Genomic DNA, 47111 nt, shown 5'->3' on the forward strand with positions numbered 1-47111 from the left:
AGTTAATTGTCGCTCCTTTTCCTGATCTTCAACGAGGGTCTGACCAGTTTTTTTTCAACAATTCTCTCAAAGCCTCTTGACAAAAGACTTACAGCTTTAACTTGTCACCAATGATTATTAATCGCGGTGTAATTCAGAGTACTAACCCTAGCAATGGTACGGGTATTCTCTTAGTGGATGGTAGTGAAGTCACTGGCAGAATTGTCAATAATGGCATTATTAACGGTGGACGCGACGGCGTGAATTTTGCCAATGGCGGTCGAGTTAATGGTGTGCTATTCAATACTGGCATAATTACCAGTACTAGCCGGGCGGTGAATATTGGCGGTAATCAAGTCAGAGTAATTAATCAAGGCTTAATTACCACTACAGCCGACCCGCGCAATGGCACAATTTATGGTGATTTAACAGCGCGTAATATTTTTATTGAAAACCGCGCTAGTGGCGTAATTAGTGTTGGCGCAGGCTTAAATGGGGATGCGATTTCCTTAGAATTAGGTGCTGAGGTGAATGGTTCCATCATTAATCGCGGTGTAATTCAAGGTCGAGGCGTTGCTGATGGTTTACCAAATAATCAAACCAACCAAGCCGCAGCTATTAGGCTTTATTGGGTAGCAGAATCAGGTTCTCACACTTCTATATTTAATGGCAACATTGAAAACTCTGGCATTTTAACGGCGGAAAATGGGGCGGCTGTCCTGATTGAAAGATATACTCAACTCAATGGTGCAATTATTAACAGTGGTGTTATTGATGGTGGTTTAACTGATGATGGACAATTAGCGATCGCAGCTAGTCAAGCTGTAGGTACTGTTAAAGTCCGTAACAGTGGCATAATTAATGGAGACATTCTGCTAAGTGCCAATAACGATACATACAACGGTCAAGGCGGTGTAGTTAATGGCACTATTTATGGTGGTGATGGCGATGATAGCTTGATTGGTGGTAATCAGAGAGATATCTTTGTCGGTGGAGCCGGTAACGATAGTTTATATGGTAATGGTGGCAATGATATTTTAGATGGTGGCGCTGGTAGTGACATCCTGCGGGGTGGTGGTAGTTCCGATATCTTCCGCTTTGGTGGTGAGATTTTCCAAGACGGCTTGCAGGATTTAGATACGATTGTGGACTTTCAAGCCGGTGACAGCTTTGATTTTAGCCAGTATTTTCAGATTGGTGCTTCTGTCAGCTTTATTCGCAATCAACAAGACTTACTTGTTAATCTCAGTAACGAAGATTTCATCATTGTTCGCGGAAATATCAACGCCGCGCAACAACAACTTACAGCATTGTTAGCACCATAAGTTACAGCAGATTTGATGTTTATGAGGTACAGCAACTGATTAAAAAAGTAATGAGTAATGAGTCAGAAATTTACTTATTACTCATTACTTACAGCATTTTTCTGTTGATTGCAGTACAAGTTGATAGGGGCTAGAGGCTAGAGGAATGTACTTTATTGAGATAAAAAACGCTGTATTACTCACTACTCATTACTTATTACTCATAGTGTACCTCACTGACTTAAAACGTGCTGTAGAGCAAAATTGTCAGGCGATCGCTTGTTGATGGCAAATAAATATTTCTGTTGACCTATTGATATTTATTACCCATTTCTACTGAAAGTCAGAGGAAGTTGTATGGCTAGATTTTCTAGGATTAACCCAGGTCAAAATACTGGAGTTAGTTTATGCCTTATAACAAAATAGAAGAATTACCTCAAGATATTCAAGACAAACTTCCTCAACATGCTCAACAAATTTTCTGTGCTGCTTTCAACGCCTCTCAACATGATGGGTTAAGTGAAGCAGGTGCTACTGATGTTGCTTGGAATAGTGTACGAAACGAATACGAACAAAGTCAAAATGGCGAATGGCACAGAAAAGCTGAAGATACCGCCATACACAATAAATCCGTGACTTCTGGTGGTAATTAACTCAGAAGAAGGGGTGTAGGGGTATGGGGGTATAGGGGTGTATGTATCTAAAACCCTTACACCCTTTCACTTTTTCACCCAATCTCCAAAGGAAATCTTTGTGAGTCAGTCCTAAAATCATTACACTGAGAGGTAGATGCCCGACGGGGATTAACCATCCTATACAAATGATGACTCAACAAACTCAGAGAATTTTAATCCTTGGTGGAGGCTTTGGTGGTCTCTACACTGCGTTGCGCTTAAGCCAGTTACCTTGGGAATCGCAGCAAAAACCCGAAATTGTACTGGTAGACCAAAGCGATCGCTTTCTATTTTCCCCCTTACTCTACGAATTGCTTACAGGTGAATTGCAAACTTGGGAAATTGCGCCTCCCTTTGCCGAACTTCTCCAAGGTACAGGTGTACGTTTTTACCAAGCAGTAGTCGCAGGCATTGACACCGACCAGCAACGGGTACAATTACAAGACGGGCCAGAAATTCACTACGATCGCTTAGTGCTGGCTTTAGGCGGAGAAACACCACTTGATATGGTTCCCGGCGCTACATCCTACGCCTTACCTTTCCGTACTATCAATGATGCTTACCGCCTAGAACAACGGCTGCAAGTTTTAGCAGAATCCGAGGCTGATAAAATCCGCATTGCCATTGTGGGTGCTGGTTATAGTGGTGTGGAATTAGCTTGTAAACTAGCCGACAGACTAGGCGAAAAAGCACGTTTGCGGTTAATTGAAATCAGCGACCAAATTTTACGCACCTCCCCAGAGTTTAACCGCGAAACCGCCAAGAAAGCTTTAGAAGCCAGGGGTGTATTTATTGATTTAGAAACCAAAGTGGAATCAATTGGTGCAGATACCATTTCACTGGAATATAAAAATCAAATTGATACGATTCCTGTAGATTTAGTGATTTGGACTGTAGGTACACAAGTCACGCCTGTGGTGAAAAACTTACCTTTTAAACAAAACCAACGTCATCAAATTACGACCACACCAACCCTACAAGTAGTTGACCACCCAGAAATTTTCGCCTTGGGAGATTTAGCCGACTGTCGAGATGCGGAAGATCAACAAATTCCCGCCACAGCCCAAGCAGCTTTTCAACAAGCTGATTATACCGCGTGGAATATCTGGGCTTCTTTGAGCGATCGCCCTTTGTTACCCTTCCGTTATCAAAAACTTGGCGAAATGCTGGCCCTGGGTACAGATAACGCCACTCTCACGGGTTTAGGCGTGAAACTCGACGGTTCTTTAGGCTATGTGGCGCGTCGTCTTGCCTATTTGTATCGAATGCCGACTTTAGAACATCAACTCAAAGTTGGCTTTAACTGGCTAGTCCGTCCTATTATAGAGACAATTTCCCAATCAATTTAATCTCGTATTATTTTGGGTTGGGAATTGTTTTGAGTATTTGGGTTCTATCAATCCATCTGTCCTTGTCTTGGTTCACATTAGTATCACGTTCAAAATACATTCATTACAAACAGTTTGATGGAACGACCGAAAGTTATTTTTCTAGATGCTGTCGGCACAATATTTGGTGTCAAAGGCAGTGTAGGCGAAGTATATAGTCAGATAGCCAAAGAATTTGGTGTGGAAGTTTCTGCGCCCAGATTAAATCAAGCATTTATCCAAAGTTTTAAAGCTGCACCACCACCGATATTTTTAGATGCAGAACCAGCCGATGTACCTCAACGCGAGTTTGACTGGTGGCGAGTAATTGCCCTCAATACCTTTGAGACGGCTGGTGTACTCCAGCAATTTTCTGACTTTTCGGCTTTTTTTAGCGAACTTTATATTCATTTCGGCACGGCTGAACCTTGGTTTATCTATGCTGATGTCGTGCCATCTTTAATGAACTGGCGACGTTTGGGAATTGAACTAGGGATTATTTCTAACTTTGATTCTCGAATTTATTCTGTGTTGCAAAGTCTGGGAATTAGTGACTACTTTACCTCAGTGACAATTTCCACTCAAGCATGTGCAGCTAAACCCGATCCCCAAATTTTTGCCGTTGCTTTAGAAAAACATGATTGTGCGCCGTCAGCAGCATGGCATATTGGCGACAGCATTGTGGAAGATTATCAAGGGGCGAAGGCTGTTGGGATGCGCGGGATTTGGATAAATCGGGATAAAAAATAGAATGTCTGCTAGAGACAAATTTCATTATGCTGTTAAACAGGGACTAGAAAAAGAGGGATGGGTAATTACTCATGACCCATTAAGGATTGAATTTGGTGAAGAGGATAAAATTTCCATCGATTTGGGAGCAGAGAAACTTATAGCCGCAGAAAAATATGAACAAAAAATAGCAGTAGAAGTTAAAAGTTTTCTCAGTGATTCAGCTATTTTTGATTTTCATCTAGCTTTAGGGCAATTTTTGAATTATCGTCTGGTTTTAGAAGAAACTGAACCAGAACGTCTGCTATATTTAGCTGTCCCGCTTGAGGCTTATGAATCATTTTTTTATCGAGATTTGCCCCAAGCTTCTATTAGGAGATATCAAATTAAGTTAATCATTTATGACTCAAGAAATGAGGTAATTATCAAATGGATAAATTAACGAGATATCGCAAATATATTCAGCAAGTATTAACTGAAGAATCTCACGGAAAAGTTTTAGGGGGAGAAATTGAATCAGAAACAGTTTTTGATTTAGTCAATGACCGTTACTTATTAATTGATTTGGGTTGGAACGAACATCGCCGGATTTATAACTGTGTACTTCATTTAGAAATTAGAGAAGAAAAAATTTGGATTCAACGCAATCAAACAGACACAATCATTGCTGATATATTAATAGCTAAAGGAGTTGCAAAAAACGATATTGTTCTGGGACTGCAACCTCCATATATGAGAGAATATAGTGGATTTGGAATTAGTTAATCTCCAGAAAAATAAGGGTAAAAGGGTATTAAGACCAAAAACTAATTGTGGCGTAGCTTGAGTTGAGTAACGTAGATGCGTTCCGCGCGGCTTCTCGAAGACTAACCCACCATCCAAGCAAACTTTGTTGGGTTTCGCTATCGCTTCCCCCAACCTACTTTTCTGCTTAACTTATGGTAATAAATCTTAAAGCAAAAGCGATCGCTCTCAGTCTGGTAGAATCAGGGAGCGATCGCTTTTGATTATCCAACAACAACTACAAAAAAGGACGCGCTAAGAAAAAGCTGGCGATTGATTTTGCATCGACTGGTTCGCCTTGTAAAATTGCGGCTTCCAGTTCCTCTGGTGTCATCAGGACTGTTTCAATGTCTTCATCTTCGTCTTGGGTAGGCGGCTTTTCTAGCTTTTCTAAATCTTGGGCGAGAAAAGCATAAATAATTTCATCGGAATATCCCGGTGCAAGGAAAAATTCACCGAGTTTGCGCCATGTTTGGGCGCTATAGCCTGTTTCTTCTTCAATTTCCCGTTTGACTGTGGCTTGGGGATCTTCGTTATATTCTAAAGTGCCGGCGGGAAATTCTAAGATTCTGCCTTGAACGGCGAAGCGATACTGACGCACAAGCACCAGTTTTCCTTCATTGGTGACAGGTACAGCCAACGCCCCGCCGGGGTGACGAATGCACTCCCATTCTCCTTCTGATTTGTTGGGTAAACGCAAACGATTCACTTCAAAATCAAATTTGCGTCCTTTGTGAAATAGGCGCTGCTTTAATAACTGTGGTAATTCTCTACCTAATGGCATAGTGATGTTTTTATCTTTTCAAAATCAACGAACAAACTGTGTCTGTCGTTTGTGGGATCAGGATTTTGCTTGTTTATGGGTAGTGACTTTAATTGCTCTTCAGTAAATGTACATCAGAACAGTCTACATCTTTTACCAACTGTTTGATCGTGTATCCGGAAACTGGCTCAATCCAGTCCGGTGCAATTTCGGCTAAGGGAACTAAAACAAATGCTCGTTCTCGCATTCGCGGATGGGGGATTTGCAAATTTGGCGTGTCTAGAATTACCTGATCATACAACAACAAGTCTAAATCGAGCGATCGCGGACCCCAACGTTCTTGCCTAACTCTTCCAAATTGCTGTTCTATGGCTAACAAGGTTTCTAGTAATCCCTGCGGTGAGATGTTTACTTGCATGATAATACAGCCATTAATATAATCTGGCTGCGGCGGCCCTACTGCTTTGGTTTTATACCAACTGGATGTTGCTGTTAATTGCATGTTTGGTACTGCACTTAACTTGGCGATCACATCTGTTAATATTTGCCAAGAATCCCCTAGATTACTTCCCAGTGCTACCGCTATCCGTACACCTTCCTTACTACTAAGAAATTCTCGCCCACTATCATCAGGATGATTTATTCTTTTTTGCTCCCCGTTGAGACCGGATACTTTTAACAATTTTTCTTTGAAGAATTAAATAAAATTACGGCTTGAATCTTGACAAAATTCTACTATTAAACACCAGAATAATATTTTATGTAGCAATGAATTCAGTTAATTATTTATAGGATAATATACTAACACGAACACAGTTAATTAAACCCTAAAATCTCTTTTAGGCGGTTAACCTGTGTTTACTTGGAGCAAGGAACTAACGTGGGGAATCTCACCTCCTGGTTCAAGCAACAACCAACAAAGTTTGAGTGACTCTGACAAGGAGGAACCGCGATTGTCGCCTGGGAATCAATATAAAAATGAAGAATCCACCGACGAGAGCTTAAGCCCAACCAAGGTGGGAAAAGCCAGCCAAGTATTTGGCCGGGTGGCTCATGTTTCCTCTGGAATAGTCAAGATATTCACCAGTAGGGAAAAGCCATTTTATCGTCGTTTCTGGTTTTGGGCAGTACTCACTGTCGGTAGTGGCGTGGTTGGTACGAAATATATCGTCACCTCCATCGATAAAACTCTGCCGGATAAATCAGAATTACAAGCTGTGGTTCGGGAACAAACCTTAACCATCAAAGCTGCTGATGGAGAAATTCTCCAACAGCAAGGAGAAGCTACCAGAGAACAACTTAAAATCACACAAATTCCTGATACTTTAAAAAAAGCCTTTATTGCCTCAGAAGACCGCAGATTTACAGAACACAATGGTATTGATCCCCAAGGGATTGCCAGAGCAGGTTTAAATAACTTGCGATCGCAAAATGTCGTCGAAGGTGGTAGCACCATTACCCAACAATTAGCCCGGATTTTATTCTTAAAACAAGAAAAAACCATCTGGCGCAAACTCAAAGAAGTTCGTCTCGCCCAGAAACTTGAAAAAGAATTTACTAAAGACCAAATTTTAGAACGTTATTTGAATTTGGTTTACTTAGGTTCCGGTGCCTATGGTGTAGCTGATGCCGCTTGGGTATACTTCAGCAAACCAGTAGACCAACTAACTTTAGCCGAAGCAGCCACCATTGCTGGTTTAGCCCCTGCACCGAGTTTATATTCGCCAGCCCAAAATCCAGAAGCCGCGAAACAAAGACGCAATCTGGTATTACAACGGATGCGGGAAGATGGAATTATTACCGCCGCCGAAAGTCAAGCAGCTGCTCAAGAACCCTTAGTGGTCAAAACCAGCTTACCCAAACGGTTACAAGTAGAGTCACCATATTTTACAAGTTACGTCCAGCAAGAATTACCCAAATATGTTCCCGCAGACGTGCTGGCGGCTGGAGGGTTAACAGTAGAAACCACCTTAGAACTGAAATGGCAACAAGCCGCCGAAGCCGCAGTTACAAAAGTATTACAAAATCAAGGGCGCTGGGAAAACTTTAAGCAAGCCGCTTTAGTCGCTATTGAACCCCGCAGTGGTGAAATTAAAGCAATGGTGGGCGGTAAAGACTTTAGCACAAACCAATTTAATCGCGTTACCCAAGCCAAACGTCAACCAGGCTCAACCTTTAAGGGATTTGTCTACGCTGCGGCGATCGCGACTGGCAAAAGCCCTTACGATACTTATTTAGATGCACCCTTTGTCGTCGATGGTTACGAACCCAAAAACTATGGCGAAAAATTCCGGGGCATGATGAATATGAGAGATGCACTCACGCGTTCCGTGAACATAGTTGCATTGAAAGTTTTACTAGATGTCGGATTTGAGCCAACAATTAAACTAGCCCACGATATGGGCATTAAATCAAAACTGAATCGTCATTATTCTCTCGCTCTCGGTTCTAATGAAGTCAACCTTTTAGAATTAACCAGCGCCTACGGCAGCTTTGCCACCCAAGGCTTACACGTAGAACCCCACGGTATTCGGCGCATTCTGAACCGCCAAGGTCAAGTTATCTGGTCAGCCGATTTTAAATCACAACGGGCTTTAGATGCTGATAGTGCCGCCATCATGACTTGGATGTTGCGTAACGTGGTTGTCGAAGGTACAGGTGCAGCAGCCCAACTCGATAATCGGCCTGTAGCTGGGAAAACTGGCACTTCCGACGAAGCTAGAGATTTGTGGTTTATTGGCTACATCCCGCAAGTTGTGGCAGGCGTTTGGCTAGGTAACGATAATAACCGCCCTACTTATGGCGCTAGTGGTAGTGCAGCTTACACCTGGCACGAATTTATGGAAAAAGTGACAGAGGGAATGCCCGTCGAAAAATTCCCCGAAAGACCGAAATTAGAAGGTCGCAAAGGCACAATTAAAGCCGAACCAGTTAAATCGAAAAAATTCCGCAACAGTTCCAGTGACAATAATGAGGAGGTAAGTTCCAGCGACTCTGATGATAGCAGTTCATCTCGCAGACGACGCAGAAATAGTTACCAGCAGCAAGAAGATAATTCAGAAACACCCAGAAGACGGCGGCGATATCAAGCTCAAGAAGATAGCAGTGACACACCCAGAAGACAGCGACGCTCTCGTACAGGCGAAAATGAATCTAGCGCCACAGCCACAGAACCATCTCGTTCTCGCCGCAATTCCAGGCAAACAGGATCAGACTCGGCCGCACCGCGTAATTCTCAACCTGCTTCCACTGGTAATAATTCTGGTTCTTCAGGTTCTGGTGGAACATCAACACCCAGTTGGCGCGATAGACTAAGACCAAAGTCTTCTTCACAATAGTCAACTGTTCATGACTGCTGAATTACCATCAATTACGGCATCAGAGTTTGTCGCCACGTTAGCACAAGCTGGTCAAAATAGCGATCGCCCATCAGCTAAAGTAGTGGTTGATGCTTTATTACAAGCTGAAAAAACCGCCAAACAGCAACGCATTAGCTATAATTTTGATTCTCTTGTCGGAACATGGCGACTTTGCTTTGCCACCGGCACACGTAAAGTGAGACAGCGTGGTGGCATTATTTTAGGCAAAGGTTTTTATTGGCCTAGATTTACGCCAACTTATATTTCCTTTAGTCAAATAACACCAACCACAGGTGAAATTAGCAATCAGGTAAAACTAGGGTCTGCGTTGTTAAAACTCACAGGCCCAGTTAAATATTTAGGCAAAAAAAACCTTTTAGCATTTGATTTTACTCATATCCAAATTGGTTTATTTGGTCGTGTTGTCTATAACAAACCTCTAGGTAAAAACAAATCACAAACAATAGATTTTGACAACCAACCCATAGCTAAATTGCCATTTTTTGCCTTCTTTTTAGTCACAGATAATTTGATCGCTGCCCGTGGTCGCGGAGGCGGATTAGCATTGTGGGTTAAAGAACAATGAGTTGATAATTCTCAACCTACCCTCTTGCCTACACAGCGATAGGATATTTTTTAATTTAGAAGTAAGCTAATCAGCATTTAAGCTGCACTATTGAAATTGTACATAAATGACTTAAACTCTCTCCTCTGCTCCCCTGCGGTCTAAACTGCAAACTAAGTGCTTAATAGCTTACCTCACTCCGTAGCGATCGCCAGAATCGTTAGAATATTAACTACACTGAGAATGTATAGCAAACCTTAGAGTTAGAAACTATGGTACTGTTTGGATTTGGTAAAAAAAAGCTAAGTCTTCCCACTGCCGAAGAAGCTTTGCCAGGACGGTCAAAGGTAATGCCTGTACCTGCTCATCACTATGTAAATAACAATCCCCTCAAACCACCTTTCCCCGCAGGTATGGAAACGGCATTATTTGGTTTAGGCTGTTTTTGGGGTGCAGAACGTAAATTCTGGCAACTACCAGGCGTTTATACCACTGCTGTTGGTTATGCAGCCGGAATTACACCCAACCCCACTTACGAAGAAGTATGTACAGGTATGACTGGTCACAATGAAGTCGTCTTCGTTGTATTTGACCCCCAAGTTATTAGTTACGCTCAACTTCTCAAAGTTTTTTGGGAAAGCCACAACCCCACCCAAGGAATGCGCCAAGGTAACGACGTTGGCACACAATACCGTTCCGGGATTTACGTCTATTCTGCAAGTCAAAAACAGCAAGCCGAAGCATCACGAGATGCTTATCAACAAGAACTAACCAAAGCGCGTTATGGCGAAATCACCACAGAAATTCTCGATGCACCAGAATTTTACTATGCTGAAGCTTATCATCAGCAATACCTCGCCAAAAATCCCAACGGCTATTGTGGTTTAGGTGGGACAAATGTTGCTTGTCCGGTAGGTGTGTTTCAGGCAGAAGTGAAGTAAGAGCAATCTTCCCTTAAGATACATTCTGCACCTAACCCCGACGAATGGAATGAGACTGTTGGCTAATTGATAGGTGGTCTAACCCATCGTTAATTGACCAGAAGGCTATAGTATGTATATTCATTCATTGCACCAAGCGACTGAAGTCATTTGGTGCAATGAATATAAATACCCTTTTCTAAACCCTACCTCAAGCTTACTGTTTTGGTCTGTCTTTGGACTTGTGAGAGCCAAAGCCATAAGCCATTGCAATTTTTACGATGTCAAAGTAAGCCGGATGATTCTCTTTATTGACAATTGCCAGAGATATGGAGCCTGCAACTAAGATGACTAAAATTGGTGAGAGTGTGTCACCTTTGAAGCCATTGTTATCGGACATAAATATGACCTCCGTAATGTGAAGCCTTTGGCTAAATGAAAACCAAGCCAAAGGCAATATGTAAAACAGCACCAGAATTGGAATTAACGCCAGGACTCGATGATCATGGCGATCGCAAATAAGCAAAACAACGAGGCTGCACCCCGGAAAAACCAAACTAAAACATCGAAAGATAGCAGGCTGTTGGCAATGGCGATCGCACCGAAAATATGAAACACTACAAAAGCGATCGCAAAACCAGCCAACGTCCATAGAAAAAACTTCAATCCTCTGGCAGTCAAGATTAAAAGTGGATTGTGGCGGTCTTGATGGTTAGTTTTCATAGTTTTATTCCTGTTTTCAGATGGGAGTTGAATGAGAGACCCTTGATCTTGTTTGTGATTGCTCATAGAATTTCCTTCCTGATAGAAAAACCTAAGCAAAAAGCCAGATACGTAATTTTGGTTACATATCTGGCTTGTAAACTTCTGATTTATCGAAGCCAATCTTCAGCAAAAGAGATATTTAGTTGTTTTGATCACCTCGCCAAGCTGCCAGTCTTCTAGACTTTGGGATAGCTGTGGCGATGAAGCAATACGGTTCGGTTAACAAATGTATCTGTTGAGGTGAGCAGGGGGGCGGAGGAGCTTCAGGTGCAGGGGAGAGCGTACCTTCGTTCCCCCTTTCACCCCTGCACCCTTGCTTGCCTACACAAGTAAGTTTCTTATCCGAACCGTATTGGGCGATGGAGGGGATTATTTTTGGTTGTGAGACTGCCTATAAGCTATCCATGCTTCGATGATTTCTTCGTACAGTGTATGGATGTCTTGTAGTTGCTTTTGATTCACATGGTGGCGGTGGTTTATATGACTCTTCAAGTTGACAAAAGTCTCGTGGTTAGCTTTTCTACTGGTAATCATTAACTCGCCATGTTGAGTTTCCGATAAGGTTTCGATGAGTAAAATGCTCATGTGAGAAAAGACAAGTGGCAACTCAACTTCACACCATTGTTTCGGCTTGAGAACAATTTCTGGGCTACCTCTTTCTTGAGGTTTGAATATAGAAGCGGTTTCTGGGGATGGTTCTCCTATTTTCAAGACAGTTTTGACAGAGTTGGAAGTTCTGATAAAGTCTGACAGTCGTGAGCAGCTGTTCATTTTTGTTGCCCCCTGATGTTGCCTGTTGAGTTGTTGTGACTTATCTGTATATCTCACATATACCTCTCTGTACATAAGATAATCACATCTCAATTAAAAAAGCAAGCTCTTAAAAAGAATTTTTCTTAAAGATTTTTTTGTGTCTGTAAACTTATGTATAAGTTTCGCATCTGCTATATCTCACGTAGATATAAAAAGCTATACTTGTAGTAGGTTTTTATACAACAAATCTTTATAAACGGCTCATTCGGTGAGAAAAAAATCAGCCATATTTTTATTTTTTAGGATAAAAATATAGTTGACATTGATAAAATCTGAAATAGGATAGCTATCAACCAGTAATACAATTGTGTATTTACTAGCGATTCTGTAGTGGTAGAGTCTTTTTTCGATTTAGCAGGCGTGCTATAAAAAAATGTTCTCACATACTGATAAGTTAAATATATTGTGTGGAGCTTAAATGAGATGACGAGCGCAGCAGATATGCCTCTGCTTCCTGATGATTTCATTACAAATGTTGCTATTAGACATAATGTAACGAAAACTGAGCTAGAGGCATTATTATTAGCATTAAACGACTTTTCTGGTGCGGAAATTGCGGAAAAGCTGAAGATTTCGCAACCCGCAGTCAGAAAAAGATTAGGAGAAAGTTACCGCAAATTAGGTATAGAAGGCAGTGGTAATAAGAAAATTTATAATTTGAAACAAAAGCTATATGCTCAGTATCAAGGTATTCCAGAAAACCTGACTTCATCAAAAGATGACTGGGGTGAAGCTGTTGATGTCGAAGGCTTTAAAGGTAGAGAAGAAGATGTTACAGATTTAAAGGAATGGATAGTTGGTAGCGATCAGGCTGTGCAGTGTCGGCTAGTAGCGGTTTTAGGTATAGGTGGAATTGGTAAGACGGCGATCGCCGCCAAAGTTGCCCAAGAAATCAAGTCAGAGTTTAAATATTTGATTTGGCGATCGCTCCGTAATGCACCACCCCTAGAAGAAATTCTCAACCAGCTTTTGCGATTTTTACCTAAAGATGCGGAAGAATACCTAAAACTCAATGAAAATAGTGAAAATAACAAAATTATTCGGGAAAATAACAAAATCCTGGCGCTGATTGATGTTTTGCGAAAACATCGATGCTTAGTCATTTTAGATAACGTCGAATCGGTGCTACGCAGTGGCGAAGGCAAAACACAAGAATGTGCTGGCGAATATGAACAGGGTTATGAAAACTATGGCTACTTTTTTAAAAAAGTTGCTGAAACCTCCCATGAGAGTTGTTTATTAATCACTAGTCGAGAAAAACCAAAAGAAGTCGCAGCTTTAGAAGGCAAGAATTTGCCAGTGAAAGTTTTGCAGTTATCTAGCTTGGATTTAGCAGAAGCTAGAGAAATTTTGCTAGATAAAGGCTGTAAAGACTTTACAGATGAGCAGTTAGCAGAATTAGTCACCAGATATTCTGGGAATCCCTTAGCTTTAAAGATAGTAGGAACCACAGTTTATGACTTATTTGGCAATAATGTAACAGAATTTTTAAGAGAAATTCGAGAAGCCAACGCTGTTTATGGAGATATTCGCACACTTTTAGACCAGCAATTTAACCGCTTGTCAGAACTAGAAAAACAAGTGATGTATCGGCTGGCAATTTATCGGGAATATGTATCCATAGCAGAACTGAAAAATGATTTAAGAGACACAGAAGCAGAGTTAAAAATCCTGGAAGTTATTGAATCATTATTAAGGCGATCGCTCATTGAAAAAGAAGCAAACGCCAGCAGATTTCGCCAGCAATCTGTAGTGATGGAATATGTCAGCGCCCGCTACATAGAACAGGTGACTCGTGACTTGAGTGAAAAAAAAAACCGGAGTTTATTAATGCCCACCCTTTAATTCAGGCGCGATCGCTAGATTATATCCGGCAAATACAAGAACGGCTGATACTAGAACCAGTCAAACAACAGCTAATCAAAGCTTTTGGTACAAAAACTGCACTCGAAGCCAATTTACGAAAATTACTGCGGACTTTGCAGCAAGATTCGTCCTTAAGCAAAGGTTACGCGGCTGGGAACTTAATCAATCTGCTGCGACAACTCCAGATAGATAAATCCCAGCCAGACTCTGAAATTGATTTAAGTGGGCGTGATTTTTCGGGTTTGACTATTTGGCAAGCTTATCTCCAAGATGTCAACTTAAAAGATACCAGCTTTGCCAATGCTGATTTAAATGGTTCGGTCTTCACAGAAACCCTTTCTAGTATTGTTTCTGTGAGATTTAGTCCTGATGGTAAATTTTTTGCCACAGGTTTAATCACCGGAGAAATTCGATTATGGCGGACTGCTGATACTAAACAAATTCGCATTTACAAAGGTCATAGCGCCTGGGTTTGGGCTTTTGCCTTTAGTCCAGATAGTAAAATTCTCGCCAGTGGAAGTGCTGACTACACAGTTAAACTCTGGGATGTGCAAACAGGCGAATGTCTCCACACATTCCAAGAACATACTAATAAAGTTTATTCCATAGGGTTTAGTCCCGATGGTTCTTTATTAGCCAGTGCAGGTGAAGACCAAACAATTAAAATTTGGGATATTGCGACCAGAGTTTGTCTGCAAACACTGACTGATCATGATGGTTGGGTGTGGTCTGTCACCTTCCAACCATCCCCAACTATTAAAAATACTTTGTTATTGGCTAGTGGTAGTGCCGATAGCAAAATCAAGCTGTGGGATGTCAAAACGGGTAAATGCTTAAAAACCTTGCAAGGTCATAGTCGTGATGTCTACTCTGTCGCTTTTAGTCCCGATGGGCGAATGTTAGCCAGTGGTAGTAGAGACCTCACCTTGAGATTGTGGGATGTAAATACAGGTAAATTTCGGCAAATGTTGGCGGGACATAGTAAAAAAGTTTATTCCGTGCGGTTTAGTCCCGATGGTCAAATTTTGGCTAGTGGTAGTGAAGATAGAACCATTAAACTCTGGGATATTGTCCGGGGTGAATGTTTGAAAACCTTGCAAGGTCATTATAGTCAGGTGTGGGCGATCGCATTTAGTCCTGATAACCGCACTTTAATCAGTTGTAGCGACGACCAAACAGCTAGACTTTGGGATGTAAATACAGGAGATTGCCTGAATGTATTGCAAGGCTATACCCGTGATGTCTATTCTGTAGCATTTAGCCCCGATAGCCAAATTCTCGCCAGTGGAAGAGATGACCACAATATTAGTCTGTGGAACTTACAAACATCAGAATGTCAGATTATCAGAGAACATCAAGGGCGGATTCGTTCAGTCGCCTTTCATCCCAATGGGCAAATCCTCGCCAGTGGTAGTGCAGATAACACCATCAAACTCTGGGACATTAAAGACATTCACCATAGCAGGTGTATACAAACCCTAATTGGTCATAGTAACTGGGTATGGTCAGTGGCTTTTAGTCCTGATGGGCAAACCCTAGCCAGTAGCAGCGAAGACCGCAGCATTCGCATCTGGGACATTTCTAGTGGTGAATGTGTGAGAAGAATCAAAGAACATAGCCATTGGGTGTGGACAGTAGCCTTTCATCCCCAAGGCAAGATTTTAGCCAGTGGTAGTGCAGATAGCGAAATTAAACTGTGGGATGTGGCAAATGGAGAATGTCTGCAAACATTTACCGAACATCAAGACATGATTTGGTCAGTGGCTTTTAGTCCTGATGGGCAGCTTTTAGCCAGTGGTAGCGAAGACCAAAGCGTGAAGTTATGGAATCTCAGCACAGGTCAATGTATTCAAACCTTGACAGGACATCAGCAACAAGTCTACTCCGTCGCCTTTAGTCCCGATGGGCAGATATTAGCCAGTGCTGGTGCTGATACCACTGTGATGTTGTGGCTAGTGAGTACAGGTGAGAACTTCGATATCTTCAAATTGGGACATACAGCCGCAATTCGTTCTTTAGCTTTTACCCCCGATGGCAAATTCTTGGCGAGTGGTGGTGAAGACGAAAAAATTCAACTGTGGGATGTGAAGACTGGTAGTAGAGTGCGATCGCTTAAACCAGACCGCATATACGAACGCATGGATATTAGCAACACCACAGGCTTGACCGATGCGGAAAAAGCTTCTTTAAAAATTTTGGGTGCTGTTGATTAAACTTCTCAGCTTTCCGGCTATAGGTTTTTCAAAATGAATACATGAATGATGGAATTTTGTTTCTAAAGTCTTTCTAAAGATATATGAATACAAGTCCATTATTCTGCTTTTCTGTTCAGTTATTAAGTGAATTTTTTGAGTCTTTATCTATTTTTATTTGTAGTTTGGGTTGATGTAGAGCAACTCAATAGCCTCAAAAATTTGTTGGGTTTTACTCTCGCTTTACCCAACATGTTATGAACAGAACATAACACTATAGCCAGGTTTTGCCATATACCAAAACTGTAGACTTAGGTATGTAATAGTGTTATCTCAAACTAAAACTAAACAAATATCGACTCTAATTAATTCTATCAAAATTGTATTAATTGGAGAGTTTCTCAAACACAGAAGCTTTAACGGTGCTAATAAAGCCTTGCCTGTTTTAGCTTCAAGTTTATTCAACGCTGGATTTAGGCAGGTTTTACAACTAGATTTAGAACGCCTTGATTTATCTATTGATGATGTTTTATCTGACATCAGAGATGCTGATTTAATTATATTTTCTGGTTGTCTAACAACACAATGGCCAGAAATTGACAATCATAGTAGTAAAATTTTCGCCGAACTGCAAAAATATGGTAGAGAAAATGTCCCAGTTTTAGTTGGTGGCTATGCAACTAAAAGCGTTGAAGATATTGCCCGGATTACACCTTGGATAACAGCCTATTGTGATGGTGAAGGCGAAGAATCAATTATTGAAATTGCTTATGCAGTTGCTAGAGGCACTTTTTATCAGGAGATGCCAAAATTACCAGGGTTGTGTTTTATAACTCAGGAGGGAAAATTTCATCGAACTATTGCAACGAGAGTGAATAACTTTGATGATATTGACCAAAACTTTGGTTTAGTTCATGTACCCCAAGTACATGATATGGATATTTTTAAAGCTTCAGACGGTAGACAATTAAAAACCGCCCAACTTTTTACTCAGCGCGGCTGTCCTTGGGGATGTGGTTTTTGTAATAAAAGTAGTGAAAGTAATAATGTGATTAGGTTAGGTGAAACATCTTTTAAGAGACAATTACAACAATTAAAACAGCTTGGTTATGAAGCAGTTTATTTAGATGTTGATACTTTTACAGTCCATGATTATGCAGCCAGACGCGAAGCCGAAATTCTCCAAGAAGAAGGCTTTGTATGGGGTTCTAATACACGCATCGATAAAATCAACTATGAACAGATGCGTTATTTAGTAGAACATAATTGTGTATATATGTTTTTCGGGGTTGAGCATACTTTACCAGAAGTTTCATTAGCTAATCATAAATTTAACGGTTCTGTTGCCAGTCAAATTAAACAAGCCTTTGATTATCCAGCTAAGATTGTCAGAGTTTTTCAAGAAATGAATCAAGCTGGTTTACCTAGTAGTTATTTTTTAATTTTAGGTTTACCAAAAGCTAAATTAAATTCTCATAAAACTGAGATTATTGGATATGAGCCAACGACTTTTGAGGATGATATCGAGGCGATTCGCTTTGGTATTGAAAAGTGTAACCCAGATTTTTTGAATTTTAATGTGTTGCGATTTATGCCTGGGAGTATGGCGGCTGATACAGTTGGTGACTGTAGTTACGCCTGTGTGCGTCCGTCAGGAACAAAGCCAATTACTGCTGGATATTTTTTACCACGCGCCGTCAATTATTATGGCTATCCCCAATTTCAAGAACGCGGTGTGTATCGATTATGTGAATCGGTGAGTAGATATCAACCAATTACAACTGCGGTGAATCCTCAAAGAGTTTACGATACAATTTGCTATGCAATGGAGTTAATTAATCATAAAATTGACGCAGGTGGTAAAGCGACAAAATTGTTTATTGATCGAGATTTAATCGCATTAGGTTTAGTCACTCAAGATGAACAAGGAAAATATGCGATCGCACCTATAGAAGACTTTGCCAACATTTAAGGCTTGCCACGCCAGTAGGGTGCGTTACGGCTAAAGCCTAACACACCCTACGAATTTATTTCTAACTAACCTCTAACCTCTAACCCCTTATTTCTTCCCAAATAACCTATCTAAAAAGGATATATTCACAGCCAAATTAATAATCCCTTTACCAGTGCTACTATCTTTAATTTCCGCATTATTTAAAGCCACAATATAAGGTTCACCACCAATCGAAGCAATAATGGGGCCGCCAGATGAACCACCCGCAGTATCGCAGTCATGTAATAAGATACTGGACTGTTCATCTACAATACTGCAACCAGCTTGAAAACCTGCCGTCCATCCTTGTCCGGCTGTTAAACCCCAAAACTTTTCTGTTTCTGCTTGGGGATAATCACCAGAATATCCGACAAAAAAGAATTTTTTCTCATTGCGAATTAAAGTTGTAGAAGGTAACGACTTCCAACCTAGATAACCATATTTACGCCCCAGAGGTCTATCAATTTTTATTACCGCCCAATCATTAGCCGCAGCATTTTGATCTTGAAAGTGTGTACCCGCTAGATACTGCACCGCATAAGCTCTATCTTGATATCGACCATCAACTACATTGGGTAGAAAAGCAACTCTATCTGCTACATTGCCAGTTTTGGGGTCAACTACACAATGAGCATTGGTTAATACAATATCTTCATCAATTAAAGTTCCTGTACAGGTGTAAGTTTGCGAGTTCGATTCACCCACAATTCGACCAACAGTAGACCAAGGATAATTATTGCTTAACATCGGCAGGCGATCGTCTCTGCCTATAGTTCCCCTGGTTCCTTTTTTAATAGGTTTATTTGATTGTTCTAATTCTGACGGTTTAAAAGGTTTGCCATTATTTTGTAATTCTAATTGACCTACTTTTTTTAACGTCGGGGCTGTGGTTGTTGCTGGTTGTTTTTTCACCTGTGCTTCCACAGAAAACCAAACACCCAAAGTCATCAGACCAACAACACCAGAGATAAATAAAATAGATTTGTTATTCATGACATCAAACTCCTTTATTTATGAACACTAATACCATTTCTCAACGAGAATCTGATTAAATTCACTTCTTGCACCTAGCTCGGCTATATAAACGAAGTCCGCACTAGCAACTTCCCGCAGGGTAGTCCACGAATGATAAAAGGCAGGTTTGAATCTCTTTCCCATCAGCCCTACGGTGTACACACAAAAAAATGAAATGTTCGTTGAGTGCATCTGTCCCGCCTCGGAATGAATTCCGAGTCTCATAGCGCAAGTCATCTGAAGATGACTCAAGCAGAAGTTCATTCCAGTCCACTTGAGTGGACTTTGGCTATAAGCCTGGAACTTTAGTTCTAGGCGGGATGTGGTTGAACACAAACATTTTTGGCTTGTGTGTACACGGTAGCCCATCGGCCTCTTGCCTCCTGCCTCATCGCCACTCACCCTGAACTGTGAAAGCCCCCCAATAGTACGGATAACGCCAATCAGGGTTTTGCAACATAGCTATTTGCGCTGCACGTAAGGCGGCATTCGGTGACTTTTTCCCTTGCAACATTTGTTGATAAAACTCCTTCATTAGTTCTGGTGTCGCGTCATCACTCACTTGCCACAACGACAAGGCCACACTGGCTGAACCTGCATACATTAAACCTCTTGTCAACCCTACCAAGCCCTCGCCTTTGATATCTGCACCTAGACCAGTTTCACAGGCACTTAATACCACTAATTGAGCAGGTAAATTCAGGTTGAAAATATCACTCAGGCGCAAATAACCAGGAATAGATTGACCTTGCTGGTTAACTAAAGACAGCACAATTCCTGATAACTCTGGGTTAGTGGGGTCGGCAAAGCCATGTGTTGCCAAATGCACAAAGCGATATTGTGCAAGTTGTTTGCTGGTTGCCCAGTTGTAATTAGCATCAAAATCAACAGCTAATAGGCGGCTGTCTGATGGTGCTAACGGTAAAATTGCCTCTGCTTCCTTCTGCGTACCGGGAAGCGCATCCCACCACTGACTGCGGTTGATATTGCGTGCGGCGCGTTTTAGGGCAGACTGTTCTAATTGACCACGCATGTCTAAGTCTGGTGTAACTCCTGCTGGTTTACCTGTTACCCGTTCATCTTCGGCACTAAACACAGGGTTAGCCAGAACAGCTAAAGTTTTGGGTGCTAATTGCCTTTGACGCAGTTTTTGCCTGTGGGTAGCAATAGCCGTCATGGAAGGCAAATTGACAATTTCATGTTTGAGGATGAGGGGTTGGTAATCTTTTTGGTTGGTGGCGGGAGTGTTGGGTGCAACTAAGGCGGCGAAGGGAATATTTTGTAATGCGTCATCGCCAACGATAACTAAGCGTTTGTCACCTAATTTATCAGCCACAGGTGCGAGGATAAGTTGACTGAGTTGGGTTGCTGCTGGGAAGAATTTAGCAGTTTCTTGCTGAAAAGAGAGGCTTTGACAGTCGCGGTTTTGACAAAATAATAGGGGTTCTTTATAGTTCTTGACGGCTTGGGCTATCTTTTCGCGCCCTGGTAGTTCGTAGCTTTCCAGAGAATTGGGTGTGACAGCCCACAGATAGCTGCGTTCTTCACCGATGGAGTATTGCAATAAGAGTGTGTCTTTGTCGAGTTGTTGCTGAATTTGCGGCAAGGTGAGGGGTTGGGGATATTTCAAGGCGGCATATTCTGGGTTAGTCGCCCGAATTTTGTTTGTGAGTTCTTGCTGTTGTTTGAGAATGTCTTCGATTTCTCTTTTGGTGGCGGCGATGAGTTCTGCTGCTGGTTGGGGTTGAATTTCAAATTGTGATAGTTGTTTTTCTTTGGCTTCTCGTAGCAGTTGCAGACGTTTTTCCTCGGCTGCTAATTCCGGGGTAATATTTTTGCGGATATCAATATTGGCTTCGATTAATAGTTCAACTAAACCTCTAGCGCGGGAGCGTTCGCTGATATGTAGTGCTTTTGCGGCGTAACCTTTAGATGGTTCTTTTTTATGCAACTGCATTAGCAAGTCGATGTAGAACTGATAATAATCTTGTACTGTGGCAAAGTAGGAAGTACGCAGTTCTTTGTCGTCAATTTTGGTGCGTAACTCTTCGATGATTTTGATGGATGCTTTGATTTGGGTAAGCGCAGTTTGCAAGTTGCCTTTGTCTCGTTCTGTGTAAGCGATGTGGAAGAGAGTATTAGCTTCACCAGAGCGATCGCCCACTGCACGTCTGAGGGGCAGAGCTTGGTTGTAATATGACAGTGCTTTCTGCTTTTCTCCTAATGCGGAGTAGACTGCACCAATACTAGTGAGAGTTCTGGCTTCACCAGAGCGATTGCCTACTGCACGATATAGGGGCAGAGCTTGGTTGTAATATGACAATGCCTGCTGCTTTTCTCCTAATGCGGAGTAGACTAGACCAATATTATTTAGAGTAGTAGCTTCACCAGAGCGATCGCCCACCGCACGTCTGAGGGGCAGAGCTTGGTTGTAATATGACAGTGCTTTCTGCTTTTCTCCTAATGCGGAGTAGACTGCACCAATATTAGTGAGAGTTCTGGCTTCACCAGAGCGATCGCCCACCGCACGTCTGAGGGGCAGAGATTGGTTGTAATATGACAGTGCTTTCTGCTTTTCTCCTAATGCGGAGTAGACTAGACCAATATTATTTAGAGTAGTAGCTTCACCAGAGCGATCGCCCACCGCACGTCTGAGGGGCAGAGATTGGTTGTAATATGACAGTGCTTTCTGCTTTTCTCCTAAATCGTCGTAGACACTACCAATGTTATGGAGAGTTCTAGCTTCCCCGGAGCGATCGCTTACTGCACGAAATAAGGGCAGAGCTTGGTTGTAATATGACAGTGCTTTCTGCTTTTCTCCTAAATCTGAGTAGACTGCACCAATACTAGTGAGAGTAGAAGCTTCCCCGGAGCGATTGCCCACTGCACGTATTAGGGGCAGAGCTTGGTTGTAATATGACAGTGCTTTCTGCTTTTCTCCTAAATCTGAGTAGACTGCACCAATGTTATGGAGAGTAGCAGCTTCCCCTGCGCGATCACTTACTGCACGAAATAAGGGCAGAGCTTGGTTGTAATATGACAGTGCTTTCTGCTTTTCTCCTAAATCTGAGTAGACTACACCAATACTAGTGAGAGTAGAAGCTTCCCCTGCGCGATCGCTTACTGCACGAAATAAGGGCAGGGCTTGGTTGTAATATGACAGTGATTGCTGCTTTTCTCCTAAACCTGAGTAGACTAGACCAATATTATTGAGAGTAGTAGCTTCCCCGGAGCGATCACCCACCTCACGATATAGAGGCAGAGCTTGGTTGTAATATGACAGTGATTGCTGCTTTTCTCCTAATATGTCGTGGACTCGACCAATATTATTGAGAGTAGTAGCTTCCCCGGAGCGATCGCCTACTGCACGATATAGGGGCAGAGCTTGGTTATAATATGACAGTGCTTGCTGCTTTTCTCCTAAATCATCGTAGACACGACCAATTGCAAGTAGAGTAAAAGCTTCGTTAGATTTATCGCCAAGTTTCTGCCACAGGGGTAAGGCAATTTGCCATTTTTCAAGTGCTTGTTGTAAGCTTTCGGCCGTCCCTTGCTTGTATAACTCAAATCCTTCAAGCAATGCTTGTTCTGCTGCGGTGCGGGTTGCGTCTGGTTGGGTTGGTTGTTGTGCTATCTGCAAGGTTTGAGTTTTTGATGTGGCACTGACTGTATCTGATAACAGCAGCGAACTCAGCAATAAAGGTAAAAGAAGATAGTGGGGAAAAGGATTGTTCATAGTTTTTTGTATATTGGGTGTCGGTTTGCTTGAGGAACAAAACCCGACATCTTAAAGACTATGGCGTACATATAAATCTAGGTTGAGTGCATCTATCCCGCCTCGGAATCAATTCCAAGTCTCATAGCGCAAGTCCTCTTGGGAGGACTCAAGCAGAAGTTCATTTCAGTCCAGTTGAGTGGACTTTGGCTATTAGCCTATAACTGTAGTTCTAGGCGGGATAGGGTTTCAAACCAGGACTTACCCATCAAAATTTTCTATGGAAATTGGGTTTAGGGGTGAAAGGGGACGGGGTATAAGAGCTAATGACAATTTTTGATTTGTCATCAGCAAGATTGCGGAAAATCTTTTGTTATTTTACTAATTTGCTTAAGTATTACTGTTGCTGTTACATTTTTTGTAACGCTTATTTTTGTATAAGCTAGGGGCTAGAGAGTATACCATTTCACTTTAAATATCATACATATCGGTAAGCAGTGCCTCGACTTACCTCGACTCCGTTCGGTAAAAGTCGCTCGGCGATCGGAAGCAGAGGAGCCAGTTGCGTGGTGAGGCAGTGCGTTGGGCGGCTTTGCCGACTCCCTCACTGCCGAAAGTATCTCCCGACTCGAAGCACTCTGGCGTGTGCAGAGGAAGTGTATCAGTAATTTCGGGAATTGGTATTAACAATTCGCTGAGTGGCCACTGAAATAATTTAAAATTTTGTATTTTTGATAAAAATTCATCCAAATGACACTCGGATGTCATCTTGAATACACATATTTATATATAATCGAAAGTCAAGTAATCAAGACTTATATCTTCAAGTGTTCTTAATTGAAATTTTAGTAAATAGGATGTGAACACTAACTTTTATACTTCTATAATTTGTGTACTAACCTATCTTTGAGGAGTCTACTACAAGAAACTGAATCATTGATAGATATTATAGTTAGCATCAACAGTAACACGGATATTATCTTTAGCTAAAAATTAAACAATTAAAATTCAGAATTAAGTCTACAAAAAACTTGCCTCGATTCGGAATCCTGCTTATAAAATGATGAAACGGTTACTGATTCGACCTGTTGGTTCATCTACATAAACAGTTATTTATCAGGAGATAGAGGTTATCTTCTGGTTTTCACTATTTGTTATTGCTCAAGATATATCGGTTTCGTAATTTTGGTATGAAAAAAGCTATGACTTTAAGTTTTAATTTTTTTAATTGGTTGCCATTATCAGTTATGTCAATTAATGAACCAAAGCAAAAATGTAGAACACATGATTACAGTCAATTTATCCCAGGTAAAGATTACGTATTTGAGTTGCTCAGTTGTGGTTTAGAAGGCAGAATGACAGCCATCGGTCAAGGCATTCTGCCATTTGATTACATTCTTTTACGGTGTGATTCTGAATTATTACGATATCAAGTTGTAGAAATAGATTACTATGCCGACCCGCCAGATATGTGGATGGCTTCGCTCAAGAAATCATAGATATAGCGTTTTCCGATTGAGTGCAGTACAAGTTGATAGTGGCTAGAGGCTAGGGGCTGGAGGCTAGATATAGCGGTTCTTACTTGCTTGTAATACAGTCGGAACCCCACCCCCAACCCCTCCCCGCAAGCGGGGAGGGGTTGGGGGTGGGGTTGAAATGTACCTCATCCCACCGATAACCGCTATAAATTTACCTTATTGGGATGGAAAATTTTATGATTGGTAATTCATCATTACAAATTACCAATTACGAATTTAACTAAGCTTCTCCGCCTACAACGACATCTTTAATGCGGAGGCTGGGGCCACCACAGCCTACAGGTAAACCGTTTTGTCCTCCTTTACCGCAGCCACCAGACTCATCCCAGTAGAAATCATCGCCAATTGCTTCAATATCAGCTAGGGTTTGGAAAACATTACCCGACAGTGTGACATCTCTGACAGGTTCGGCAATTTTACCGTTTCTAATCATCCATGCTTCCCCGGCGCTAAAGGTGAACATTTCACCATTAGTCATCCCGCCGAGCCAGTTACGGGCGTAGACTCCTTCTTTGATATCGGTAAATAAATCGGCGACTGGCGTTTTTCCTGGTTCTATCCAGGTATTAGTCATGCGGACAATGGGACTGAAGTGATAATTGAGACAACGTGCGTTACCAGTGGGGGCTTCGTCTAATTTGCCGGCGGTTTCTCGTGAGTGCAACCTTCCCACTAAAACCCCATCTTGGATAAGTTGAGTGGTGGTTGCGGGTGTACCTTCATCATCATAAAAATAACTACCACGGTGTCCGGTTGGGGCTGCACCATCAAAAATTTGCAGTTCTTCTGGCCCAAACCGCCGCCCGATGGTCATAACTTCGAGTAAGTCGGGGTTTTCGTAAGCCATATCGGCTTCGGAAAGATGACCAAAGGCTTCATGAACAAATAAACCCGTGAGGATGGGGTCAATAACTACGGTGTAGGTATTACCTTTAACTGGTGGGAGAGATAAAGCTGCAACGGCTCTTTGTGCGGCACTTTTGACTTGTTCATCTAAATTGATTAAATCTTCGTAGGCTTTGCGAGAACCTGTTGTTTCTCTTCCGGTTTGGACTGTTTCGCCGTTTCTGGCTGTGGCGGCGAAGCGCATTTCCATATCTACCCAAGATTGGTCAATGAGTGTACCTTCTGAGGTCGCAATGATGATTCTTTGGGCGCTATCACCGTAGCGAACGGAGGTTGTAGTAATTTGAGGGTCAACACTTTTTAATAGTTGAGTGTAGCGATCGCACAATTGTTTTTTCTGCGATAAGCTAATTTTACGCGGATCTGTACCCATCAAAGGTAATTGACAGACTGCTTGCACTGGGTCAATGGGTGCTAGTAGAGTTTCTTCATCACCTACCATGCGAGCAGCTGCGATCGCTTCCTCAATTCGTTCTTTAATAGTAGAAAGCTGGTTAAAACTGCTCAAACCCCAGCCACCTTTATAACAAGCGCGAATATGTCCACCAATAGAAATACCTTCACTAAGGGTTTCTACTTTGTCGCCACGCAACAAGATATCAGTCCCTTCTGCTTCCTCTAGGCGAATCATCAAATAATCTACACGGGATGAGTAGCGGGAGATGAGGTCAGCAACTAAATTTTGTGCGTCAGCAAGTGTAGTTGGCATTTGTTGGTAGTCACCACAACGAACTACATTTATTGTGCAGTATCTTGTAGGGGAGAGGGTGGAAAGTTTTTTGGTATGCGGCTTTGTTCTTGAATTGTATTGAAAAAAGACTAATTATGAATAATCTGCTGGAAAAGTAAAATTTTAGACCATCATCTTGACATTTGAAACAATGCGATTGCGTCCGGCTTCTTTTGCTTGGTAAAGTGCCTTATCTGCATCAATAATTAAATCGAGAGCTGACGCACCCCAAGTTGGCACTACAGTTGCTACGCCTAAGCTTAAAGTCACGTACTGATTCACTAAAGAACCATCATGAATAATTTGTAAATTTCTGATTTCTGATTGAATTAAATGAGCAATATGAACAGCACCAGCCGCATGGGTATTGGGCATAATGACGGCAAATTCTTCGCCGCCATAACGAGCCACTAAATCTTGATATTTTTGAACTGTCGAGTTTAAGGCATTACCTACTTTTTTTAAACAAACATCTCCCATCGGATGACCATATTGGTCGTTATATAATTTAAAAAAGTCAATGTCACAAAGAATCAGCGATAAAGGTAAAGCTTGCTGGGCTAAATTAATCCACTGGGTATTGAGATAATCATCAAAGCGACGACGATTAGCCAAGCCAGTTAAACTATCTTCGTTTGCTAGTTCTTGCAAGGCTTTATTGGCTGCTTCTAATTGTTTATAAACTTGTGCTTGTTTGAGTAATTGGCGCAACTGCCGACGTAAGACTGTTAGTTGAATTGGTTTTGTAATAAAGTTGATTGCACCTACATCAAAAGCACGATTAATAGAATCTTCGTCATCTAAATTCGTAATCATGACTATTGGTGTATGTTTCCAAAGTTTAGAAATCAAGAGTTCATGTATTTCCAACTCTGAATTAAACTTTGTCATTGCTGATTTTAAATTATCTCTGTTAATTTGTAATAATTCCTGACAACAGGTAAAACCATCCATTACAGGCATGATAGCATCTAGCAAAATGATATCGGGCTTCACAGTTTCATAAGCATCTAAACACTGTTTACCATTAGCAACTTCAACTACTTGGTAGCCTTCATTTTCCATAATTCGCCGCAATGTCATACGGATGACGGGATCATCATCAGCTACGAGAATGACGGGAGACTTTTTGGTAAGAGAAAGTGAACTAATACTTTTCATGAGCCGAGTTCTACAAGTTGTGTTTATCTAGTATGGCTGTGTGGGGTTGCGTCTGGCAAAAAATGACAACTGAAGAAAATATGAACAGTTGGCAATACGGTTAAAGGTGTTTAAATTATTCCCAAAATACACAACAAACTTGATATGGGATGATGGGAGTTTTGCGGAATTTAAGTAATAGGGAGGACAATTTCAAACTCTGTTTCTGTGTTTGGCTGAGAACGCACAGTTAAAGTACCCTTATGTTGTTGAATAATTGAATAACTCACAGATAATCCCAAACCTTTTCCTTGTCCCACGGATTTGGTTGTAAAAAAGGGTTCAAAAATCCGGTTGTGGAGACTCTCAGGGATGAAACTGTGTGTATTTGCGATCGCAATTTTTAACTTTGCATTTTCAATTACTTCAGTAAAAATACGAATTTGGGGTTGTTCACTGTTTTGGGGATGCGCTCGAATTGCATCAATCGCATTGTTAATAATATTCAGAAAGACTTGATTTAATTGACTGGGATAGCAAGTTACTAAAGGTAGATTGCCATAGTTCTTAATCACCTGTATTTCGGGGGAATTTGCGGATTTTTGTAAGCGATGCTGCACAAGTAATAATGTGCTTTCAATTCCACTGTGTAAGTCTACAGCCTTAATTTCTGCCTCATCTAGCCGCGAAAAGTTACGTAAACTCAAAACAATTTGACTAATGCGATCGCTACCTGCTTTCATGGATTCTAAGGTTTGATTAGCATCTGCTAATAAAAAATCAAGCTCAATTTCTGTTTCCATAGCTTGAATAGCAGAATTAGGTTGGGGATATTCCTGCTGATAAAGGTTTAGCAATCGCATCATATCTTGAATGTAATTTTTTGTATGATTAAGATTGCCCTGAATAAAAGTTACTGGATTGTTAATTTCATGAGCAATTCCCGCTACCATTTGCCCAAGAGATGACATTTTTTCGCTATGAATTAATTGTGCTTGAGTTTGTTGTAATTGGGTTAAAGTTTGTTCTAAATCTTCAGCTTTTTGCTTGAGGGCTTGAGTTTGACGTTCTACTTCTACTTCTAAGGTATAAGCATAATTTTCTGCTTGTTGATATAAACGAGCATTTTCTACAGAAATAGCTGCTTGGCTGGTGAGCAGTTGTAGAATTTCAATGCGATCGCTTGTAAAAGCTCCGATAGTTAAGTTATTTTCTAAATACAAAATCCCGATAAGTTTGCCTTGACGACTAATGGGAGTACATAAAACTGATTTAGGCTGATGAGTAATGATATATTTATCTTTGGCAAATTGTAGTGAATCACTCAGGTTTTCAAATACAGTCGTTTGTTGAGTGCGTGCTACGGCATAAATCAAACTTTGGGGAATATTCTGGGATTCTTCTAAAGGAACTTCTAAAGTTGTTACTTGCTCAGTATTGGCTTTAGCTACTACTACTAATTGTTCATTTTGCAGCAAAAATAAATAACCAACTTGTGCGCCTGCATTAGCTATGGCAATCTGCATTAAAGTTGCCAATAATTTTTCTAATTCAATTTCTTGTGAAATAGCTTGTGCGGCTTTCATAACTGCTGGTAAATCTAACCAAAAGTCTTTACCAGTAGTCTTACTAGAGATATATTGAGTTATACTTGCTTCAGAGTTAAGGCCTTGTTTTGTGGGTTTGATAATAGCTGCAAGTAGTTGGGGATATTGTTGTTCTAAATGGGTGATTTTGGCTGCTGCACCCCAAAGAGCATAGCAGTGATAAGCTTGCTCCATATAGACTTGAGCCAGTTTTACTTTACCCCAGTTCAGGTAAAATTTGGCTGTCAGTTCGTTGGCTAAGGCTTCTTCTTGGATGTAACCATGAGCTTGAGCCTGAGAAATGGCGCGATCATAGTATTCTATAGCCTCATAGTGTTTTCCTAATACTCGATGAATTTCTGCTTCTACTAAATGAAACTTATGCAGGTAATTCATCGGAGCATGTTCCGCCCATTTTTTCAGTAACTGTTGATTATTGATAACCTTATCAAAATCAACAGTTTTAATCTCTGCATCGGGACTAGAATATAATGATAGTAAACTCAAAGATTGATAGAAATTCTTCAAAGGCAGAACCAATAATCCTGCTACACCTTGCTCATATTCTTCAAATTTATTCGCATACTCTTCTGCACGTTTAGGTTCATTAAATAAATACAACAGTAAAAGTTTGGCTAAATAAACATAGCAAATTCCACATACATTACAACTTTGAATTAAAGATGGGAGAGTTACAAGTTCATTGAAGCTAGAACCAATGAGCATTGTAGGATTTTCCGCTTTACCCCGCAGATTATTGACTGTTTGTCGCCATGTATTTACCCAAATTACAGAGGCTTCTTGTTTAATTTCCTGAACTAATTTACAGTATTTATCTGCTTCAGCTTCAGTAATTTCGAGATTTTCTCCTGTCCAAAATAAAAATTGACAATAGCTATTAGCGCAATAACCAACATATTCTAAATCGCCATGTTCTAACCCACTAGTTAGACCAGATAAAAATACTGGGAGTACAGAACGAATAGAATCTTGCCAATGTTTAATAAATAAGGCAAAAGTAAAATTAACTTTACTAGTTAATTCTTTAGCTTGTAATTTTTCTAAAACAATAGTTGCCAGTTTACCAAATTCATAGCCGCGTGCTATTTCTCCTGTAGCACATAAAAATAAGCCATAAAAACTATAGGCGATCGCAGCTTGAGGAGAGTTACCATATTGAATGCAGATTTTCACCATTGTGAATATTTTTAAAGGTAACAATTCTGGTTTAGCTAAATATACCGATGCAAATAAACCCGCCAGAATTCGCATTGCTGCTGATTGATATAATTCATTTAGCAGTGGTAAATCAGCTAGGGTTGCTATTGGGCGATCGCCTAAAATAATTTTGAGTTTTTGATGTTGATTGTTCATAGTTTCAACATCACATTGTTCTGGGAAATCTATACCCAGTAAATTCAAAGCTTCTCTACCTGTATCTATTGCATCTAGAAGTTGATTTTGGGATGTGTATGATTGAATTTGAATTTCATAGACCTTGATTTTGTCTAATGAGTGACGAGCCGATAATAGGGTTTGGTCAATTAAATATTTTGATTTGGCAAAATTAGTATTTAAATATTCTGCTTCTGCTAAAGATTCATACAGTTTCAAAGTCAACTCATACTGACTTTGCCAGCTATCTGGATTTAGAAGTGCAACACCAGTGTTTAAATAACTGACAGATGCGGAGTAAGCTGTAGCAGCTTTCGCTTTATTCCCAGCTTGTAGATTTAACTGTGCTAACTGTTCTTTTTGGTGAATATCTTGAATTAATGCTATCCCAATATTTAGCTGATTTACAATATCAAATATCCGGTTTTCTAATTCTGGTACTGCTAAATTACTCAAAAGTAATTGACCAATATTGAGGTGAGTAGCTTGTTTTTGTGATTCAGGAATGAGGGAATAAGCAGCTTGTTGGACGCGATCATGTAGAAAGCGGTAAACGACCTTTTCGATATTGCCAATATTTTTTTCAGCTACATCATAATTAAGATAGAATTTGTACATTTGGCTATGTGGCAGAATCAATCCTTCTTGTAAAGCTTTCCATAAAGCTGTTGCTGTATTGTCTGGTGATTGTTGATAAATAATCGCTAAAGTTGTTAAATCAAAAGAATTACCAATACAAGCGGCTAACTTGAGTACTTCTTGGGTTTCACTAGGTAATTTCTGTAACTGAGTCGCCATAAATTCTACGACATCATCAGTTAGAGATAAGGTATTGATTTGGGCAATATCACATTCCCAATAGCCTTGTTGACGATTAAATATAATCTTGCCGGTTTCGTGTAATGCTTTGAGAAACTGGGTAATGAAAAATGGATTTCCTTGAGTTTTGCGAGTAATTAATTCTGTCAGAGGGTGCGATCGCTCGGTTGTACAATGCAATGTATCGGCAACTAATTGATTCATATCACCGAAAGCAAGGGGCGACAGAATAATTGTATTCAGAGTTTTTTGAGCTTTCTTCAGTTCATCTACCATCAACATAAATGGATGTGTAGGTGAAACTTCATTGTCTCGATAAGCTCCCAATAAAAGTAAATAACTGTTATCCTGCATCAGCAGGTTAATCAATTGTAAGGAAGCGGAATCTGACCACTGTAAATCATCGAGAAAAATAACTAATGGATGTGCTTTGCTTGTAAAGACAGCAATAAAATTTGAAAATAATAAATTAAAGCGATTTTGTGCCGCATTTCCTGATACTTCTGGCACAGTAGGTTGTTTCCCAATAATTAATTCTAGTTCAGGAATTACTTCAATTAACACTTGTCCATTATCACCTAAAGTCGCCAAAATTTTAGTTTTCCAAGTTTGCAACTGTGCCTCAGTTTCTGACAATAAATGTCCCATTAAATCCCTGAATGCTTGCACAAATGCTGATAGGGGAATGTTCCGGTTAAATTGGTCAAATTTACCTTTAATAAAATATCCTTGCTGACGAGTAATTGATTTGTGGATTTCATTGACGACAGCAGTTTTACCAATTCCCGAAAACCCAGCCACCAACATCATTTCGGAACTACCATTAGTGACGCGCTCAAAAGCTTGTAATAAGATGCTGACTTCAGATTCTCGGCCATAAAGTTTTTCAGGAATCAAGAAGCGATCGCAAGTATCCCGCTTTCCTATGGCAAAATTTCTAATTTCGCCTGTATCTTGGAGTTGAGCTAAACAAGTTTCCAAATCATATCGTAATCCCAAAGCACTTTGATATCTATCTTCGGCATTTTTCGCCATTAATTTCAGCACAATATCTGAAATTATCTGTGGGATTTCTTTATTGTTCCCTATTGCTGTTGGCATTTTTGCCAGATGACAATGCACCAACTCCATTGGATCAGCAGAGATAAATGGTAATTCTCCGGTTAGTAACTCATAAAACGTCACACCTAAAGAATAAAAATCACTACGATAATCTATCCCTCGATTCATTCTTCCTGTTTGTTCAGGAGAGATATAAGCAAGTGTACCTTCTAAAATATTAGGACTTTTAATTTCTTGAGTTTCTTTGGGTAAAAGAGAGGCAATACTAAAATCTATTAATCTAACTTTTTTAGTTTGGGGCTGAATTAAGATATTGACTGGTTTAATATCTTTATGAATCACACGATTTTGGTGTAAATCTTGCAAAATCTGGGTTAATTGAATAGCGATCGCTAAAAAATCAACGAGTGATAATGGCGTATTTTCAACATATTCTTTTAAAGAAATTTCTCCAGCATCTTCCATCACCAAAATATAACCATTGTTATATGCTTCTAACCCTAAAGGACGAATAATCCCAGGAATATTGAGATTTTTGCTAATGGTATATTGGTTACGAAATTGCAATAATTCATTGAAGTTGGGAGATTCAGAGGTCAGCAGTTTAATGACGACTGGGAGATTTTCTTTCTCTCGGATAGCTCGATAAACTTGGGTTTTAGAACCTGCATAAAGCTGAGAGCTAATTTGATATCCAGGAATCACGGGAGTAGCACTAGCCGCCATCTCTACTGACCTCATGGTATAATTTATATTGATAAAGCTAGTATTCCCAAGAAATAACTGAGTGTTCACAAACAGATAAAATTAGTCAAAATATATATAAATATTGGATTTTGACTATAACCGCATCATAAGCTGTTGCTCAACAGTTGAATCACTTAGTCTTATTTATGACTTAATCTATGTGGTTTCAGCTAAGAATCCTTCCTTGTATATTGTCCTCACAAGTTCCTCAAGTTTTTACTTTAACTTCAACTTAGAAACAGCAAAGTCTAGAAGCAAGAGAGGCTAGTACAACAAGGCAAAAGGAAAAAGAAATAATAACGATACCACAAGCCTTTTGACTTTTAACTTTTGACTTCCGTGTAGCGATACTAGCCTCTTTTATCAAACCAGGGGAACGGAGCAGAATGAACAACAGAACCTTTGCAACCATTGATGGTAACGAAGCTGTTGCCCAAGTTATCTATAAACTGAATGAAGTTATCGCCATTTATCCCATTACGCCTTCGTCACCGATGGCTGAATGGGCGGATGCTTGGGCGAGTGAAAGTAAACCAAATATTTGGGGAACCGTACCAACAGTAGTGCAGATGCAGAGTGAAGGCGGCGTAGCGGGTGCTGTACATGGTGCTTTGCAAACAGGTTCTTTAACAACCACATTCACCGCATCCCAGGGATTATTGTTGATGATCCCGAATATGTACAAAATCGCCGGAGAACTCACACCTACAGTATTTCATATTGCGGCGCGATCGCTCGCTGCCCAAGGTCTATCGATTTTTGGCGACCATAGTGACGTGATGGCTTGTCGTGGTACTGGTTTTGCGATGTTATGCGCCGCCTCTGTGCAAGAAGCCCATGATTTTGCTTTAATTTCTACCAGAGCAAGTTTAGAATCTCGCCTGCCTTTTTTACATTTCTTTGATGGTTTTCGCACTTCCCACGAAGTTGATAAATTAGAACTTTTAGATGAAGCAGATTTACGCGCTTTCATTCCCAATGAATTAGTATTTGCCCATCGTTCCCGTGCCTTAACTCCCGATAAACCAGTGTTACGGGGTACAGCCCAAAACCCTGATGTTTATTTTCAAGCCAGAGAAACGGTTAATTCTTATTATAATAATTGTCCAGAAATCACCCAAAAAATCATGGATGAGTTCGCCCAAATGACAGGGCGACAATATCAATTATTTGAATATTATGGCGACCCAACCGCCGAGAGAATTATCGTGATTATGGGTTCTGGTTGCGAAGCCGTCCAAGAAACCGTAGATTATCTCAATGCCCGTGGTGAAAAAGTTGGTGTAGTTAAAGTACGGCTATATCGTCCCTTTGATAGTCAAAGATTTGTTGATGCTTTACCCGCCACTACCCGCACTATCGCAGTTTTAGACCGCAGTAAAGAACCAGGCTCATCGGGCGAACCGTTGTATTTGGATGTTGTTACAGCTATAACTGAACACGTACTCAGCACTCAGCACTCACACTTCGACTTACCTCGACTTCGCTCGGTACAAGTCGCTCAGTGTACAACACTCAGCACTCCTAAAGTTGTTGGCGGAAGATATGGTTTATCTTCCAAAGAATTTACACCAGCGATGATTAAAGCGGTGTTTGATAATTTGGCAGAAACTACACCCAAAAATCATTTCACAATTGGCATTAACGATGATGTTACCCATACCAGCTTAGATTATGACCCTGAATTTCACATCGAACCTGATAATATAGTCCGGGCAATTTTCTATGGTTTGGGTTCCGATGGGACTGTGGGTGCAAATAAAAACTCTATTAAAATTATTGGCGAAGAAACTGATAATTACGCCCAAGGTTATTTTGTCTACGACTCGAAAAAATCTGGTTCGGTGACGGTTTCACATCTCCGCTTCGGTTCTCAACCTATTCACTCAACTTATTTAATTAGCCAAGCCAACTTTGTCGCCTGTCACCAATGGGGATTTTTAGAACAGTTTGAGATGTTAGCGCATATTATCCCTGGTGGAACTTTCTTATTAAATAGTCCTTACAATTTAGAAGATGTTTGGCAAAAATTACCGAGATTAGTTCAAACACAAATTATTGAAAAGCAACTCAAATTTTATGTAATTAATGCTTATAAAGTTGCCCGTGAAGCTGGAATGGGTGGCAGAATAAATACGGTCATGCAAGTATGCTTTTTTGCTTTATCTGGTGTGTTGCCACGGGAAGAAGCGATCGCCCAAATCAAGCAATCAATTATCAAATCCTACGGCAAAAAGGGCAATGAAATTGTGCAAATGAACCTCAACGCCGTAGACCGCACCTTAGAGAACCTCCACGAAGTCCCAGTTTCTCAAGGTGTAGATAGTCACATCGAACTGCGCCCACCTGTACCCGATACTGCACCAGCTTTTGTGCGGGAAGTGTTGGGTAAAATGATTGCTAAATGTGGCGATGATTTACCTGTGAGTGTGTTACCTGTGGATGGAACTTACCCCACCGGAACCGCCAAATGGGAAAAACGCAACATTACCCAAGAAATTCCTGTGTGGGATGCAGATGTCTGCGTGCAGTGTGGTAAATGTGTGATGGTGTGTCCTCACAGTGTGATTCGCAGTAAGGTTTATGAACCCCAAGAACTAGAAAATGCACCGCCGACTTTTAAGAGTACCAATGCCAAAGACCATGATTGGCACGGGTTAAAATATACCATCCAAGTAGCAGCAGAAGATTGTACAGGGTGCGGTATTTGCGTCGATGTGTGTCCCGCGAAGAATAAAAGCGAAACACGCAAAAAAGCCATCAATATGGAACCACAACCCCCATTGCGAGAAGCTGAACGGCAAAATTGGGATTTCTTTTTGAATCTTCCCAACCCTGATAGACGCAACTTAAAGCTAAATCATATCAACCAACAGCAAATGCAAGAACCGCTATTTGAATTTTCTGGTGCTTGCGGCGGTTGTGGGGAAACTCCCTATATTAAATTAGCAACACAGTTGTTTGGCGATCGCATGATTGTTGCTAACGCCACTGGTTGTTCTTCGATTTATGGCGGTAACTTACCTACCACACCTTGGACACAAAACGCCGCAGGACGAGGCCCCGCTTGGTCTAACAGTTTATTTGAAGATAACGCCGAATTTGGGTTAGGTTTTCGCATTTCCATTGATAAACAAGCCGAATTCGCTGCTGAATTGTTAACTTTACTCGCACCAGTGGTAGGCGAAGAACTAGCAAATAGTATTCTGAACGCTGTGCAGAAAGATGAAGCCGATATTTGCGAACAACGCGATCGCATTGCTATCCTCAAACAAAAGCTAGAAATTATTAATCACCCCAAAGCCAAGGAACTGCTGAGTATTACCGACTACCTCGTGAAAAAGAGCGTCTGGATGATTGGTGGTGATGGTTGGGCGTATGATATCGGCTTTGGCGGACTAGATCACGTCTTCGCCAGTGGTCGGAATGTGAATATTTTAGTGCTTGATACAGAGGTATATTCCAACACAGGAGGGCAGATGTCCAAATCTACCCCGAAAGCCGCAGTCGCCAAATTTGCGGCTGGTGGTAAACCTGCACCCAAAAAAGACTTAGGTTTAATCGCCATGACTTACGGTAACGTCTACGTTGCAAGTGTGGCGATGGGTGCGAGAGATGAACATACACTCAAAGCATTTTTAGAAGCCGAGGCTTATCCTGGAACATCATTGATTATCGCCTACAGTCATTGCATTGCTCACGGCATAGATTTGAGTCAAGGTATGCAAAATCAAAAAGCCGCCGTAGATTCTGGTAGATGGCTACTGTATAGGTATAACCCCGAACTCCGCAACATCGGCGAAAACCCCCTACAAATAGACTCGCGCACACCAAAACTACCGATAGAACAATCGATGTATTTAGAAAACCGCTTCAAAATGCTGACCAAAATTAACCCCGCAGCAGCCAAGCAGTTACTCCAAGAAGCCCAAGCCGATGTTCATACGCGATGGCAAACCTATCAACAGTTGAAAAGTATGAAGTATGAAGTGTGAAGTCTGAAATTTCATACTCCCTACTCCCTAGCTTCTAACCTCTAACCCCTTAAATAATATGGATATAACTACAACATACATGGGGTTGCAACTGCGATCGCCCCTTGTCCCCTCATCGTCTCCCCTAACAGAAAATGTTGATAACATTCAACGGATGGAAGATGCTGGTGCTGGTGCAGTGGTAATGCACTCACTGTTTGAAGAACAGTTAATCTTAGAAAGCTACGAGTTGCATCATCACTTAACTTATGGCACAGAAAGTTTTGCGGAATCTCTCACTTATTTTCCTGAACCAGAAAGATTTCGCATCGGCCCAGACGAGTATTTAGAACTCATTCACAAAGCTAAGGAAAAAGTCGATATCCCGATTATTGGCAGTTTGAATGGTTCTTCTTTAGATGGCTGGACTGACTACGCTAGGCTTTTAGAACAAGCAGGTATTTCCGCACTAGAATTAAATACTTACTACGTCCAAACTGACACGGAACTTCCAGGGGAAGATATCGAGGAAAGTTACGTCAATATGGTGCGTAACGTCAAAGCCTCTGTGAATGTTCCCGTTGCAGTCAAGCTGAGTCCCTATTTTACCAATATGGCCAATTTCGCCCAGCGTTTAGATCATGCTGGGGCCGATGCTTTGGTATTGTTCAACCGCTTTTATCAACCAGATATCAACCTCGAAACCTTGGAAGTCGAACCAAACGTATTGTTAAGCACTCCCCACGATATCCGCTTACCTCTGCGTTGGATTGCTATTCTCTACGATCGCATCCATGCCGACTTAGCCGCAACTAGTGGTATTCATAACGCTCACGATGTCTTAAAAATGCTAATGGTTGGCGCAAATATTACTATGTTGTGTTCTGTACTGCTGCGTCAAGGTATTAATCACATCCGTTGCATCGAGGAGGAAATGCGCCAATGGATGGAAAAACACGAATACGAATCAGTCCGACAGTTGCAAGGTAGCATGAGTCAGAAAAATTGCCCAAATCCCAGCGCCTTTGAACGCGCCCAATATATGAAGGCCTTGCGGACTTATAAACCTGAATGGGGGCGGATTTATGAACCATCTTATTATCATGGCTAAAGCCGGGAGTTGGGAGTTGGGAGTGGGGAGTGGGGTGAAGAACTGATATAAATAGGACTTACGCAAAATATCTCTCAAACTCTCATTTCTCCGTGAACTCTGCGCCTCTGTGGTGCCGCTTGCGCGTAAGTCCTGATACACTCATAAACCTTATGAATCCCTGACATTCTTAGGTGTTGTTGCTATTGAAGAATTTATTCCCTACTTTCCACTCTCTACTCCCTAAATCTTCATTTATCCCCTACTCACTACTCCCTACTTTTATGAAAAAACGTATTGGTATTCTTACTAGTGGTGGCGACTGTCCGGGTTTGAATTGTGTGATTCGTGCAGTTGTGAGTCATGCCACACTCACATACGATTGGGAAGTTGTTGGTATTCCTTACGCTACACAAGGTTTATTAGAGCGACAAGCGATCGCACTCAGTGTTCACGGTTGGGATTTGCGCGGTATTGATCCCCTGTTGAATATGGGCGGTACTATTCTCGGCACAATCAATAAAGGTGATACCCTAGCCCGTGCTAGTGAGATGATTGCTGGTTATGCCGAGTTAAAATTAGATGCTTTAATTGCTATTGGTGGTGATGGCAGTATGAATATCATCCATCAACTAGCTATTCTTGGCAATTGGAATTTAATTACGATTCCCAAAACCATAGACAATGACGTTGCTTTAACAGAAAGAGCGATCGGATTTGATACTGCTGTCAATACAATTGTTGATGCTCTCAATCGTCTCACATTTACCGCCGCCAGCCATGATCGCGTCATGATTGTCGAAGTGATGGGGCGCAACGCCGGACATTTAGCTTTACATTCCGGTATTGCCGGCGGCGCAGATGTCATATTAATCCCCGAATTAACATACACAATTCCCGGTTTATGTCAACATATTGACGAACTGCGAAATACTTGGCGGCGGAAATTTGCCATTGTTGTTGTTGCGGAAGGTATTTCACCCTGCGTAGCCGATTTTGGTAACAGTTGCAGTTTAGAACTCAATAGCAAATCCCCATCATTAAAATGTGGTATGGGACAATACATTGCAGACCAAATCGCTCAATGTACTAACCATGAAGTAGATACACGAGTTTCAGTTTTAGGACATATTCAACGCGGTGGAATTCCTTCTGCCTTAGACAGACTCACAGCTACAGTCTTTGGCAAAGCTGCTGTAGATTTAATTGCTCAAGAAAAATACGACCGGATGGTAGCTTGGCAAAATGGCCAAGTCGTCTCTGTCCCCATTGCTGATGTAGTCGCTAAAAGCCCATCACCCGTAGACCCCGGCAGTTATTTGATACACAGCGCCCGTGCTTTAGGGACGTATGTAGGTGAGTAATGAGTGCTGAGTGCTGAGTGCTGAGTTATGAGTGCTGAGTGCTGAGTGCTGAGTGCTGAGTGCTGAGTTATGAGTGCTGAGTTATGAGTGCTGAGTAAAAGATTCTCTCCCTACTCCCTACTCCCTACTCCCTACTCCCTACTCCCTACTCCCTACTCCCGGTTGGTGAGCGTACTTGTACTGAGCGCAGCCGAAGTAGCCGAACCACTCCCTACTCCCGACAAAAACTAAACGTCTGTGTTGGTAAGTTCCAACTAGCAAATATCCCATTTCCCAAGGGTAAGCCATCAGGGTTAAATCTGAGGGCGTGTCCTGGCGCGTTGGGGTTTTCGACTACCGCTAGAGAAGATTTGCCTTGTCCTGTCCAATAGATTTTGCCGTCAGGTGCTAACCTCGGCCCGGAATAGCCAGTTGTATCGCCAATAGGTAAAATATCAATTTCGGTTTCAATCTCAGTCACTAAGTCGATTTGATGTGGTGTGGCGTTCCAACCTTCTAAAGTCTGGTGTTTCCACTGTCCAAACTCCCAATCACCTCTAGAGTAATACAACTTTGTACTATCAGGGGAGAAGGCGCAAGAATAACCAGCCGAACCGCGAATTAAAAAATCGCTGTGGCTAATTGTACCTGTAGTCCGGTCAACTTTGGCGATCGCAATTCCTAACCCTGCCACACCCAAAGCAACTTTCTGCCAATTGGGACTGAAAATAATCGAACCTTTATGAACTTTTTTACCAACTAAGGGATTCAACCGATTTTCGGGAAAATCAATTGGTGAAGCTACATATTTACTATTGATGCCATTTTTATCTACTAGGTAGGCACGCACCTCTGTTCTGCCATTAAAAATTATCAGCCAAAAAGCTTCGCCATTGCTATGGGGTACAACACCCAATGCTTCCCCAGTTTCTATTTCTTGGTGATGCTACTTAAATATTTCTACTGAAAAATTAATATTTATTAATCGGTCATAAGTCATAAACTTATGAACTTCCTGGTTGAAAATTTAGCTCTGGAAATATGTATAAATTTATAGAAATAATTTACTACTTTAGATAGAAGACAGGATGAAAACATACAATTAAGGATTTAATCACAAGTATTTGGTAGCTGACGTAAAAAATCAGAAAATGTTGCCGTAGTTGATTTATGCGCTCATTTAGTTCAAATTTAATTGAGATAAATCTCTTACTCAGTTCTAAAATTTAATGGGAATGTTCAATGAAGCTCTACTACGTCACATTGAATAATACAGATGAAGCGCGACAAATTGGACGCTCATTACTCGAACATAAGTTAGCAGTTTGCGTGAATTGGTTTCCGATTACCTGCGCTTATAGCTGGGAAGGGGAAATTACTGAAGAACCAGAAGTAGTACTGATAGTGAAAACTCAAGATGGTTATGGTGCAGAAATTGAAAAGTTAATCCGCCAGCACATCAGCTACACTAACTTTGTTGCAGAGATTTCACCCACAATGGTGAATGCAGGGTTTCTTAATTGGTTAAATGCCGAAGTTGATGAGAAAGGGGTTAGAGGTTAGTATTTTTACTGGGTTTAATTGCTAAAAACTTGACTAGTTAAATTTTTAAAATTCAAAATGGGATGAGCTATGGCGATTTTAAAATTAGAAGATGGCAAAATTCTCACAGATATCAATCACATTGCCCAAGAACTCGCACCGTTAAACATTCAACTCAATCGCTGGTCTGTGGGAGAAAATTCAGAGTTACATCATCTATTAAACCAAGATAGCCTCAACGAAGACCAAAAAAACCAAGTCCTGGAATTTCTAGATCATTATTTTGAAAAGCTACAACAAACAGCAGGTTATCAATCCCGTGATTTAATTGTGTTGCATCCAGCAATTCCCGACTTGGATGGATTTCTGGCAAAATTTTCCCAAATTCATACCCACGCTGATGATGAGGTACGCTACGTGATTGATGGTGAAGCCGTTTTTGGCTTCGTGCGTCCTGATGATAGCCAAGTAGAACTCACAGTACAACCACAAGAATATATCAACGTACCAGCCGGAACCGAACACTGGTTTTATCTCACCTCTGCGCGACGAGTCAAAGCTGTGCGTTATTTTATCGATACAGCAGGCTGGGTTCCTCAGTATACAGGTAAAGAGATTCGCACCCATCAAGCTGTTGCTTAACAAGGGTAAGGGACTTCCGATTAAAAATTATCACTGTGTAGGCAGGGAGCATTGGTTCGGCTACTTCGGCTGCGCTCAGTACAAGTACGCTCACCAACCAGGGATAGGGGAAAAGAGTTTTGTCGGAAAAATCAAATTAATCTAACAGGATGAAACTGTGAAGCGGATTGTTTTTTGCGATTTTGATGGGACAATCACTGTAGATGAAACCTTTGTGGCGGTGCTAAAAAAGTTTGCGCCGGAAGTGGCTGGAAAATTTCTACCAGAAATGTATGCTCAAAGGGTAACACTGCGGGAGGGAGTCAAGAAAATTTTAGAATCAATTCCATCTTCAGAGTATGGAAAAGTTTTAGAATTTACGCGATCGCAACCCATCCGTCAAGGATTTATCGAACTGCTAGATTTTCTAGATTCCCAAAATGTTCCTTTGGTTGTGGTGTCTGGTGGACTGCGGGGAATGGTAGAAATAGTTTTAGGTGAGATAGCCCCAAGAGTAACAGCAATTCACGCCGTTGATCTAGATACGACTGGTGCTTACTTCCAAGTCAACTCTGATTATGAAGGCGGTACAGAATTAGTCGCCAAGGTGCAAGTCATGGCAAAATATCCGGCTGATGAGACAATTGCCATAGGTGACTCCCTCACAGATTTGAATATGGGCTTACAAGCTTCGATCGTATTTGCCCGCGATCGCCTAGCATATTACTTAGACCAACATCAAAAACCTTATATTCCCTGGAATAATTTCTCAGATATTCAGGCGTATCTACAGCAATTGTGGAAACTGTGATTGATCCTCGTACAGAATTAATAACAACAGCCCGTCACTTTTACCAGCAAGGTTGGATGGTAGGCACAGCCGGAAATCTTTCGGTATTATTGAGCGATCGCAGTTTTTGGATTACCGCTAGTGGTGTGTCTAAAGGCGAACTCTCACACAGTGATTTTGCCCGTGTTTATCCAGATGGCAAAATTGAGACAGCCGCACCGCATTTCAAACCTTCGGCGGAAACTGGTATTCACCAATTAATTTATCACCTGTTTCCTGAAGCCCAAGCCTGCTATCACATTCATTCCATCGAGTCCAACTTAGTGGCGCGTTTTGTAGTGGGAGATAGTTTACTTCTACCACCTTTAGAAATGCTCAAAGGCTTGGGAGTGTGGGAAGAAAACCCCAGTTGTACAGTACCAATTTTTACCAACAGCAATTCTCATTTTGAAAAAAATAGAGTATTATCCCCGATTTTGGAGTTCAAAAAATAGTTACTTTGTACTATTTTTTCAGGAATTACCTATGGCTAAAAAAACAGATGTAGGGAAGAATAAGTATAAATACTTAATAAAATAGAGGGATTACCTGACAACGAACGGAGAAAATTCAGTTCATCGTTCGGTTTAAAAAGAGGATAGGACTTACGCATTGACAGACAAACCAAAATAACAGGTAGGGTTTTTAAGGTTTATAGCTAGATTTTTCAATGATATTTTAGCGATCGCACCTAATCTAGAGTGATTGATCAAAGGCTGAAACAACGTATTTCCGTTGATACACAAGATAGTTATTTTGTACAGTGCGTAAGTCATAGAGGAATTCAAGGAAAATAAAAATTTCTAATTATTGTTAGATGATGTACAGTGACTAATTAAATGTCGTTGTGACAAATTAATGTTATCTGGCAAATGCTTGTACAGCAAGAGTTTTCGCTAGTCAAAAAGTATTATCTTATTTTTCGATAGTGACAAATTGGCTGTCGTTTGTTCCGATTATGACAAATTAACTGTCGCTTCGGAAATTAGAAAAAAGGTTTTGTATATTTTCATGATGACAAATTGACTGTCGTTTTCCCAACACTTAGAATAACATTATGTGTTTATAATCTGCTATTAATTCATGAACAGAAATGTTATGTCTGATTTGACTGTTCATACATCTGTAAATTCTGCGGACGTTCTATCACAAGAGAGCAACACATCTCCTGAGACTAATGTGATTGTTACAGAACTTTCAGAGGAAGCCCAACTCAAGCTAGAAGTGATACAAAGTTTGCTCGAACCATGCGATCGCACAACTTACGGGCAGAAATTGAAGGAAGCTGCGGAAAAACTGGGTGTGACAGTGCGAACGGTGCAGCGTTTAGTAAAAAAATGGGAAGAGGATGGCTTAGTCGGATTCACTCAGACAGGTAGGGCTGATAAAGGAAAACATCGAATTGGTGAGTTTTGGGAAAACTTCATCATTAAAACTTACAAGGAAGGTAACAAGGGTAGTAAACGTATGACTCCCAAACAAGTTGCCCTGAGAGTTCAAGCTAAAGCGCGAGAACTAGGCGACTCCAAGCCGCCAAATTACAGGACTGTTTTACGGGTATTAGCTCCCATATTGGAACAAAAAGAAAAAACTAAGAGTATCCGCAGCCCTGGCTGGAGGGGGACAACACTTTCAGTTAAAACTCGTGAAGGACAAGATTTATCTGTTGACTACAGCAACCATGTTTGGCAATGTGACCATACCCGTGTAGATGTTTTGCTAGTAGATCAACATGGTGAACTACTAAGTCGTCCTTGGCTAACAACTGTAATTGATACCTATTCTCGTTGCATTATGGGTATCAATTTAGGTTTTGATGCGCCTAGTTCAGTGGTAGTAGCTTTAGCATTACGCTATGCGATTTTGCCCAAAAAATACGGTACAGAGTACAAACTGCACTGCGAATGGGGAACTTATGGTAAGCCAGAACATTTTTATACTGATGGGGGTAAAGATTTTCGTTCAAACCACTTAAGCCAGATTGGGGCGCAATTGGGTTTTGTATGTCATTTACGCGATCGCCCTTCAGAAGGTGGAGTAGTTGAGCGTCCTTTTAAGACATTGAATGACCAACTGTTTTCAACGCTACCTGGGTACACAGGATCTAATGTACAGGAACGCCCAGAAGATGCAGAGAAGGACGCAAAACTAACCTTGCGGGAACTAGAACAACTACTTGTTCGCTACATTGTTGACCGTTACAACCAAAGTATTGATGCGCGAATGGGCGATCAAACTCGCTTTGAGCGTTGGGAAGCTGGACTACCCACAGTACCAGAGCCAATGGCAGATAGAGATTTGGATATCTGCCTGATGAAATTGAACACCTCAATTTTCGAGCGACAAAGGGAACCGTATCAGATTTGCGTGGCAGAACAATCGAAGTAATCAAGGGTTGTGGCGTAGAAATGATTATTGTTGATGAAGCTGACCGTCTTAAACCTGAGACTTTTGCAGAGGTGCGTGATATTTATGACAAGTTGGGCATTGCTGTTGTTTTAGTAGGAACTGACCGTTTAGAGGCAGTAATTAAGCGAGATGAACAAGTTTATAACCGCTTTCGGGCTTGCCATCGCTTTGGTAAGTTATCGGGAAAAGATTTCCAAGACACTGTACAAACTTGGGAAGATAAAGTTTTAAAGTTGCCATTGCCTTCTAATCTCATTAGTAAGGATATACTGCGGATTTTGACTTCGGCAACAGAGGGTTACATTGGTCGGCTAGATGAGATTCTCAGGGAATCAGCAATTCGTTCTTTATCAAGGGGATTAAAGAAGATTGACAAGGCTGTTTTACAGGAAGTTGCTAAGGAGTACAAATGAAAGAGGCACCAGATGTTAAGCCTTGGCTATTCTTGATTGAACCCTATGAAGGAGAAAGCCTGAGCCACTTTCTTGGTAGGTTTAGACGTGCTAACCATTTATCAGCCAGTGGGTTGGGTCGTTTGGCAGGAATTGGTGCAGTAGTAGCAAGATGGGAGCGATTTTACTTTAATCCTCGTCCTGGCCAAAAAGAATTAGAAGCGATCGCATCTGTGGTAGAAGTAGATGCCGAGAGGTTAGCCCAAATGTTACCGCCTGCTGGAGTGGGAATGCAGCATGAGCCAATTCGCTTGTGTGGGGCTTGTTATGGGGAAAATCCCTGTCACCGAATTGAGTGGCAGTATAAGTCGGTGTGGAAGTGCGATCGCCATCAACTCAAGCTTTTAGCAAAGTGTCCAAATTGTGAAGCATCTTTCAAAATACCTGCACTGTGGGAAGATGGGTGTTGTCATAGATGTAGAATACCTTTCGCGGAAATGGCAAAGCTACAGAAAGGCTAAATCACAACAGAAAAATTGTGAAATTAACCAAGTATCTGAATTGATCTGGTTGTCTAAAAAATTTGTGCGATCGCCTAATTTTTCCTCATGTTTACATGGTATAGATTAGGATAACTTGTCCTAACGCCACTTACGTCCAGCAACCCACCAAATAAAAGCGGTAGCCAGAAAACTCAACAGTAAAGATGATACTAGGGGGTGAACTGGGTACTTGAAATTAATTGGTGCAAAGGGTTTATCTATGTGTTGGGTGACGACACCAGAAACTATTGCACCGCCACCAAAGGCTATACCTAATACTTGGATTGTACGTTCTAAAGAGCGATCACGTTTAGCTTGTTCTATTTCTACTATGCCGCGAATTGTGTCAATCATCTGGTCGAACAGGTTTTGACCAGGGGTAAGATAGGCTAAGTTGGTATTAATTTGTTCGATAAAAGTATCTTCAGCTAATTCTAAGAATTGGGACAAAAATGCTAAGTCGTCGGAAGCTACACATATTTTATTCAGTTTGTCAAAAAATAAACGATAGTTTTTACTATTAATGGTTCTTTCGGATATTTTATGGAGAAAGCAAAAAGTAATGAAAATTAATGGATAAAATTTATAAAGATTGAAGCCTAAACTAGAGTAGATACAATACTTTACAGCTTTGAAGGTATGTTTAATTACCGAAAGTAAGATAATTATATATCAAGAACAGGCATTGGCGGCGATAGTTATGAAATTTCCCGTAGAGCAAATCCTCAATCTACCAGAGACGAAAGTGTTAGATTGTCAAGAAGTGGAAAGAGCAGGAATAATCATCACAATTGAAAAAGCCGTCAACTATTGTACCTGTACAAATTGTGGAAATGTTAGTCAAAGTATACACCAAGACCATTGGCGAATGATTCACGATTTACCGTGGAGTGAAAAACCAGTTCTGTTAAAAATCAATCGTCGTCAATTTAAATGCCATAAGTGTAAAAAAGTGTTTAGTGAGAAACTAGAATTTGTAGATAAAAGCACATGTTATACAAAAAGACTAGCCGCTAACATAGTAGAGCAAGTATTGAATAGCAACATTCATAGCGTTGCTCAAAGAAACGACCTCAGTGACGAGGAAGTAGAATCTATGTTAAAAAGGCAAGTAGCCCAAATACAAAAGATAAATTTAAGAGAAGTAAAAAGGTTAGGAATAGATGAAATAGCCTTAGTGAAAGGGCAAGGAAATTATCTGGCAGTAATAGTAGATTTAGATACTCGTAAACCAATTGAGATAGTGAAGACAAGAAGGATAGAAGAAATCGGTGAAGTCCTGAAAGGATGGGGATTCGAGGTACTTGAGCAAATCCAAGAAGTGAGTATAGACCTGTGGTCTCCTTATAAAAGTCTAGTCGAAGAATTAATGCCCAATGCAAATATAACTGCTGATAGGTTTCATGTGATGAAACAGGTAAATGATGAATTAGATACAATGCGTAAATCCGAGAAAAAAGCGGCAATGTCTTTAGAAGATAAATCAGAAAAAGAACGAATATTAGCCGGATTAAACAAAAGTAAATACAGCTCATTGGTGACAAGTTAAAGCTGTAAGTCTTTTGTCAAGAGGCTTTGAGAGAATTGTTGAAAAAAAACTGGTCAGACCCTCGTTGAAGATCAGGAAAAGGAGCGACAATTAACT

General features: G+C 41.0%; 35 protein-coding genes and 2 pseudogenes. 24 read left to right on the forward strand and 13 right to left on the reverse strand.

From position 1 onward, the window contains the following. Positions 1 to 110: 110 nt before the first annotated feature. From H6G28_RS30805 to H6G28_RS30830, 6 genes are all read left to right on the forward strand, one after another. The gene (locus tag H6G28_RS30805) at positions 111 to 1304 is read left to right on the forward strand and encodes a calcium-binding protein (protein WP_190676678.1); all 1194 of its coding nucleotides are present in this window, start codon (positions 111 to 113) and stop codon (positions 1302 to 1304) included. A 386-nt stretch (positions 1305 to 1690) separates the two neighbouring features. Continuing rightward, complete coding sequence (locus tag H6G28_RS30810) at positions 1691 to 1936, forward strand: ChaB family protein (RefSeq protein ID WP_190589445.1); 246 nt, start codon at positions 1691 to 1693, stop codon at positions 1934 to 1936. A gap of 170 nt (positions 1937 to 2106) precedes the next feature. Further along, complete coding sequence (locus tag H6G28_RS30815) at positions 2107 to 3306, forward strand: NAD(P)/FAD-dependent oxidoreductase (protein ID WP_190676709.1); 1200 nt, start codon at positions 2107 to 2109, stop codon at positions 3304 to 3306. A gap of 117 nt (positions 3307 to 3423) precedes the next feature. Then, positions 3424 to 4074, forward strand: a complete 651-nt coding sequence (locus H6G28_RS30820; RefSeq protein ID WP_190589446.1) for an HAD-IA family hydrolase — start codon at positions 3424 to 3426, stop codon at positions 4072 to 4074. A 1-nt stretch (position 4075) separates the two neighbouring features. After that, entirely contained in the window at positions 4076 to 4495 is a 420-nt protein-coding gene (locus tag H6G28_RS30825; RefSeq protein WP_190589447.1) for a XisH family protein, read from the forward strand. Beyond that, positions 4483 to 4818 (forward strand): XisI protein, encoded by a 336-nt coding sequence (locus tag H6G28_RS30830; protein WP_190589448.1) that lies wholly within the window; start codon positions 4483 to 4485, stop codon positions 4816 to 4818. Before H6G28_RS30825 ends, H6G28_RS30830 begins: the two co-directional genes overlap by 13 nt. A 256-nt stretch (positions 4819 to 5074) precedes the next feature. Here H6G28_RS30830 and H6G28_RS30835 read toward each other — a convergent pair whose 3' ends face one another. Both H6G28_RS30835 and folK read right to left on the reverse strand, forming a co-directional pair. Then, positions 5075 to 5620 carry an NUDIX hydrolase gene (locus tag H6G28_RS30835; protein ID WP_190676680.1) on the reverse strand — a complete coding sequence of 182 codons (546 nt, stop codon included), beginning with the start codon at positions 5618 to 5620 and terminating at the stop codon, positions 5075 to 5077. An 88-nt stretch (positions 5621 to 5708) separates the two neighbouring features. Then, a complete protein-coding gene (folK, locus tag H6G28_RS30840) occupies positions 5709 to 6242 on the reverse strand; it encodes a 2-amino-4-hydroxy-6-hydroxymethyldihydropteridine diphosphokinase (protein WP_313950027.1) in 534 nt (177 codons plus the stop codon). 310 nt (positions 6243 to 6552) lie between these two features. Between folK and H6G28_RS30845 the strand changes: the two genes are divergently transcribed. The 3 genes from H6G28_RS30845 to msrA all read left to right on the forward strand — a co-directional run bounded on the left by H6G28_RS30845 (position 6553) and on the right by msrA (position 10464). Then, positions 6553 to 8937, forward strand: coding sequence for a transglycosylase domain-containing protein (locus H6G28_RS30845; protein ID WP_190676712.1), 2385 nt, complete (start codon positions 6553 to 6555; stop codon positions 8935 to 8937). A 10-nt stretch (positions 8938 to 8947) separates the two neighbouring features. Beyond that, entirely contained in the window at positions 8948 to 9544 is a 597-nt protein-coding gene (locus H6G28_RS30850) for a hypothetical protein (RefSeq protein ID WP_190676685.1), read from the forward strand. Positions 9545 to 9795: 251 nt separating this feature from the next. Further along, positions 9796 to 10464: a peptide-methionine (S)-S-oxide reductase MsrA gene (msrA, locus tag H6G28_RS30855; RefSeq protein ID WP_190589453.1), complete on the forward strand. Its 669-nt coding sequence runs from the start codon at positions 9796 to 9798 to the stop codon at positions 10462 to 10464. Between the two features lie 196 nt (positions 10465 to 10660). Here msrA and H6G28_RS30860 read toward each other — a convergent pair whose 3' ends face one another. The 3 genes from H6G28_RS30860 to H6G28_RS30870 form a co-directional block, all read right to left on the reverse strand. Beyond that, complete coding sequence (locus H6G28_RS30860; protein WP_190676687.1) at positions 10661 to 10843, reverse strand: hypothetical protein; 183 nt, start codon at positions 10841 to 10843, stop codon at positions 10661 to 10663. Between the two features lie 83 nt (positions 10844 to 10926). Continuing rightward, on the reverse strand, positions 10927 to 11166 hold the full coding sequence (locus tag H6G28_RS30865) for a hypothetical protein (protein ID WP_242049260.1): 240 nt from the start codon (positions 11164 to 11166) through the stop codon (positions 10927 to 10929). 411 nt (positions 11167 to 11577) lie between these two features. After that, the gene (locus tag H6G28_RS30870) at positions 11578 to 11979 is read right to left on the reverse strand and encodes a hypothetical protein (protein ID WP_190589456.1); all 402 of its coding nucleotides are present in this window, start codon (positions 11977 to 11979) and stop codon (positions 11578 to 11580) included. 465 nt (positions 11980 to 12444) lie between these two features. Between H6G28_RS30870 and H6G28_RS37120 the strand changes: the two genes are divergently transcribed. The 3 genes from H6G28_RS37120 (at position 12445) to H6G28_RS37710 (ending at position 18051) form a co-directional block, all read left to right on the forward strand. After that, a complete protein-coding gene (locus tag H6G28_RS37120) occupies positions 12445 to 13866 on the forward strand; it encodes an NB-ARC domain-containing protein (RefSeq protein WP_242054688.1) in 1422 nt (473 codons plus the stop codon). A gap of 134 nt (positions 13867 to 14000) precedes the next feature. Then, a complete protein-coding gene (locus H6G28_RS37125) occupies positions 14001 to 16100 on the forward strand; it encodes a WD40 repeat domain-containing protein (RefSeq protein ID WP_242054689.1) in 2100 nt (699 codons plus the stop codon). A gap of 304 nt (positions 16101 to 16404) precedes the next feature. Beyond that, positions 16405 to 18051, forward strand: a complete 1647-nt coding sequence (locus H6G28_RS37710) for a B12-binding domain-containing radical SAM protein (RefSeq protein WP_313950026.1) — start codon at positions 16405 to 16407, stop codon at positions 18049 to 18051. A gap of 87 nt (positions 18052 to 18138) precedes the next feature. Here the strand turns inward: H6G28_RS37710 and H6G28_RS30885 are convergent, their stop codons facing one another. The 3 genes from H6G28_RS30885 to H6G28_RS30895 form a co-directional block, all read right to left on the reverse strand. Then, a complete protein-coding gene (locus H6G28_RS30885) occupies positions 18139 to 19065 on the reverse strand; it encodes a trypsin-like serine peptidase (protein ID WP_190676691.1) in 927 nt (308 codons plus the stop codon). Positions 19066 to 19474: 409 nt separating this feature from the next. Then, on the reverse strand, positions 19475 to 22822 hold the full coding sequence (locus H6G28_RS30890; protein WP_190676693.1) for a CHAT domain-containing tetratricopeptide repeat protein: 3348 nt from the start codon (positions 22820 to 22822) through the stop codon (positions 19475 to 19477). A 486-nt stretch (positions 22823 to 23308) separates the two neighbouring features. Beyond that, positions 23309 to 23569, reverse strand: coding sequence for a hypothetical protein (locus H6G28_RS30895; RefSeq protein ID WP_190676694.1), 261 nt, complete (start codon positions 23567 to 23569; stop codon positions 23309 to 23311). A 422-nt stretch (positions 23570 to 23991) separates the two neighbouring features. Between H6G28_RS30895 and H6G28_RS30900 the strand changes: the two genes are divergently transcribed. Continuing rightward, positions 23992 to 24300, forward strand: a complete 309-nt coding sequence (locus H6G28_RS30900; RefSeq protein ID WP_242054690.1) for a hypothetical protein — start codon at positions 23992 to 23994, stop codon at positions 24298 to 24300. A 259-nt stretch (positions 24301 to 24559) separates the two neighbouring features. On the opposite strand, the gene H6G28_RS30905 is transcribed toward H6G28_RS30900, so the two are convergent. From H6G28_RS30905 to H6G28_RS30915, 3 genes are all read right to left on the reverse strand, one after another. Then, positions 24560 to 25954: a TldD/PmbA family protein gene (locus H6G28_RS30905; protein WP_190589461.1), complete on the reverse strand. Its 1395-nt coding sequence runs from the start codon at positions 25952 to 25954 to the stop codon at positions 24560 to 24562. Between the two features lie 144 nt (positions 25955 to 26098). Further along, positions 26099 to 27136 (reverse strand): GGDEF domain-containing response regulator, encoded by a 1038-nt coding sequence (locus H6G28_RS30910; RefSeq protein ID WP_190589462.1) that lies wholly within the window; start codon positions 27134 to 27136, stop codon positions 26099 to 26101. Between the two features lie 170 nt (positions 27137 to 27306). Then, on the reverse strand, positions 27307 to 32718 hold the full coding sequence (locus H6G28_RS30915; RefSeq protein WP_190676696.1) for a trifunctional serine/threonine-protein kinase/ATP-binding protein/sensor histidine kinase: 5412 nt from the start codon (positions 32716 to 32718) through the stop codon (positions 27307 to 27309). A gap of 392 nt (positions 32719 to 33110) precedes the next feature. On the opposite strand from H6G28_RS30915, the gene nifJ reads away from it, so the two are divergent. The 3 genes from nifJ to H6G28_RS30930 all read left to right on the forward strand — a co-directional run bounded on the left by nifJ (position 33111) and on the right by H6G28_RS30930 (position 39152). Next, complete coding sequence (gene nifJ / locus H6G28_RS30920) at positions 33111 to 36719, forward strand: pyruvate:ferredoxin (flavodoxin) oxidoreductase (protein WP_190676698.1); 3609 nt, start codon at positions 33111 to 33113, stop codon at positions 36717 to 36719. A gap of 58 nt (positions 36720 to 36777) precedes the next feature. Further along, on the forward strand, positions 36778 to 37809 hold the full coding sequence (locus H6G28_RS30925; RefSeq protein WP_190589465.1) for a dihydroorotate dehydrogenase-like protein: 1032 nt from the start codon (positions 36778 to 36780) through the stop codon (positions 37807 to 37809). 263 nt (positions 37810 to 38072) lie between these two features. Beyond that, positions 38073 to 39152 carry an ATP-dependent 6-phosphofructokinase gene (locus H6G28_RS30930; protein WP_190589466.1) on the forward strand — a complete coding sequence of 360 codons (1080 nt, stop codon included), beginning with the start codon at positions 38073 to 38075 and terminating at the stop codon, positions 39150 to 39152. A gap of 211 nt (positions 39153 to 39363) precedes the next feature. Here H6G28_RS30930 and H6G28_RS30935 read toward each other — a convergent pair whose 3' ends face one another. Next, a complete protein-coding gene (locus tag H6G28_RS30935; RefSeq protein WP_190676700.1) occupies positions 39364 to 40047 on the reverse strand; it encodes a hypothetical protein in 684 nt (227 codons plus the stop codon). Between the two features lie 326 nt (positions 40048 to 40373). Here H6G28_RS30935 and cutA point away from each other — a divergent pair, with 326 nt between their 5' ends. The 7 genes and pseudogenes from cutA (at position 40374) to H6G28_RS30970 (ending at position 45445) form a co-directional block, all read left to right on the forward strand. Continuing rightward, the gene (gene cutA, locus H6G28_RS30940; protein WP_190589468.1) at positions 40374 to 40694 is read left to right on the forward strand and encodes a divalent-cation tolerance protein CutA; all 321 of its coding nucleotides are present in this window, start codon (positions 40374 to 40376) and stop codon (positions 40692 to 40694) included. Between the two features lie 69 nt (positions 40695 to 40763). After that, positions 40764 to 41315, forward strand: a complete 552-nt coding sequence (locus H6G28_RS30945) for a 1,2-dihydroxy-3-keto-5-methylthiopentene dioxygenase (protein ID WP_190589469.1) — start codon at positions 40764 to 40766, stop codon at positions 41313 to 41315. A 157-nt stretch (positions 41316 to 41472) separates the two neighbouring features. Next, positions 41473 to 42105 (forward strand): HAD-IB family phosphatase, encoded by a 633-nt coding sequence (locus H6G28_RS30950; RefSeq protein ID WP_190676701.1) that lies wholly within the window; start codon positions 41473 to 41475, stop codon positions 42103 to 42105. Then, positions 42093 to 42560, forward strand: a pseudogene (locus H6G28_RS30955) (class II aldolase/adducin family protein); the annotation flags it as partial. The gene H6G28_RS30950 and the pseudogene H6G28_RS30955, both read left to right, overlap by 13 nt. Before the next feature lie 646 nt (positions 42561 to 43206). Then, entirely contained in the window at positions 43207 to 44511 is a 1305-nt protein-coding gene (locus H6G28_RS30960; protein ID WP_242054691.1) for a TnsB C-terminal domain-containing protein, read from the forward strand. Continuing rightward, complete coding sequence (locus H6G28_RS30965) at positions 44487 to 44945, forward strand: TniB family NTP-binding protein (RefSeq protein ID WP_242054692.1); 459 nt, start codon at positions 44487 to 44489, stop codon at positions 44943 to 44945. The genes H6G28_RS30960 and H6G28_RS30965 overlap by 25 nt, the downstream gene beginning before the upstream one ends. Beyond that, on the forward strand, positions 44942 to 45445 hold the full coding sequence (locus tag H6G28_RS30970; RefSeq protein WP_190676705.1) for a TniQ family protein: 504 nt from the start codon (positions 44942 to 44944) through the stop codon (positions 45443 to 45445). The genes H6G28_RS30965 and H6G28_RS30970 overlap by 4 nt, the downstream gene beginning before the upstream one ends. A gap of 120 nt (positions 45446 to 45565) precedes the next feature. Here the strand turns inward: H6G28_RS30970 and H6G28_RS30975 are convergent, their stop codons facing one another. Next, positions 45566 to 45916, reverse strand: coding sequence for a hypothetical protein (locus H6G28_RS30975; RefSeq protein WP_190676707.1), 351 nt, complete (start codon positions 45914 to 45916; stop codon positions 45566 to 45568). 250 nt (positions 45917 to 46166) lie between these two features. Here H6G28_RS30975 and H6G28_RS30980 point away from each other — a divergent pair. Beyond that, positions 46167 to 46997 (forward strand): annotated as a pseudogene (locus H6G28_RS30980) (ISL3 family transposase); the annotation flags it as partial. Between the last annotated feature and the right edge of the window lie 114 nt (positions 46998 to 47111).

Source organism: Nostoc sp. FACHB-190 (genome assembly GCF_014696905.1).
GTDB lineage: Bacteria > Cyanobacteriota > Cyanobacteriia > Cyanobacteriales > Nostocaceae > Nostoc_B.

Bases quoted from the DNA above. Each gene is read 5' to 3' on its own strand.
- H6G28_RS30805 (WP_190676678.1), top strand. From the start codon at position 111: ATGATTATTAATCGCGGTGTAATTCAGAGTACTAACCCTAGCAATGGT.
- H6G28_RS30810 (WP_190589445.1), top strand. From the start codon at position 1,691: ATGCCTTATAACAAAATAGAAGAATTACCTCAAGATATTCAAGACAAA.
- H6G28_RS30815 (WP_190676709.1), top strand. From the start codon at position 2,107: ATGACTCAACAAACTCAGAGAATTTTAATCCTTGGTGGAGGCTTTGGT.
- H6G28_RS30820 (WP_190589446.1), top strand. From the start codon at position 3,424: ATGGAACGACCGAAAGTTATTTTTCTAGATGCTGTCGGCACAATATTT.
- H6G28_RS30825 (WP_190589447.1), top strand. From the start codon at position 4,076: ATGTCTGCTAGAGACAAATTTCATTATGCTGTTAAACAGGGACTAGAA.
- H6G28_RS30830 (WP_190589448.1), top strand. From the start codon at position 4,483: ATGGATAAATTAACGAGATATCGCAAATATATTCAGCAAGTATTAACT.
- H6G28_RS30835 (WP_190676680.1), bottom strand. From the start codon at position 5,620: ATGCCATTAGGTAGAGAATTACCACAGTTATTAAAGCAGCGCCTATTT.
- H6G28_RS30850 (WP_190676685.1), top strand. From the start codon at position 8,948: ATGACTGCTGAATTACCATCAATTACGGCATCAGAGTTTGTCGCCACG.
- msrA (WP_190589453.1), top strand. From the start codon at position 9,796: ATGGTACTGTTTGGATTTGGTAAAAAAAAGCTAAGTCTTCCCACTGCC.
- H6G28_RS30860 (WP_190676687.1), bottom strand. From the start codon at position 10,843: ATGTCCGATAACAATGGCTTCAAAGGTGACACACTCTCACCAATTTTA.
- H6G28_RS30865 (WP_242049260.1), bottom strand. From the start codon at position 11,166: ATGAAAACTAACCATCAAGACCGCCACAATCCACTTTTAATCTTGACT.
- H6G28_RS30870 (WP_190589456.1), bottom strand. From the start codon at position 11,979: ATGAACAGCTGCTCACGACTGTCAGACTTTATCAGAACTTCCAACTCT.
- H6G28_RS37120 (WP_242054688.1), top strand. From the start codon at position 12,445: ATGACGAGCGCAGCAGATATGCCTCTGCTTCCTGATGATTTCATTACA.
- H6G28_RS30885 (WP_190676691.1), bottom strand. From the start codon at position 19,065: ATGAATAACAAATCTATTTTATTTATCTCTGGTGTTGTTGGTCTGATG.
- H6G28_RS30890 (WP_190676693.1), bottom strand. From the start codon at position 22,822: ATGAACAATCCTTTTCCCCACTATCTTCTTTTACCTTTATTGCTGAGT.
- H6G28_RS30895 (WP_190676694.1), bottom strand. From the start codon at position 23,569: ATGACATCCGAGTGTCATTTGGATGAATTTTTATCAAAAATACAAAAT.
- H6G28_RS30900 (WP_242054690.1), top strand. From the start codon at position 23,992: ATGAAAAAAGCTATGACTTTAAGTTTTAATTTTTTTAATTGGTTGCCA.
- H6G28_RS30905 (WP_190589461.1), bottom strand. From the start codon at position 25,954: ATGCCAACTACACTTGCTGACGCACAAAATTTAGTTGCTGACCTCATC.
- H6G28_RS30910 (WP_190589462.1), bottom strand. From the start codon at position 27,136: ATGAAAAGTATTAGTTCACTTTCTCTTACCAAAAAGTCTCCCGTCATT.
- H6G28_RS30915 (WP_190676696.1), bottom strand. From the start codon at position 32,718: ATGAGGTCAGTAGAGATGGCGGCTAGTGCTACTCCCGTGATTCCTGGA.
- nifJ (WP_190676698.1), top strand. From the start codon at position 33,111: ATGAACAACAGAACCTTTGCAACCATTGATGGTAACGAAGCTGTTGCC.
- H6G28_RS30925 (WP_190589465.1), top strand. From the start codon at position 36,778: ATGGATATAACTACAACATACATGGGGTTGCAACTGCGATCGCCCCTT.
- H6G28_RS30930 (WP_190589466.1), top strand. From the start codon at position 38,073: ATGAAAAAACGTATTGGTATTCTTACTAGTGGTGGCGACTGTCCGGGT.
- cutA (WP_190589468.1), top strand. From the start codon at position 40,374: ATGAAGCTCTACTACGTCACATTGAATAATACAGATGAAGCGCGACAA.
- H6G28_RS30945 (WP_190589469.1), top strand. From the start codon at position 40,764: ATGGCGATTTTAAAATTAGAAGATGGCAAAATTCTCACAGATATCAAT.
- H6G28_RS30960 (WP_242054691.1), top strand. From the start codon at position 43,207: ATGAACAGAAATGTTATGTCTGATTTGACTGTTCATACATCTGTAAAT.
- H6G28_RS30970 (WP_190676705.1), top strand. From the start codon at position 44,942: ATGAAAGAGGCACCAGATGTTAAGCCTTGGCTATTCTTGATTGAACCC.